General features: G+C 73.4%; 45 protein-coding genes, 2 tRNA genes and 2 pseudogenes (1 of these 49 running past the window's edge). 29 read left to right on the forward strand and 20 right to left on the reverse strand.

What is annotated here, in order from left to right; genetic code table 11:
* The 3 genes and pseudogenes from AC6EXY_RS22610 to AC6EXY_RS22620 all read right to left on the reverse strand — a co-directional run.
* A pseudogene (locus AC6EXY_RS22610) lies at positions 1–2,782 on the reverse strand (hypothetical protein); the annotation flags it as partial.
* The gene (locus AC6EXY_RS22615) at positions 2,775–3,644 is read right to left on the reverse strand and encodes a hypothetical protein (protein ID WP_101830259.1); all 870 of its coding nucleotides are present in this window, start codon (positions 3,642–3,644) and stop codon (positions 2,775–2,777) included. The pseudogene AC6EXY_RS22610 and the gene AC6EXY_RS22615, both read right to left, overlap by 8 nt.
* The gene (locus AC6EXY_RS22620) at positions 3,641–5,275 is read right to left on the reverse strand and encodes a hypothetical protein (RefSeq protein ID WP_499842402.1); all 1,635 of its coding nucleotides are present in this window, start codon (positions 5,273–5,275) and stop codon (positions 3,641–3,643) included. Before AC6EXY_RS22620 ends, AC6EXY_RS22615 begins: the two co-directional genes overlap by 4 nt.
* Before the next feature lie 578 nt (positions 5,276–5,853).
* Here AC6EXY_RS22620 and AC6EXY_RS22625 point away from each other — a divergent pair.
* Both AC6EXY_RS22625 and AC6EXY_RS22630 read left to right on the forward strand, forming a co-directional pair.
* A complete protein-coding gene (locus AC6EXY_RS22625) occupies positions 5,854–7,020 on the forward strand; it encodes an MBL fold metallo-hydrolase (RefSeq protein WP_243407176.1) in 1,167 nt (388 codons plus the stop codon).
* Positions 7,021–7,472: 452 nt separating this feature from the next.
* On the forward strand, positions 7,473–8,345 hold the full coding sequence (locus tag AC6EXY_RS22630; protein ID WP_101830261.1) for a class I SAM-dependent methyltransferase: 873 nt from the start codon (positions 7,473–7,475) through the stop codon (positions 8,343–8,345).
* 33 nt (positions 8,346–8,378) lie between these two features.
* Here AC6EXY_RS22630 and AC6EXY_RS22635 read toward each other — a convergent pair whose 3' ends face one another.
* Complete coding sequence (locus tag AC6EXY_RS22635; protein ID WP_101830262.1) at positions 8,379–9,212, reverse strand: hypothetical protein; 834 nt, start codon at positions 9,210–9,212, stop codon at positions 8,379–8,381.
* Positions 9,213–9,346: 134 nt separating this feature from the next.
* Here AC6EXY_RS22635 and AC6EXY_RS22640 point away from each other — a divergent pair, with 134 nt between their 5' ends.
* Positions 9,347–9,928 carry a TerD family protein gene (locus tag AC6EXY_RS22640; RefSeq protein WP_101830263.1) on the forward strand — a complete coding sequence of 194 codons (582 nt, stop codon included), beginning with the start codon at positions 9,347–9,349 and terminating at the stop codon, positions 9,926–9,928.
* 53 nt (positions 9,929–9,981) lie between these two features.
* On the opposite strand, the gene AC6EXY_RS22645 is transcribed toward AC6EXY_RS22640, so the two are convergent.
* Complete coding sequence (locus AC6EXY_RS22645; protein ID WP_101830264.1) at positions 9,982–10,296, reverse strand: type II toxin-antitoxin system RelE family toxin; 315 nt, start codon at positions 10,294–10,296, stop codon at positions 9,982–9,984.
* A gap of 187 nt (positions 10,297–10,483) precedes the next feature.
* On the opposite strand from AC6EXY_RS22645, the gene AC6EXY_RS22650 reads away from it, so the two are divergent.
* Positions 10,484–10,906, forward strand: coding sequence for a CoA-binding protein (locus tag AC6EXY_RS22650; RefSeq protein ID WP_101830265.1), 423 nt, complete (start codon positions 10,484–10,486; stop codon positions 10,904–10,906).
* Between the two features lie 266 nt (positions 10,907–11,172).
* On the opposite strand, the gene AC6EXY_RS22655 is transcribed toward AC6EXY_RS22650, so the two are convergent.
* Positions 11,173–13,293 (reverse strand): hypothetical protein, encoded by a 2,121-nt coding sequence (locus tag AC6EXY_RS22655; RefSeq protein ID WP_499818096.1) that lies wholly within the window; start codon positions 13,291–13,293, stop codon positions 11,173–11,175.
* A gap of 19 nt (positions 13,294–13,312) precedes the next feature.
* Complete coding sequence (locus tag AC6EXY_RS22660) at positions 13,313–14,692, reverse strand: glycosyltransferase family 2 protein (protein WP_243407178.1); 1,380 nt, start codon at positions 14,690–14,692, stop codon at positions 13,313–13,315.
* 340 nt (positions 14,693–15,032) lie between these two features.
* Between AC6EXY_RS22660 and AC6EXY_RS22665 the strand changes: the two genes are divergently transcribed.
* Positions 15,033–15,350 carry a DUF5999 family protein gene (locus AC6EXY_RS22665; RefSeq protein ID WP_243407179.1) on the forward strand — a complete coding sequence of 106 codons (318 nt, stop codon included), beginning with the start codon at positions 15,033–15,035 and terminating at the stop codon, positions 15,348–15,350.
* A gap of 135 nt (positions 15,351–15,485) precedes the next feature.
* Complete coding sequence (locus AC6EXY_RS22670) at positions 15,486–17,027, forward strand: bifunctional phosphatase PAP2/diacylglycerol kinase family protein (RefSeq protein WP_243407180.1); 1,542 nt, start codon at positions 15,486–15,488, stop codon at positions 17,025–17,027.
* A 44-nt stretch (positions 17,028–17,071) separates the two neighbouring features.
* On the opposite strand, the gene AC6EXY_RS22675 is transcribed toward AC6EXY_RS22670, so the two are convergent.
* Both AC6EXY_RS22675 and aceE read right to left on the reverse strand, forming a co-directional pair.
* Positions 17,072–17,908, reverse strand: a complete 837-nt coding sequence (locus tag AC6EXY_RS22675) for a hypothetical protein (protein WP_101830267.1) — start codon at positions 17,906–17,908, stop codon at positions 17,072–17,074.
* Positions 17,909–18,985: 1,077 nt separating this feature from the next.
* Positions 18,986–21,799 carry a pyruvate dehydrogenase (acetyl-transferring), homodimeric type gene (gene aceE / locus AC6EXY_RS22680; RefSeq protein WP_101830268.1) on the reverse strand — a complete coding sequence of 938 codons (2,814 nt, stop codon included), beginning with the start codon at positions 21,797–21,799 and terminating at the stop codon, positions 18,986–18,988.
* 373 nt (positions 21,800–22,172) lie between these two features.
* Here aceE and AC6EXY_RS22685 point away from each other — a divergent pair, with 373 nt between their 5' ends.
* Both AC6EXY_RS22685 and AC6EXY_RS22690 read left to right on the forward strand, forming a co-directional pair.
* Positions 22,173–22,577, forward strand: coding sequence for a secondary thiamine-phosphate synthase enzyme YjbQ (locus AC6EXY_RS22685; protein WP_101830269.1), 405 nt, complete (start codon positions 22,173–22,175; stop codon positions 22,575–22,577).
* A gap of 247 nt (positions 22,578–22,824) precedes the next feature.
* Positions 22,825–23,262: a DUF3052 domain-containing protein gene (locus tag AC6EXY_RS22690; RefSeq protein WP_101830270.1), complete on the forward strand. Its 438-nt coding sequence runs from the start codon at positions 22,825–22,827 to the stop codon at positions 23,260–23,262.
* Between the two features lie 161 nt (positions 23,263–23,423).
* Here the strand turns inward: AC6EXY_RS22690 and AC6EXY_RS22695 are convergent, their stop codons facing one another.
* Positions 23,424–24,230, reverse strand: a complete 807-nt coding sequence (locus AC6EXY_RS22695; protein ID WP_499818097.1) for a DUF4234 domain-containing protein — start codon at positions 24,228–24,230, stop codon at positions 23,424–23,426.
* Positions 24,231–24,670: 440 nt separating this feature from the next.
* On the opposite strand from AC6EXY_RS22695, the gene AC6EXY_RS22700 reads away from it, so the two are divergent.
* Both AC6EXY_RS22700 and AC6EXY_RS22705 read left to right on the forward strand, forming a co-directional pair.
* Complete coding sequence (locus AC6EXY_RS22700; RefSeq protein ID WP_101830271.1) at positions 24,671–25,129, forward strand: peroxiredoxin; 459 nt, start codon at positions 24,671–24,673, stop codon at positions 25,127–25,129.
* A gap of 165 nt (positions 25,130–25,294) precedes the next feature.
* Positions 25,295–25,366, forward strand: a tRNA-Val gene (locus AC6EXY_RS22705).
* A 539-nt stretch (positions 25,367–25,905) separates the two neighbouring features.
* On the opposite strand, the gene AC6EXY_RS22710 is transcribed toward AC6EXY_RS22705, so the two are convergent.
* Together AC6EXY_RS22710 and AC6EXY_RS22715 are read right to left on the reverse strand one after the other, a co-directional pair.
* Complete coding sequence (locus tag AC6EXY_RS22710) at positions 25,906–26,271, reverse strand: hypothetical protein (RefSeq protein ID WP_499818098.1); 366 nt, start codon at positions 26,269–26,271, stop codon at positions 25,906–25,908.
* Positions 26,272–26,543: 272 nt separating this feature from the next.
* Entirely contained in the window at positions 26,544–27,671 is a 1,128-nt protein-coding gene (locus AC6EXY_RS22715; RefSeq protein ID WP_243407183.1) for a citrate synthase/methylcitrate synthase, read from the reverse strand.
* A gap of 163 nt (positions 27,672–27,834) precedes the next feature.
* Here AC6EXY_RS22715 and AC6EXY_RS22720 point away from each other — a divergent pair, with 163 nt between their 5' ends.
* The 7 genes from AC6EXY_RS22720 to AC6EXY_RS22750 all read left to right on the forward strand — a co-directional run bounded on the left by AC6EXY_RS22720 (position 27,835) and on the right by AC6EXY_RS22750 (position 32,430).
* A complete protein-coding gene (locus AC6EXY_RS22720; RefSeq protein ID WP_499818099.1) occupies positions 27,835–29,064 on the forward strand; it encodes a citrate/2-methylcitrate synthase in 1,230 nt (409 codons plus the stop codon).
* A gap of 336 nt (positions 29,065–29,400) precedes the next feature.
* A complete protein-coding gene (locus tag AC6EXY_RS22725) occupies positions 29,401–29,964 on the forward strand; it encodes a histidine phosphatase family protein (protein WP_279354590.1) in 564 nt (187 codons plus the stop codon).
* A gap of 121 nt (positions 29,965–30,085) precedes the next feature.
* Entirely contained in the window at positions 30,086–30,277 is a 192-nt protein-coding gene (locus AC6EXY_RS22730; protein WP_243407184.1) for a hypothetical protein, read from the forward strand.
* A gap of 14 nt (positions 30,278–30,291) precedes the next feature.
* On the forward strand, positions 30,292–30,570 hold the full coding sequence (locus tag AC6EXY_RS22735; RefSeq protein ID WP_243407185.1) for a ribbon-helix-helix protein, CopG family: 279 nt from the start codon (positions 30,292–30,294) through the stop codon (positions 30,568–30,570).
* A 20-nt stretch (positions 30,571–30,590) separates the two neighbouring features.
* A tRNA-Val gene (locus AC6EXY_RS22740) sits at positions 30,591–30,661 on the forward strand.
* A 362-nt stretch (positions 30,662–31,023) separates the two neighbouring features.
* The gene (locus AC6EXY_RS22745) at positions 31,024–31,434 is read left to right on the forward strand and encodes a nuclear transport factor 2-like protein (RefSeq protein ID WP_133150563.1); all 411 of its coding nucleotides are present in this window, start codon (positions 31,024–31,026) and stop codon (positions 31,432–31,434) included.
* Positions 31,435–31,830: 396 nt separating this feature from the next.
* Entirely contained in the window at positions 31,831–32,430 is a 600-nt protein-coding gene (locus AC6EXY_RS22750) for an FG-GAP repeat domain-containing protein (protein ID WP_499818101.1), read from the forward strand.
* 33 nt (positions 32,431–32,463) lie between these two features.
* Here the strand turns inward: AC6EXY_RS22750 and AC6EXY_RS22755 are convergent, their stop codons facing one another.
* The 5 genes from AC6EXY_RS22755 to AC6EXY_RS22775 all read right to left on the reverse strand — a co-directional run bounded on the left by AC6EXY_RS22755 (position 32,464) and on the right by AC6EXY_RS22775 (position 42,818).
* Positions 32,464–33,822: a TIGR02679 family protein gene (locus tag AC6EXY_RS22755; RefSeq protein ID WP_499818102.1), complete on the reverse strand. Its 1,359-nt coding sequence runs from the start codon at positions 33,820–33,822 to the stop codon at positions 32,464–32,466.
* On the reverse strand, positions 33,819–35,912 hold the full coding sequence (locus tag AC6EXY_RS22760) for a TIGR02680 family protein (protein WP_499818103.1): 2,094 nt from the start codon (positions 35,910–35,912) through the stop codon (positions 33,819–33,821). The genes AC6EXY_RS22755 and AC6EXY_RS22760 overlap by 4 nt, the downstream gene beginning before the upstream one ends.
* 2,266 nt (positions 35,913–38,178) lie before the next feature.
* Positions 38,179–39,690: a TIGR02678 family protein gene (locus tag AC6EXY_RS22765; RefSeq protein WP_499818104.1), complete on the reverse strand. Its 1,512-nt coding sequence runs from the start codon at positions 39,688–39,690 to the stop codon at positions 38,179–38,181.
* The gene (locus tag AC6EXY_RS22770; protein WP_101830279.1) at positions 39,687–41,522 is read right to left on the reverse strand and encodes a TIGR02677 family protein; all 1,836 of its coding nucleotides are present in this window, start codon (positions 41,520–41,522) and stop codon (positions 39,687–39,689) included. The genes AC6EXY_RS22765 and AC6EXY_RS22770 overlap by 4 nt, the downstream gene beginning before the upstream one ends.
* A 45-nt stretch (positions 41,523–41,567) precedes the next feature.
* The gene (locus tag AC6EXY_RS22775; RefSeq protein ID WP_499818105.1) at positions 41,568–42,818 is read right to left on the reverse strand and encodes an ATP-binding protein; all 1,251 of its coding nucleotides are present in this window, start codon (positions 42,816–42,818) and stop codon (positions 41,568–41,570) included.
* Between the two features lie 298 nt (positions 42,819–43,116).
* Between AC6EXY_RS22775 and AC6EXY_RS22780 the strand changes: the two genes are divergently transcribed.
* Both AC6EXY_RS22780 and AC6EXY_RS22785 read left to right on the forward strand, forming a co-directional pair.
* Entirely contained in the window at positions 43,117–44,520 is a 1,404-nt protein-coding gene (locus AC6EXY_RS22780) for a lamin tail domain-containing protein (RefSeq protein ID WP_499818106.1), read from the forward strand.
* Between the two features lie 278 nt (positions 44,521–44,798).
* Positions 44,799–45,497: an MOSC domain-containing protein gene (locus AC6EXY_RS22785; protein ID WP_101830282.1), complete on the forward strand. Its 699-nt coding sequence runs from the start codon at positions 44,799–44,801 to the stop codon at positions 45,495–45,497.
* Positions 45,498–45,500: 3 nt separating this feature from the next.
* On the opposite strand, the gene AC6EXY_RS22790 is transcribed toward AC6EXY_RS22785, so the two are convergent.
* Positions 45,501–45,809, reverse strand: coding sequence for an excalibur calcium-binding domain-containing protein (locus tag AC6EXY_RS22790; RefSeq protein ID WP_243407188.1), 309 nt, complete (start codon positions 45,807–45,809; stop codon positions 45,501–45,503).
* Between the two features lie 265 nt (positions 45,810–46,074).
* Between AC6EXY_RS22790 and AC6EXY_RS22795 the strand changes: the two genes are divergently transcribed.
* From AC6EXY_RS22795 to AC6EXY_RS22810, 4 genes are all read left to right on the forward strand, one after another.
* The gene (locus AC6EXY_RS22795; RefSeq protein ID WP_499818107.1) at positions 46,075–47,970 is read left to right on the forward strand and encodes a toll/interleukin-1 receptor domain-containing protein; all 1,896 of its coding nucleotides are present in this window, start codon (positions 46,075–46,077) and stop codon (positions 47,968–47,970) included.
* Between the two features lie 341 nt (positions 47,971–48,311).
* The gene (locus AC6EXY_RS22800) at positions 48,312–48,812 is read left to right on the forward strand and encodes a hypothetical protein (protein ID WP_115537919.1); all 501 of its coding nucleotides are present in this window, start codon (positions 48,312–48,314) and stop codon (positions 48,810–48,812) included.
* Positions 48,813–49,089: 277 nt separating this feature from the next.
* On the forward strand, positions 49,090–49,302 hold the full coding sequence (locus AC6EXY_RS22805) for a CbtB domain-containing protein (protein ID WP_101830285.1): 213 nt from the start codon (positions 49,090–49,092) through the stop codon (positions 49,300–49,302).
* 14 nt (positions 49,303–49,316) lie between these two features.
* Positions 49,317–50,213 (forward strand): CbtA family protein, encoded by an 897-nt coding sequence (locus AC6EXY_RS22810; protein WP_101830286.1) that lies wholly within the window; start codon positions 49,317–49,319, stop codon positions 50,211–50,213.
* Between the two features lie 69 nt (positions 50,214–50,282).
* Here AC6EXY_RS22810 and AC6EXY_RS22815 read toward each other — a convergent pair whose 3' ends face one another.
* Together AC6EXY_RS22815 and AC6EXY_RS22820 are read right to left on the reverse strand one after the other, a co-directional pair.
* A complete protein-coding gene (locus AC6EXY_RS22815; RefSeq protein ID WP_101830298.1) occupies positions 50,283–50,984 on the reverse strand; it encodes a VIT1/CCC1 transporter family protein in 702 nt (233 codons plus the stop codon).
* Between the two features lie 179 nt (positions 50,985–51,163).
* The gene (locus tag AC6EXY_RS22820) at positions 51,164–51,649 is read right to left on the reverse strand and encodes a hypothetical protein (protein ID WP_101830287.1); all 486 of its coding nucleotides are present in this window, start codon (positions 51,647–51,649) and stop codon (positions 51,164–51,166) included.
* Between the two features lie 659 nt (positions 51,650–52,308).
* On the opposite strand from AC6EXY_RS22820, the gene AC6EXY_RS22825 reads away from it, so the two are divergent.
* From AC6EXY_RS22825 to AC6EXY_RS22850, 6 genes and pseudogenes are all read left to right on the forward strand, one after another.
* Positions 52,309–54,675: a TIR domain-containing protein gene (locus AC6EXY_RS22825; RefSeq protein ID WP_499818108.1), complete on the forward strand. Its 2,367-nt coding sequence runs from the start codon at positions 52,309–52,311 to the stop codon at positions 54,673–54,675.
* Between the two features lie 88 nt (positions 54,676–54,763).
* Positions 54,764–55,075 (forward strand): annotated as a pseudogene (locus AC6EXY_RS22830) (wHTH domain-containing protein); the annotation flags it as partial.
* A gap of 43 nt (positions 55,076–55,118) precedes the next feature.
* Entirely contained in the window at positions 55,119–55,799 is a 681-nt protein-coding gene (locus tag AC6EXY_RS22835; RefSeq protein WP_499818109.1) for a wHTH domain-containing protein, read from the forward strand.
* A 174-nt stretch (positions 55,800–55,973) separates the two neighbouring features.
* A complete protein-coding gene (locus AC6EXY_RS22840; RefSeq protein WP_101830289.1) occupies positions 55,974–56,612 on the forward strand; it encodes a TetR/AcrR family transcriptional regulator in 639 nt (212 codons plus the stop codon).
* A gap of 2 nt (positions 56,613–56,614) precedes the next feature.
* Positions 56,615–57,439 (forward strand): hemerythrin domain-containing protein, encoded by an 825-nt coding sequence (locus AC6EXY_RS22845; RefSeq protein WP_499818110.1) that lies wholly within the window; start codon positions 56,615–56,617, stop codon positions 57,437–57,439.
* Positions 57,436–57,671 carry the start of an SRPBCC family protein gene (locus AC6EXY_RS22850; protein WP_101830290.1) on the forward strand. 256 nt of this gene lie beyond the right edge of the window, so only the first 236 of its 492 coding nucleotides appear in the window; its start codon is at positions 57,436–57,438; its stop codon lies beyond the right edge, outside the window. Before AC6EXY_RS22845 ends, AC6EXY_RS22850 begins: the two co-directional genes overlap by 4 nt.

A 57,671-nucleotide genomic window follows, 5' to 3' on the forward strand; every position in this document is an offset into this window, starting at 1 on the left:
CCTTGTACCCCCCATCTCCCCAAAACAGCGAGTTATTGTGGGTGGGGTATTGCCGTGGGTGGCTCTGCGGCGCGGGCGGCCCGCCCGGCCCCCCGCGCCGCCAGCCGGCGAGCCCTGCGGCGAGGTCGCGGTCGGCGGCGATGCGGGCGGCCAGCTCGGCCGCGGCGCGGGCGCGTTCGTCCTGGCGGGTCCGGATGATGTCGCGTTCCGCGGCGGCGGCGTCGGCGTCGTACAGCGCGGGATTCGGGCGGACGAGCAGGACCCGTTCCCCGTCGATCACCGGGTCGGCGTCGGTGAGAAGCTCCTCGACGCCGCCGATGGCCACGACGCTGTCGGGTAGCAGCGCCGCGGCGGCCAGCGCCTCCCGGACCCGGGCAAGCCCTGTGCGGTCGGTGACGACGACGCCGTCGGCGAGATGGGGGCGGGCCCGCAGGACACGTTCGCGGTCGCGCGCCGGCACGGCGTGGGCGAGGTGGGACCATCCGGCGACGGCCGCGATTCCGGCCGCTCGCAGGGCCTCGACGGCCGCGGCCACCTCGTCGCGCGGCGGGCGCAGGCCGGCGCCGCCGAGCGCGGCGAGCAACCGCCGGTCGGCGTCGGCGGCCAGCGACAGGTCGAGCTGGCGCGCCTCGGCGGCGGCGATCGCCTCCGTCAGCCGCCGCGCCCCGGCCTCCGCGACGGCGTCCAACTCGGCCGCGCTGTCAACGTCCTCCGCGCTGTCAACGTCCTCCGCGCTCTCCGTGTCTGTCGCGCCGTCAGCGTTCGACGCGCCGTCAGCGTCCGTCCTGGTGTCAGCCTCCGCCCTGCGGTCAGCGTCCGCCGTGTTGTCCAGCTCCGCCGTGTTGTCCAGCTCCGCCGTGTTGTCCGGGTCGGTCCGGCTGTCCGGCTGTGCGGCCCTGGACGGCTGTGCGGCGCCGCCCTGAGCTGCGTCATCGATCTCGTCGCGAGAGCGGGGGGTGCCGAGCAGGGCGGTCAGACGGCCGTCGGCGAGTAGTGCCGACGCCTCCGCCCGGGCGGTCGCGAGCTGTGCACGGGGCCGGTCCAGCATGGCGCGGGCGGCGGCGACCCGCTGCTCGGCGGCACGAGGCGCCACGTCGACGAGATGGCGGTCCTGGGCGTGGGTGGCGCGAGCGAGTGCCTCGCGCACGGCCGCGGCGGCCTGGTCGGCGGCGGCCGCGGCCTGGCGTGCCTGAGCGGCGACATCCGAGCCGCCGGCGCCGGGGGCGAGCAGGCCGTCGCGGACGGCCGCGGCGAGGGCGTCGCGTGCCTCGTCACGCCGCTGGCGCAGGGACTGCTCCTGGGCGCGGGCGGCGGCCGCGTCGTCGCTGGCGCGCCGGTCGGCCGCCTCGGCGGTGGTCGCGGAGCGCTCGTGCCGTTCGGCGTCGGCCTCGGCCTGCCGGGCCGCCTCGGCGGAGGCCGCGGCGAGGCGGCGCAGGCCGGTCAGCAGGGCGCGGGCGGCGCCGTCCCGGTCGGCCATCGCGGGTGCCGCGACGTCCTCGGCGTCGGCGACGAGCCGGGCGAGCCGAACCGCCTCGGCGGACGCGGCGGCGAGGCGCAACACGTGCTCGGTCGCCCGCCAGGCGTCGATCTCGGCACCGGCCGCGGCGGCGGCCGCGACCAGACGGTCCCGGTCCTCCTCGGCCGCCTCCACGCGCAGCTCGGCGATCCGGCGGCGCAGGGCGAGCACGTTGCCGTGGCGGGCCGCCCGCATCCGGTCGGCGTCCCGTTCCGCGCCGCGGGCCGCGTCGGCCTGGGCGGCGAGCCCGGACAGGGCCGCGTCGTCGCGCCGAACCCGGGCCCGCAGACCGGCGAGCAGTTCGGTGGCGCGGGTCCGGGCCGCACCGTGCTCGGCGCCGGCGGCCGACCGCCGTCGCACCGCTGCCACCAGTGGTTCCAGTCGTTCCAGCGCACCGGCGACGAACGCCCGCTCGGCGTCGAGCGCGGCCCGTTCCGCGAGCCGGGTCGCGTAGCCGTCGACGACATCGGCGACACCCTCGGGGTCCTCCGGCGCGGTGACGGCGCGCAGCAGGAAGTCGACGAACTGCTCGTCGCTGCCGAACGAGAACGCCTCCGCGGCTTCACCCTCGCCGGCGTTCATCGCCCGCTGGTAGCGGAACAGCTCCGGGTCGAGGCCGAGGGCGTCGACGTGCTCGCTCCACGCGCCCTGATGGGTCTCCCAGGTCAGGCCGAGGGACGGGTCGGCGGCGTGGGCGTCGTGCAGGCGGGCGCGCAGCCCGGCGAGGGTGACCTGGCGACCCTGCGCGGTGAACGGCAGCGACGTGATCTCCAGCCCGCCGCCGGGGCGTAGCGAATACCAGGCCTCGGACAGCCGGCCGGCGTCCGCGCCGGCGCGCCCGCGCCACTCGCTGACCTTGCCGGTCACGAGCCGCTGCCCGGTGACCGCGTGCTGCCACTCGCAGACCACCTGGCCGCAGTCACCGGGCAGCACGAAGTTGTCCAGGACCCGGCCGTTGGACGTGCCGACGACCTGCCGCCGCCCCGGCAGCACCACCGAGAAGATCAGCCTGATCAGGACGCTCTTGCCGCCGCCGTTCTCGAGGAACAGCACGGTCGCGGGGGACGGGCGGCGGGGCCGGGCCGGCGCCTCGCCCGCCGCGCCGCCACCGCTGCCCGGTGACGCGGTGGTCGCGGGCGCGAACAGGGCGTCCTGGCGCGGCCCGGTGACCTCGGCGCCGACGCCGGACAGGTCCAGCGTCACGTCGGCGAAGCGCGCGCCCGGCGGGCCGATCGCGTGCAGCCGCACCCGACACAGCTCATACATCGGCGGCCACCCGCGCCGACGGGACCTGGGCGGCCGGCGCGTCCAGCAGCACCGGCTCGTCGACGACGACCCGCACCGTCCCGGCGCCGTCGGTGACGGTGACCACGCCCAGCGCCAGCAGCTCCTCGAAGGCGGCGTCCGCGGCCAGCTCCCGGACCTGGACCTGGTAGCGCGGCGTCGTGCGGAACGTGCCGCCGGCGTCGTCGCCGACGAGGACGAGGCAGCCCGCGTCGACGAGGACGTTCATCGCCCGGGCGACGATGCCGGTGGTGGAGCCGGAGAGACGGCGCGCGTCGCGGGTCGTGCCCGTCGACGCGCGCCGGGCGTACAGCCGCCAGGCGGCCTCCAGCTGCGGGGCGTCGAGTGGCGGGTCGACGGTGAGGTCCTCGCCGGCGGCGCGCTCGGCGAGCAGCCGGCACGTCTCGCGGACGAACGCGTCGACGCCGTGCACGCTGACCCGCCCCACGTAGGAGGCGTCGGTGAGGTCGGCGGGCCGCGGGTAGGCGAGCGCGGCGACGGCGAGCTGGGCGAGGGCGTGCAGCAGCCGGTCGGCGGCCCGGTGCTCCCCGCCGGCACGGCGCGCGTAGTCGCCCAGACGCATGGCGAACGCCGAGTCCTCGGCACCGGCCGGCACGATGCCGGCACGTTCGGAGACGTCCAGCACGACCAGGCCGAGGCCGTCGGCGACCGCCCGGGTCAGCGCGGCGAACTCGCTGTCGCGCAGGTAGCGCCGGACGAGGTCGCGGTAGTCGACGTCACGCGCCGGCACCAGCCGGGGCCGCAGCCCGAACGACAGCAGCCGCGCGGCCTCCCGAGCCGCCTCCCGCGCCGCCTCGTGGTCCACTCGCCGCTCCTGCGTCACCGCCGCCTCCTTCCCGCCGAACCGTTCACGCTCCCGCCGCCGGCTCCGTCCTCGTCGCCACCCGCGCCGGCCCCTGCGTCCGCTCCGATCCCTGCGCCTGCGCCAGCCGCTGCGTCCGCTCCAGCGTCTGCGTCCGCTCCAGCGTCTGCGTCCGCTCCAGCGTCTGCGTCCGCTCCAGCGTCTGCGTCCGCTTCGGCCTCGGCTTCGTCGGCCTCGGGGACGGTGACGAGGCGGGCGCGGCCGACGAGCAGGTCCGCGCCGCCGAACTCCGGGTCGTCGAGCACGGTGCCGTCGTCGACGGCGACCGTGAGCGTCTCGTCCCCGGCCTGTCGGGACGCGGCGACGCGCGGGCTCACCGCGTGCAGTGCGAGCAGCGCCACCAGGTCGGCGACGTCCCGCTCGTCGGCCCGGCGGGCCTCGGCGAGCAGCGCGGACAGCCGGCGGGGCGCGCCCGGGTCGAGATCGAGCAGCCGCAGGGCGCCCGACCAGGTCTCGTCGTCGAAACGAGGCGGCTCGGCGAGGTCCACCAGCTCCGCCTCGACGACCTCGGCTCCGAGCGTGTCCCGCTCGACCGGCGGGCGCAGCAGCAGGTCGACGAGGTCGAGGATCCGCGGCGTCCGCGGGGTGCGCACGCCGACCGCGCCCGGGAAGAACGCGGCGGCGGGGCGCTCGGCGTCACCGGCGGGCAGCGTCAGCGTCGGCACCAGCAGCTGGGCGTGCAGGTCGAGGCCGCCGCGGGACGGTGCGGTGGCGAACTGCTGGCGGTCCTGCTCGGCGCGGAACACCGCGCCCGCCTCCAGCAGCCGGGCCTGCAGCTGGGTGTGCCGGCGGATGCAGTCGCCGACGATCGTCACCAGGTCGGCGGCCTGGCGCTTGTGATCGGGATCGTCGGCGGAGTCGCGGTAGCGGCGGATGTGCGTGAGGATCGCGTTCTCGTAGCGGTAGCGCTGCTCGACGTGGGCCAACGCCTCGTCGACGAGGGCGGGCATGGCCTCCAGCCAGTCGACCGCGAGCACGTTGCGCCGGGTCGCGTCGAGCTGGCGGCGCAGCTGCTCGGCGTACTGGACGGTGCGGTAGCGGGCCGCCTCGGCGGCGGCGCGGGCGTCGGCCAGGCGGCCTCGGCGGATAAGCGTGTCCAGCGCCACCTCGGCGGCGATCTGCGCCGAGGTGATGTCGGTGTCGAGCGCGCCGACCAGGACGGTGACCGCCTCGTCGGTGGCGCGCAGGTAGATCTCGCCGTGCGGGTCGGCGAGCTCGACGAGCAGCTTGAAGTCGAAGCGGCGGCGCTCGTAACGGCCGTCGGCGTGCAGCGTGCCGTAACCGGCGTCGAACCCGCGGTTGACGTTGCCGACGTTGATGAGGCTGTGCAGCACCCAGGCGGCGACCCGCTCGTGCTCGGCGGCGGGCCGTCCCGGAGCCTGGGCGGCGGCGAGCGGCACGAGCCGGCGCAGCACCTGGTCGTGGTCGGCGCCGCGGTCGAAGTCCATCGCCACGGTGACGAGGTCGATGGCGTGCAGGCCGAGTTCGGCCATCGCGTAGACGGTGAGGTCCGCGCCGTCGAGGTGCGCCTTGCGCGCGTCGAGGTCGTGCAGGGGGCCGGTGAGCGCGAGCGCCTTGAGCCGGCGCACCATCCCGACGTCGCCGACGAGACCGACCGCGGACGGCGGCCGGTCGACGGGCGACACGGGTTCGATCATCCCGCCGACTGTAGTGGCCGACGGTGCGACGGCCCGCGCCCACCTGCCCGCGGGCGCCCGCCGCCACCCCCGGCCGAAGGCCCGAGAGCTGGCCGCGGCCGGTGGGCTGGCGGCATTTCAGTGCACTGTTTGCCGAGTCGCGCGGAGGGGGAGGCGGCCTCGTCGGCGGTGTCGGAGGGAGCGCGGCGAGCGTGGACGCGGCCGCCGCGAGCCGTGCCGACCTCGCCCGGAGGGGGAGGGCCCGACGAGGTCGCGGCGGGATGTCCGGCGACGAACGCGCCGGTTGCACGGTATTTGGACGCCGACATCCGCCGTGTGCCGCCGCCGCGCGCGGGGCTGTCCGGGTGTCCGTCGGCGGCGGGCGGCGACCTGTGTCTCCGGCCACCCGGCCGCTCGCCGGCGATGATCCGCGCCGACTGGTGGGTATTCTCAAACCGATTCCGGCGCCGGCGGGGCGTCGCCACACGGCCCGGCCGTCGGCGGCCCACCCTGACCCAGCGGGAGGAAGCAGCGTGACCACCTCCGAGCTCGGACGCATCCCCGGTCCGCCCCAGCAGCGCACCGGCGACAGCCCGCCGCCCGCCTCCCCACCGGCCACCGCACCACCATCCACCGCACTACCATCCGCCCCGCCGACGGCGGCCCTGCCGACGGCTGCCGCGCCGGCGGGCGTGCGGCCGGCGCAGCGTTGGCGGCGGCCGTTGCCGCCGGTGGAGCGGGTCCGGCCAGGGCTGTGGAGCCTGCCGATCCCGCTGCCGTTCGCCCGGCCGTCCTACACCCTGATGTACGTCATCGAGTCACTCGACGGGCCGTACCTCATCGACGCAGGTTGGGACTGGGACGAGGCGTTCGCCGCGCTCGAGGACGGCCTCGCCCTGATCGGCACGTCCGTGCCCGAGGTCCGCGGGGTGCTCGTCACCCACGCCCACCTCGACCACTACGGCATGGCCGCCCGCATCCGCGCCGCATCCGGCGCCTGGGTCTCGCTGCACCCGCTCGATGACGACCTGCTCGCCCGCGCGCGCCACGGCCTCGCCGACCGGCTGTCCGACGTCCTCGACGGCGCCGGCGTGCCCGGCGACATCGCCGAGCGCCTGCTCACCGCCGAGCACCTTGCCCCCCACTCGCTGCCGCGCCCCGACATCCTGCTCGAGGACGGCGACCAGCCCGACATCCCCGGCTGGGAGCTGCGCACCCTGTGGACGCCGGGCCACTCGCCCGGCCACGTGAACTTCTGGGAACCGGCGCACCGTCTGCTGCTGTCCGGCGACCACGTCCTGCCGACCACCGCCGTCGGCACCCCTGTGCCGGACGACCTCAACCCCGACCCGCTCGGCGACCACCTGCGCTCCCTCGCCCGGCTGCGCGGCCTCGACGCCACCGAGGTGCTGCCCGCCCACGAGCACCGCTTCACCGACCTCGAAGGTCGCCTCGACGCCCTCGAGACCCACCACCGCGGCCGTCTCGACGAGGTGGTCGAGGGCCTGCGTGCCGGCGCCACCACCGTCTGGGAGCTCGCCGCCTTCATCACCTGGCACCGCCCCCTGCGCAACCTGCGCGGCGTCGCCCTCCAGAACGCCGTCACCGACACCATCGCCTGCCTCACCACCCTCGCCACCACCGGCACCGCCCACGTCACCCGCGGCCACCCCGACCACTGGCACCTCACCACCCCCTGACCCGTCGAAGCGACGCCCGCCCCATCAGGCCGTCGCCGGCCCGGCATCAACCGGCTCGGGCTCGCTGCGATCACTCAGGTGGCAGTCGCACGGGCGGCCGCGGACGCCGTCTTCGGCAATGCGGAATCGACCTCTGGCGGTGAAGGACTGGGACACCGAAAAGATCGCCGCTAAAGCCGCGTGTCGAGTTGTGATCTCCCGGCCCGCCCTCGTATGGACGTGCTCACTGTCGCGAGCCCGCCCGCCGCCCACCGTGGCCCGTGGCCACTGCTGGCCGCAGGTGGCCACGGCCCCGGCAAGGCCCGATTTCTACGGAGAGTTACGCAGACCGAACAAGTGCGTTGACCGCGAGCCGGCATCGCCACCGTCGCGCCTCCTGTTTCATCTCAGGCCGGCTTGAGGTGAAACAGTACGGCTCCCGATCGGTGACGGCGACCACGAGGAGGCGGAGCATGGGCGACGTGGGGGAGACCGGTGGTCAGAAGGCGCTGTGGAACAGGGCTGCGGGGCGTGGCTGGGTGCGGGCGCAGGATCTGCTCGACCGGATGTACCGGCCCTTCGAGGAACTGATCGTCGAGATCGTCGGTCCCAGTGCCCAGGTGCTTGACGTCGGTTGCGGCCCGGGCACCACGACCCTCGCCGCCGCTCGTCGGGCGGGCCCCGCGGGACGCTGCGTCGGCATCGACATCGCCGAGCCGATGATCGCGGCGGCCAGCGCCCGCGTTGATGAGAAAGGCGGGACGGCGGTGGACGCGGAGAAGTCCGCCGGCAGCGCACCGGTGCGGTTTCTGCTGGCCGATGCCGCGAGCCACGAGTTTTCGACCGCCGAGTTCGACGCGGTCATCTCGCGGTTCGGCGTCATGTTCTTCGACGATCCCGTGGATGCGTTCACCCGTCTGCGGCGCGCGACGCGGGAGGGTGGCCGCCTGCGGTTCGTCGCCTGGCGCGACCCGGCGGAGAACCCGTTCCTCACCGCGGCCGAGCACGCCGCCGCGCCACTCCTGCCGGCGCTGTCGCCACGCGTCGCGAACGCACCCGGCCCGTTCGCCTTCGCGGCGCGTGACCAGACCCGCCGCCTTCTCGCGGACAGTGGCTGGACCGACATCGCTATCCGCCCGATCGATGTTCCGTGCACCCTCGACGAGGAGGAGCTGGAACAGTACGTCACCCTGATCGGCCCCGTCGGCCGGACACTCCCCGAGCTCGGCGAGGACACCCGCGCGAAGGTCGTCGACACGGCCCTTGCCGCTTTCGACCCCTACCGCCTGAACGACCGGATCCGCTACACCGCCGCCTGCTGGCAGGTAGACGCCTCCGCGCCCTGAGCGTCTATCACGCCCGCCAGAGGAAACGGCGATTCACGCTCGTCGCCGATAGCGCCGGGTGGGGCTGTTGGGTGGAGCGGTGGCTTCGACCTGACCTGTGGCTATCAGCTTGTTGAGAATCTTCGTCACGCTGCTCCGCGCACCCCCTGTCGCGGCCTGCAACTCCTCGCGGCTGGCGGAGTCAGAGGTGTTCAGCGTGTGGAGGATCCGGTCGGTCAGGCTGCCAGCAGCGGGGACCGTCGTCCGCAGGCCGGCCGCGGTCGCGGTGGTCTTCCCAGCACCCGTCTCGACGAGCGGAGGCAGGTCGACGGGAGGAAGACCGCCGGCCAGGCGATATGTTCCGTCGTCACGGGCCTTGCGCGGGCGCAGCAGGCCGAGCTCGTGGAGCTGGTGGAGCTGGCGCCGTGCCGCTGCGGCGTCGAGTCCGAGTCTGCGCAGCAAGGCCTCGTCCACGTCACGCCCGTGGCACGCGAGAGCGAGGGCGCCGACCGCGAGCAACCCCGCGAGCGACGGCACGAGCCGCTCGCCGTGCGGCACGAGAACACCAAGGCGGGTAAGCGCGTCGGATTCATTCAGCCCAGCGAATGCCCGCGGCGAGTTGCGTGCGGCCGCCTCGACGAGCCGAAGGACGGCTCTCCGGTCAAGATCCTCCACGCTGGCCTGCGTGACCGCCTCCTCATCCCAGCGCGGCTGGCCGGCGTTCTCTCGCAGACGGTCGATCTCATAGGCCGTCAGCCGCTGGTCGCCGTCACCAGCCCGGGCGAACGCGCCGTTGTACAGGCCCCTTGCCGTCACGTAGCACGGTCGCTGCGCGGGCGGCAGCGGTTCGACCTCGACGACCACCAGCGTCGTGCCCTCGAACGGCACGACCTCAACGCTCTGGGTCAGCGCGGGCGTCAGCGCCGCCGCACGGCGAGCTCGCGGGCGGTCCAGGTTGTCGGGATGGCGACGGGGCGGTGGCGGGATGTTCCGGGCGTCGCGATCGGTACTAGGGTGTGGCCATGTCGTCGGTTTCGCTGTCCAAGGGCGGGAACGTCTCGCTGAGCAAGGTCGCTCCGAACCTCACCGCCGTGACGGTGGGGCTCGGGTGGAAGGTGCGTCAGACCAGCGGTGCCGACTACGACCTGGACGCCAGCGCCATCGTCGTGAGCGAGGCCGGGCGGGTGCTCTCCGACGGCTTCTTCATCTTCTTCAACAACCTCGTGAGCCCGGATGGCTCGGTGAAGCACCTCGGCGACAACCTCGTCGGCGGCGGGGGTGGCGATGACGAGCAGATCACCGTCGACCTGGGCACCCTCACCCCGCAGGCGTCCAAGGTCGTCTTCACCGTGTCGATCTACGACGCCGACTCGCGCCGCCAGACCTTCGGCCAGGTCCGCGACGCCTTCATCCGCGTCACCGACTCGACGACCGGCGCCGAGGTCGCCCGCTACGACCTCACCGAGGACGCCTCCACCGAGACGGCGATGATCTTCGGCGAGCTGTACCGCTACGGCGGCGAGTGGAAGTTCCGTGCCGTCGGGCAGGGGTATGCGACCGGCCTGCGCGGCATCGCCCTCGACTTCGGCGTCAACGTCTCCTGAGCATCCCCGCCGCCACGGCGCGCGCCGTGGCGGCGGACCATCCTGGCTCCACGTCAGATGCGGCGCCAGCCGGCGGCGGTACCGCTGCTGCCCGCGCTCGGGATGATCCGGGTGCGGGAGCCGCGCGGCGCGATGACCATGACCCGCACGGTGCGGGTGTTGGCGTCCACCCGGTAGAGGACCCGCCAGGTGCGGGTGATCGCCTCGAACATGCCGACCTGCTCGCCGGGCATCGGCGTGCCGGCTTTGAGGGGGTCGTCGCGCAGCTTGCCGTCGAGGAAGCCGCGCACCTCGGAACGGGTGAGCTCGGCGAGCTTCGCCAGATCCCGCTCGGCGGAGGTGGACAGGGTGACCTCGTGCTTGCTCATCGGCGACCCCTGGGGCGACGGGAGCCGTGCGGCCGTGACCCGCGCCGCGCGGCGACGCCGGAATCCGCGTTGTTCACCCGATGATCCTATGCGTCCCGCGAGGCTCGCGACGGCCCTTCGCGCCCGGCGGGTTCGGCCGGCCTCCCCGCCTGGATGACGCGGCCCGGCCGCGCTGTTGGGAGAGAGCATGCGCTACGGAGACGACGCCACGATCCGCCGGCTGATGACCGACACCGCGGTGTGGGCGGTGGTGGGACTGTCCAACGACACGCGCCGGACGGCCTCCTCGATCGCCGACTACCTGCGCCGCAACGGCAAGCGGGTGGTGCCGGTCCACCCGTCCGCGCCGACGGTCGCGGGGGAACGGGGATACGCGACGCTGGCGGACATCCCGTTCCCCGTGGACGTCGTGGACGTGTTCGTCCGCTCGGAGCTTGCCGGCGCGGTCGTCGATGACGCGGTGAAGATCGGGGCGGGGGGCGTGTGGCTGCAGCTCGGCGTCCGTGACGACGCCGCCGCCGTGCGGGCCGAGGAGGCGGGCCTCGCCGTCGTCATGGACACCTGCCCCGCGATGGAGGCCCCCCGCCTCGGCCTGCCCTGGACCCGCTGACCGCGACGTCTCGACTCGTCATGACCGGAACGGTCGACCGCGAAGTTTCGGCTCGTCATGACGGGACGGTCGACGGCGAAGTTTCGGCTCGTCATGACGGGACGGTCGAGGGCTCCGCGCCCGATATATCCCCCGCGGGCGGTGCGCGGAGGATCTCTCCCCCGCGTACCCGCCCGGGCCGCGCCGTCCGAGCGACCGCTGACAGCGTTGGGGACCCTGATGTCCGGCCGGCGCGCCGGCGCACGCCCGGCGACCTGGCCAGCGGGTCAGCGGCGGTGACGCCGCCGGGCGGGGGCGGCGTCGGGATCGGGATCGGGGCGGCCGGGATCGGGGCGGTCGGGGATGGGGCGGTCGGGGGCATCGCCGGCCGCGCGGGCCGGCTCGAACGGACCGCGCACGGGCGCTGCACCAGGCGCGACGCCAGGATCCGTGAGGTTGCCGGGTCCCGCGCCGCTGCCGGGCCCGGGGCGGGCGCCGCTGCTGGTGCGGGCGTCCGCGTTCGGCGCGGCGTGGCTGCCGAGCCGGGTGCGGCCGTCGGGTCGTCCCTCGCCGTCGGGGTAGCTCTCGGGATAGGTGGCCTGGATCGACTCGTCGGGTTCGCGGCGCGAGCGGCGGACCAGCAGCAGACGGCGCGTCCCCAGTGCCGCGGCGGGCGGGAACAGGACGAGGACGGGCAGCATGTACCGGTAGTCGAAGCAGACGGTGGCCGCGGGCACCACGAGCATCGTCAGGCCGGCGGCGGCGAGCAGGGTGATGTCGGCGCGCAGCCGGCGGTGTTCGAGCGTCTCGTCGCGCCAGCGGCGCCGCGCCGCAGGTCCGCGCACGCCCAGCCTGGGAGCCCGCCGCCGCGCCGGCACCACGATCGCCACGGCCGCGAGCACCAGCAGCCCGGCGAGCACCGGCCCGGGCGTGAACCCGACGCGCTGGTAGGCCCGTAGGTGGCCGGCGGACGGCTCGTTCACGACCCGGGTTGCCCCGGCGTTGTGGAAGGAGAGCAACGGCTCGCTGTTGTGCAGGTAGCGCGGCACGTGCGCGGTGGGGAAGCGCCAGGTGGCGTCCGGCCAGTCGCGCTGGCCGACGGATCGGCCGGGCTTGAAGTAGTGCACGATTTCGCCGCCGACCATCCGGGCGTAGTCGCCGAACTGGTGGCGGATCACCTGGTGGGTGAAGTCGCGCAGCAGTGCTTCCTTCTCGTCGTCGGTGCCGGGCAGCTTCCAGTGCGGGCTGGTGCCGCTCCACACGTAGTAGCTGGGATCGGGCCGCTCGGCGACGGGATGCGCGGAGCACAGGACCAGTTGGGCAGGCTTGAGCCGCAGCCGGTCGCACTCGGCGATCGGTGCCACCCGGCCGTACATCCACACCGCGTCACCGCCGGTGAGGGCATATTTTCCGTGCGCGTCGTGGAACCAGGCGGCGTAGGCGACGAGCGGCACCGCCAGCGCCGCCGCGAAGCCGCCGAAACGCAGCCAGCCGACCCGGCGCACCACCAGGTAGAGCACCGCCAGCACGGCGATCGCCACCCCGATCGTGCGCACCAGACCCGCCGCGGCCAGCAGCAGTCCCGCCCCTACGCACGCCCACGCGGACGGCCGCGGCGACCAGGTCAGCGCCAGCAGCGCCCCGACGAGCAGCACCGCGAACAGCGTCTCGGCCATCACGTAGTGCTCGATGACCAGCTCGTAGGCGTCGAGCAGGATCGGCGCGGCCGCCAGCGCCGCGACCGCAGCGGCGACCCGGCGATGCACCAGCAGCGCGTAGAGGGCGACGCCGAGGGCGAGGCCGGCGACGTGCTGGACGACGGTCACCCACCACAGGTCGCCGGTGAACGACAGCACCCGCAGGAACGCGGGATACCCCGCGGGGCGCATCGGGTCGGGGGAGTGCAGCGTCGCCAGGCGTAGATAGGCGTAGGAGTCCCCGCTGAACTCGAACGCCGGCCGGTAGGCGTACGCGGTGATCGCGCGCAGGACGGCCCCGGCCACGAGGATGACCGCGAACGGCAGATGCCGAACCAACCGCGATCGCCACGAGCGGGACGGCGACGGCGGGTCCGCCCCGAGCGCGGCCCCCAGCAGGACCGGTGCGTCCGGCATCGTCGTGCCCGCGTCCCGGCTCGGCAAGCCGCCGAGACCCGAGCCGCCGAGAGCCGGGTCACCGAGAGCCGAGCCGCCGAGACCCGAACCGCCGAGAGCCGAACCGCCGAGAGCCGAACCGCCGAGACCCGGGTCGTCCATACCCAGATCAGTCAGGTCGGGGTCACCGAGGACCGGGCCGCGGAGATCCGGATGGCCGAGGTCCGGGTAGGTGGCCGGGTCCTGCTCGCGGGCTGGCTCCCGCTCATCGCCGCCGTCGGGGGGCGGGGCCTCGTGCCTGCCCAGGACGACCATCGTGCCTGCCCGCCGTTCGTCAGAACCCGACGGCCTCGGCCGGGTGGTCCGGTGACTCGGGGTGATCCGGTCTGTCGGAGCGATCCGACCGGTCCGGCCGCTCGGAGCGCGCCTGTTTCTCATAGTGCATCGTCACCAGCGGGGTGCCGTCGGCGGGGTCGTCCGGCGTCGATCTCGCGGGGCCGGGGCGGGCGGTGGAGCGCTGGTGCTCGCCGCTCGGGCCGGCGGTGAGCAGCCGCAGGAAGAACGAGCCGAAGGCGGTCTGGGCGCCGAGCACCATCAGCGTCATCGCGAGCAGAGCGGGGCGCATCTCGTTGAGCGGCCCCAGGTCGTTCGCGAGCCAGCGCGCGAGCACGACGACGTCGACGACGAACCCGACGGCGAACGCCCCCGCGCCGAGCGCCAGTCCGCGCTCGAGGGTGAACAACCTGTGGATCTGCGGCAGCGGCCAGCGGCGCCGCTCCTGCCAGCCGACCGCGTGGTTGTGCACGTCGGCGCACACGCCGAGCAGCACCAGCTGCCAGCCCAGCAGCGCCATCAGCGCGAACAGGACCGAGAAGTGCAGGTCCAGCCGGTGGAACCCGACGTTGAGCGAGCCGGGCAGCAGCACCGCCTGGCCGACGAGGCCCAGCGCCAGCAGCACCAGGCCCGGCAGGACGAACAGGTGGCGCGGCGCGAGCAGCAGCATGAACCGCAGGTGGCGCCAGCCGTCGCGCAGCGAGTGCAGCTTCGAGTCACCCACCCGCGGGTGGTAGGTGATCGGCACCTCCTCGATGCGCAGCCCGGCCCGCCCGGCGGCGATGACGATCTCGCTCGCCAGCTCCATGCCCTCGCAGCGCAGCCGCATCCGCAGGTACGCCTCGCGGCTGAAGGCCCGCATGCCCGAGTGGGCGTCGGAGGAGCGCACGTCGAACAGGTGGTTGAGGATGCCGGTCAGCACCGGATTGCCGACGTAGCGGTGCAGCCACGGCATCGCGCCGGGCAGGATCCGCCCGGCGAAACGCGAGCCGAGGACGTAGTCGGCCCGGCCCGCGCGCAGCGGTGCCAGCAGCGCGGACAGGTCCGAGAAGTCGTAGGTGTCGTCGGCGTCGCCCATGACGATCAGGCGGCCGTGGGCGGCGGCGAACCCGGCGAGGTAGGCGTTGCCGTAGCCGCGGCGCGTCTCGTGCACGACCCGGGCGCCGGCCTCTTCGGCGATCTTCGCGGAGTCGTCGGTCGAGCCGTTGTCGACGACGACCACCTCGCCGACCGCGCCGGCACTGGCCAGGCCCGCCAGTGCCTTGCGCACGCAGAGGCCGACCGAGTCGGCCTCGTTGAGGCAGGGCATCACGACCGAGACCTCGAGCACCCGGCTCGCGCCAGTGCCCGTGGCACTCGTGGCACTCGTGGCACCCTCCATCGTCCGTACCCCCTCCATGGCCGGGCGGCGCCGACGCGAGCCAGTCTGACGGCCGGTGCCACGCATCGCTCGGCCACAGCCCCGTAACCTACCGATCTGCTCCGCCGGACCCGCTACCAGGTATCTCGTTGCGGACACCCTGTGGTCTGTCCCCGACGGGCCGATCGTGCTCCTGTGTGCCCGGGTGCTGGTCAGCGTCGGTTGCGTCCCGGACCGCGGGTGTGGCGCGGCAGACACGCCAACCCCGTCACGCGCGCCTCGGTGTGACGCTTCTTACGAGGAGGCGTAACGTCTGGTGCCCGTGCAAGGTGTTCGTGTTTCAGACGAGGCGCAGGCGCCCATGGTGCCGAGCGACGACCCAGAACCCTCCTCCACCTACGCGGGCCCACGTCCGGTGCCGCCACCGCGGCGCGGCTGCCCGCACTCGCCGCCCTGCCCCACGGCGGACAGCGCGGACCGGGACGCGGCCCGGGTCGCCAGCCAGCACTGGGACCAGGGCTGGAGCCTGCTGTGCAATGGGGTGATCCTGTTCGAGGACACCGGCGAGATCCTGCCGACCGGCCGGACGATCGAACCTCGCCGGACGCTGCCGCGGGCGGCCTGCGTGCCCCGGCCGCCGGCACCGCGCCGTGCCAGCGGCGCACCCGTCACGGTCTGACGGCCCCCTGCCCGGGTCGCCGGTCCACACCGCCTGGGCTGTGACGTTCGCCCGGAATGATCCGGCGGCCCTCCGGATGGGTACGGTGCCGGCGTGGCGGCGAGAGCGGCGGGCAGGCACCCGAGGCGAGTGACCATGACGCGGGCGGACGGGACGGTCGGCCGGCAGGTCCGCGTGCTCATGCGCCGCGACATCGCGCTGGGCCGGACGTTCGTCCACGCCTTCACCCGGGCGGACCGCTCGCTGTTCACGGCGCTGGCGGGGGGACGCCCGCTGCTCGACCCGGTGCTGCCCCGGCTGTCCCACGCCGCCGACCACGGCCTGCTGTGGTGGGGCGTGGCGGGCGCGCTGGGGGCGACGCGGGGACGGCGCCGCCCGGCGGCCGCCCGCGGGCTGCTCGCGCTCGGCGCGGCCAGCCTGCTCGCCAACGGCCCGGCCAAGCTGGTGTTCCGCCGTGACCGGCCGCCGACGCACACCATCCCGCCGCTGCGGCGGCTTCGTCGCGACCTGACGACGTTCTCGTTCCCCTCCGGGCACGCGGCCTCCGCCGCCGCCTTCGCGACCGGTGTCGCCCTCGACGCGCCCGGCGCCGCCGTGCCGGTGGCCGCGCTCGCCGCCACCATCGCCTTCTCCCGGGTGTACGTCGGGGTGCACTATCCCGGTGATGTGCTGGCAGGCGTCCTGCTGGGGGTCGGCGCGGGCCTGCTCACGACGAAGGTGATGCCGCGCCGGCCGTGGTCGCCGGCCCGGGCGGCCCCGGCGTCGGCCTGGGCGCCGGCGCTGCCCTACGGCGACGGCCTGACCGTCGTGGTCAACACCCGATCCGGGGCCGGTCACCACGCGGAGCTGCTCGCGGTGCTGCGCGCCGACCTGCCGAAGGCCCGCGTCGTCGAGGTCGGGCCGGCGGACGATCTGGACACGGCCCTCGCCGAGGCGGCGTCGTCGTCGCGGGTGCTCGGCATCGCCGGCGGCGACGGCAGCATCAACACCGCCGCCCAGGTCGCGCTGGCCCACGGGCTGCCGCTCGCGGTCTTCCCCGCCGGCACCCTCAACCACTTCGCCGCCGACCTGGGGCTCGCCGGCGCCGGCGACTCGGTGCACGCGCTGCGGGAGGGGTCGGCGGTGGCCGTCGACCTCGGCCGGGCCGACGGGATCTCGGCGTCGTTCGACCGGTTCTCCCGGCTCTTCGTGAACACCGCCAGCCTCGGCGGCTACCCGGACATGGTGGCCGTGCGGGAGAAGTTCGAGCGGCGCATCGGCAAGTGGCCGGCGATGGTCATCGCCCTGTGCTGGGTGCTGCGCCACGAACCGCCGTTCGAGGTGCGCATCGACGACGAGCGCCGGCGGGTCTGGCTGATCTTCGTCGGGAACGGCGTCTACCATCCCGACGGCTTCGCGCCGACCTACCGCTGCCGGCTCGACGAGAGCCGCCTGGACCTGCGGGTGGTCGACGCGGACGCGCCGCTGGCCAGGCTGCGCCTCGTCGGCGCGGTGCTGACCGGCCGGCTCGGGCGCAGCCGCGTCTACGAGCAGCGCACCGTGGAACGGGTGCTGATCTCCTCCGAGCAGCCCGGGGCGCTCCCGTTCGCCTGCGACGGCGAGGTCACCGAGGGCGTCGAGCGGATCGTGGTCGCCCCGAGCGGCGCCCGGCTGGTCGTCTACCGCCCCCGGGCCTGACCCGCGGGCCTGACCGCCGGCCGCCGTGCCGGGCGGGTGCCGGCTCAGCCGCCGCGGTGCTGCAGCGGGATGAGGGTGTGCAGGGGGCGGGTGAGCTGGGTGAACTGGTCGCCGTCGAGAAGGTCCTCGACGAGCAGCGCGCAGGCCAGGTCCGCGCACAGCTCCATCACCCGGTGGTCCTCGCTGGAGTCGGTGGCGGCGCGCGTGCCGCGGCAGTCCGGGCACAGCCGCCAGAAACCCTCGGCGGCGCTGCGGCGCACCAGCGTCCAGACCCGGCGACGGCCGGTCACCACGGCGCTCGCGAACGCGGCGTCCATGGCCTGCTGGTGGGCGGAGTCGTCCCGGGTCAGCGCGCTGACCAGCAGCCCGTCGAAGACCTCCAGGCTGTCCGGGTCGTGGCAGCGGCCGGCGAGTACGGGCAGCGCGGCCAGCACCCGCTTGACGTCCGCCGCCGCGGGCCCCAGGTCGGGCTCGTGCGAGCGGGCCCGCGGGTAGACCGCCCGCCACGGGCGCATGAGCGCCGCGTACTCGGCGCGGCCGAGGATCGGCCGGGCGTAGGACGCGGCGACCGCGTCGCGCATCGCCCGCAGCGCCGTGGCCGCCACCGACGGCTCGACGGTGACGTAGTCCGCGCCGGCGAGGTCGTCCGCGTAGATCGCGCTCAGCGCGTCGAACGCGGCGAGCACTTCGACGATCAGCGGCGAGTCCGGCGCCAGCGCCTTGTCCCGGGCGGCGGCCAGGTAGCCGGAGTTGCGCCAGGCGGCGGCCAGCGCGCCGAGCTCGGCGTCGGTGGTGTGCACCAGCTGGGCGAGGATGCCGAGGATGCCGCGCAGGTTGGGATGTTCCTCCAGCCGCTCGATGCGGCGGGCCCGCAGGATCATGCCGACCGCCCGTCCCCGGCGGGCGCGACCGCGCGCCTGGATCGCCGCGGGGTCACCGCGCGCCCGCCCGTCCGCGGCGCGGCTGGTGCCGCCGCGGGTGTGGGGGTCGTCGTGACACCGTTCACCTCGTCCTCCTCGACCGTCGCGGCGTGCGCCGGGCAGCCGTCGTCCGTTTCCGTGCGCGCGGGCGGCGTGACGGGGAGCCCTGCGTGGTCCCGGGTGCCAGGTGGACCACACGCTGAAGCTCTCCGACACGGTAGCTGTGCGGGGCGGCGCGCGGGGTCCGCGGCGCCGTCACCGGGCGCACGACGGCGTACTCCGCGTCGCCGATCTCCCGATGTCACCTCCGTGAGACTAGTGTTTGCCGACCCGATGTGGAACTCGTTGTGCCATGCGGCGGGGCATGACGGTGCTGGCACCGGAGTGCCGGTGACCAGGCAGGACGGTTCGGCATCGCGGGTTCGGGCGGGTGTGTGCGTCGGTACGTGGCGGGCGCTGGGGCGCCGGGTGACGGTGGTGGCGGGGCGTGCCGCGACGCCGCCGGACCGGCGCGGTCCCATTGCGGGGGTCGCGGGGCCGGTGACGCGGTGCACCCTGCTGGTGGGACCTCCGGGCGGGTGGAAGCCGGGGGTGGTATTGGCCGCAATGGTGGCCGATGGTGGTCCCCTGCCCGGGTGGGACTGCTGCCGAGCGGCGTCCCGAGCCCGCCCGGGACGCGCCCACGTCCGGGTGGTGGCGCGGTCGTGGCAGCGTTCTGGCAGCCTCGCGACCCTTCGTGCCAGTTGCATGGGGACAAATCGGGCGCGACGCGTGGTGTTCCTGGCGCAGCGCCGCCTTCCCCCGCACACGCTTCCCACCCACGGGAAGTCCGCCCCATAGCCGGCCTTCCGACCAGCCGGAAGGAGCGGGAGATCGCACGCTTCCGGGAGCGGGCGCGTCCTCCTGGCGGGACCGCGCCGTGACAGGCGACCGGGCGTCAGGTGTCCGTGAACGGGTCGGGCCCGGACCGTGCGGCCGGGAATGGCCGTCGGTCCGGGCCCGCGGAGGGAGGAACGGTGCGCGGGCGGGACGGGCAGGCTAGCTGGCGTCCTCGATGCTCTGGCGGGCGTCGGTGTCGTCGCGCAGGCCGAAGCGGCGGATCGCGTCCTCGACCGTGCTGGCCTTCACCTCACCGGCGCGGACCAGGGCCTCCAGTGTGGCGATCACGATCGACTCGGCGTCGACCTTGAAGTGCCGGCGCAGTGCCAGCCGGGTGTCGGAGCGGCCGTAGCCGTCGGTGCCGAGCGAGGCGAACGGCTGCGGTACCCAGCGGGAGATCTGGTCGGGTACGGCGCGCATCCAGTCGGACACGGCGACGACGGGGCCGGGGGCGCCGTCGAGGATCCGGGTCACATACGGGACCGCACCGGCGGCCTCCGGGGCGAGCAGGGTCTCCCGGTCCCGTTCCAGCGCCTCGCGGCGCAGCTCGTTCCACGACGTCACCGACCAGACGTCGGCCGCGACGCCGAAGTCGGCCGCGAGGATCTCCTGGGCGGCCAGCGCCCAGTGGATCGCCGTGCCGCTGGCGAGCAGCTGCGCCCGGGGCGCCGCCGCTGCCGCGGCACCCCCGTCGCCGCCGACCCCGCCAGCCGCACCCGCGGCGGGCGCCCCGCCGGGGAGTCCCTCGGCGGGCCGGAACCGGTACATGCCGGCGATGATCTGCGCCGGGTCGAGGCCCTCGGGCTCCGCCGGCTGGGGGACGGGCTCGTTGTAGACGGTGAGGTAGTAGAAGACGTTCTCGTCGCGCTCGCCGTACATCCGGTCGAGCGCGTCGCGGACGATGTGCGACACCTCGAAGGCGAACGCCGGGTCGTAGGCGACGCAGGCCGGGTTCGTCGAGGCGAGCAGCAGCGAGTGGCCGTCCTGGTGCTGCAGGCCCTCGCCGTTGAGCGTGGTCCGCCCGGCGGTGGCGCCGAGCAGGAAGCCGCGGCCAAGCTGGTCGCCGAGCGCCCACATCTGGTCGCCGGTGCGCTGGAACCCGAACATCGAGTAGAAGACGTAGACCGGGATCATGTGCTGCGCGTGGGTGGCGTAGGCCGTCCCCGCGGCCATCACCGAGCCCATGCTGCCGGCCTCGCTGATGCCCTCGTGCAGCATCTGGCCCTGCTCGGACTCCTGGTAGGAGAGCAGCAGCTCACGGTCGACGGCCTCGTAGCGCTGCCCGTGCGGCGAGTAGATCTTCGCCGTCGGGAACATCGCGTCCATGCCGAAGGTGCGCGCCTCGTCCGGGATGACCGGGACGAACCGGGCGCCCATCTCCTTGGTCTTCATCAGGTCCTTGAGCAGCCGGACGAACGCCATCGTCGTGGCCACCGGCTGCTTGCCGGACCCGCGGCGCAGCTCGTCGAAGATCTTCGCCGGCGGCTGCGTGAGCGGCTTGGCGCGCACGACCCGGCGCGGCATCGAGCCGCCGAGCGCGGCCCGGCGCTCGCGCATGTACTGGATCTCCTCGGAGTCCGGCCCCGGGTGGTAGTAGGGGGGCAGGTCGCCGGACAGCGCCGAGTCCGGGATCTCCAGGTAGAGCCGGTCGCGGAACTCCTTGAGCTCGGCCTTGGTGAGCTTCTTCATCTGGTGAGTGGCGTTACGGGCCTCGAAGTCCTTGCCGAGAGTCCAGCCCTTGATGGTGTGCGCGAGGATCACCGTCGGCTGGCCGGCGTGCTCGGTGGCCGCCTTGTAGGCCGCGTACAGCTTGCGGTAGTCGTGGCCGCCGCGGGACAGCTTGCGCAGGTCGTCGTCGGCCAGGTCGGCGACCATGCGGCGCAGCCGGGCGTCGGCGCCGAAGAAGTGCTCGCGGATGTAGTCGCCCGACGAGGTGGAATACGTCTGGAACTGCCCGTCCGGGGTGGTGTTCATCCGGTGGACGAGGACGCCGTCGGTGTCCTTGGCCAGCAGCGGGTCCCAGTCACGGCCCCAGACGACCTTGACGACGTTCCAGCCGGCGCCGCGGAACAGCGACTCCAGCTCCTGCATGATCTTGCCGTTGCCGCGGACCGGGCCGTCGAGGCGCTGCAGGTTGCAGTTCACCACGAAGATCAGGTTGTCGAGCTCCTCGCGGGCGGCAACGCCGAGCGCGCCGATCGACTCCGGCTCGTCCATCTCGCCGTCGCCGAGGAAGGCCCAGACCCGGCTGTTCGAGGTGTCCTTGATCTGCCGGTTGAGCAGGTAGCGGTTGAACCGCGCCTGGTAGATCGCGTCGATCGGGCCGAGGCCCATCGACACGGTCGGGAACTCCCAGAAGTCCGGCATGAGCCGCGGGTGCGGATAGGACGACAATCCGCCCGGCTCGCCCTCCCGGCGGAAGGCGTCGAGCTCGCGCTCGGAGAGCCGGCCCTCCAGGAACGCGCGGGCGTAGATGCCGGGGGAGGCGTGACCCTGAATGAAGATCTGGTCACCGGAGGCACTTCCAGGGGAGGAGCTGAGGTGATCCTTGCCGCGGAAGAAATGGTTGAATCCGACCTCGTACAGGCTCGCGCTCGAGGCGTAGGTGGCGATGTGGCCGCCGACGTTGAACTCGGGCCGGTTGGCGCGGCTCACCATGATGGCCGCGTTCCACCGGATGTATGCCCGGATGCGCCGTTCGACGTGCTCGTCCCCGGGGAACCAGGGCTCGCGCTCCGGCGGGATGGTGTTGATGTAGTCCGTGCTGGTGAGTCCGGGGACGCCGACGGCCTTCTCCCGGGCTCGTTCGAGGAGCTTCAGCATGAGGAACCGGGCCCGGCCGCGCCCCGACTCCTCGATGACCGCGTCGAGTGATTCCAGCCACTCGCTGGTCTCCGCGGGGTCGATGTCGGGAAGCTGGCTCGGCAGCCCATCGGTGATGACCGAGAAACTCCGGGATGTGTCCTGCGCCACGCCTTCTCCTGCTCCTCAGGCTGTCGTCGCCGCCGACACCATGCGAAAAGGTCCTTTTCGCATGGTCCGTCAACCTATGTGTCACGTCTCGTGTACGCGGATGCGGTGCCCGCATGATCGATGCATCACCGCGTTCCTGGCCGCTCATCCTTCGCGGTGGACCGGCCGGCTCCCGGGGCCCGGGGATGGTCGCCGCCGCGCGGACGCGCGTCCTGGTTCCATCGTGCTCCGTCCGCGCGACGTCGTCACGTACGCCCCGGTTACTTTCGAGTAGTCAATCGGGCGATGCGGGTGGCGTTGTTGACATGTCGTCCGCGCCGCCGCCGCGTCCGGCCCTGTGACTGGTAGACAATCAGCGATGATGGACACCCGGATGAAGACCACCACGTTGTCCGTGCGTACCGGTCACGAGGAGCGGGTGGTCGACCTCACTCCCGATGCGGCGGGTTTCGTCGCGGACGGCGGTGACGGTCTGTTGTCAATCTTCGTACCCCACGCGACCGCCGGGCTGGCCATCCTCGAACTGGGCTCCGGCAGCGATGCCGACCTGCTCGCGTCGCTCGCCCACCTCCTCCCCGCCGACGACCGCTGGCGGCACGCCCACGGCTCGCGCGGTCACGGCCGCTCCCACGTGCTGCCCGCGCTGATCCCGCCCTCGCTGACCGTCCCGGTGCTCGGCGGCCGGCTCACGCTCGGCACCTGGCAGTCCATCGCGCTGGTCGATCTCAACGTGGACAACCCGGACCGAACCGTCCGGCTGACCTTCCTGCCGGGGTGAATGCCGCCGCCCTGGTCGGGATGAACGGGGCCCGTCGCGGGTACCTGGCCACAGTCGTCGCACGTTGACCACGGTGTCGTCGGTCCACAACCGACGGCGTGGCACTTGCGCAGCCACCGGGAGGTCCGGTGGACTAGGTCGAGACGCGTCACGTGATGGACACCATCGCGGGGTGCGTCGACGCCAAAACGGGACGTCCCCGCGACACACGCGGGACGCCGAACACACGAGCAGGAGGTAGCGCAGGGTGAGTCCGACCGCGGCGAACGCCGAGGGTCAACGCCGGGCGGAACGACTGGGAGTCTCCGCCGGGACCCAGGTGCAGTCGCTCAACGAGGACGACGACATCGCCCAGGACCTGCTGGACGCGATCACCAGCGCCAGCGGTACCGAGCTGGTCCCCGAGGACTCCGACGACGTCGTCGACGTCGTGCTGCTGTGGTGGCGCGAGGACGACGGGGACCTGGCCAACGCGCTCATCGACGCGCGGCGGCAGCTGTCCGACGATGGTGTGATCTGGCTGCTGACGCCGAAGGCGGGCCGAGACGGCCATGTCGCGCCGAGTGATGTGCTGGACGCGGTGCCCACCGCGGGTCTCGTCCAGACCAGCACGCTCAGCGTCGCGCAGGAGTGGTCCGGGCAGCGGCTGGCGGCGCCGAAGTCGCAGCGCGCGCGCCACCGCTGACGTCGGGTGCTCGCGCCGGTTCGGGGTGCCGGCGCGCCGTGCTCGCGTGCGCCGGGTGACATGTCTCGCCGCCCGATCGGGGGAGACGGCGGGCAGCGCCCTGGCGCCCTGCCGTGCTGTCCAGCTGCCGCTGAGCCGGCCTCAGGCCGGGCTCAGCGGCTTCAGCGGTACAGCGGGACCTGCTGGCCTTCCACGGCGCCCTGATAGCGGTCCCAGAGCCGGTTGAGCTCCAGCTGGAGGTACAGCGGCCCGAAGCCGACCAGGAACAGCACGAACGCCAGCCCGGCGTTGATCTCGGGGACCCCGGCGGCGTGCTGGGCGGCGCGGGTGCGGGTGCCCAGCCGCCAGGCGGCGACGAACGGCGGGACGATCAGCACCCAGCCGATCAGGAACGCCAGCAGGGACAGAGTCGGGTTGACCTGGATACGCCGGTCGTATTCGGCCAGCTCCCGGTTCGTCTTGTAAATCCAGACGAAGGGGTAGATCCCCAGGGTGATCAGCGGGAGCCCGAGCCAGACGGCGAGGGGGTTCCGGTGCTTGCCGAGGACCCCCGATCCGCCCAGGTCCTCCGGGGAACCCGATGGCCCGGACGGGCCAGGGGTGCCGTAGTCGGGGGTCGCGGGATAGCCTTGCTCGGGCGCCGGCCCCGACAGCGACTCGCGAAACGCGTAGATCGGGAAGCCGCCGGTGGAGGTGCCCGGTCCGTCGATCGGATGGGGCTCGGGCTGCGGAGGGTAGCCGCGCTGCTCCGGGTAGCCCTGCTGGGGCTGGTGCTCGTCCGGGCGCTGGGGCTGGCCCGAATACGGGGGCTGGCCGGAATACGGGGGCTGGCCGGAATACGGGGGCTGGTCGGCATACGGGGATTGGTCGGCGTACCCGTGCGACTGCGGGTAGCGTCGCGGGTCAGGGTGGCCCTGCGGGGTCGCGCTCTGGTTGGTCAACGTGGTCCTGCCCTCGTCGGTGTCCATGCCTGTGGCGCACGCGGAGCACGCACCGTGTTACGCGCATGTCCGGCCGACGGCTCCCGCGTCGATCGGCCAGACTAGGCCAGTCTGGCCCATGAAACTCGAACACCCGCCGTATCGGTGGCCCCGGACCGTGAAAGTCACCGTCCGTAGGGATTCGTGGCCGGGACGGTGCCGCCGCCGATCGCGGGACGGGTGGGCCGTTGTGGGCCACTCCGCGGGCGACCGGTCGGCCCATCCCCGGCCAGAGCTGGCATGCTGGCTCCAGGGACGGCGGGAGTGATCCGTACACGCCACGCCCGCCCGCTCCGTCTGCGTGATCAGTGACACGGTCACGGCACCGGCGACCTGGTCCTCCCGATCAGTGGCCTGGTGGCATGACCGGCCCGGATAGTGCTCGGCCCCATCGTGATCGGTTCCATCGTCGTGGAGAGGAAGAGCCCGTGACCGTCGAAGTCGGCTCCGTCGCCCCGGACTTCTCGCTCAAGGACCAGAACAACGAGACCATCACCCTGTCGGACTTCCGCGGCAAGCGGAACGTCGTCCTGCTCTTCTACCCGCTGACCTTCACCGGCGTCTGCCAGGGCGAGCTGTGCTCCGTGCGCGACGACATCGGCTCGTTCCAGAACGACAACGTGCAGGTCCTCGCCGTCTCGGTCGACTCGCCGTTCGCCCACAAGGTCTGGGCCGACCAGCAGGGCTACGAGTTCCCGCTGCTCGCCGACTTCTGGCCGCACGGCGCCGTTGCGACCTCCTACGGCGTGTTCAACGCCGAGCGCGGCATCTCCCTGCGCGGCACCTTCGTCATCGACAAGGAGGGCGTCGTGCGCTGGAAGGTCGTCAACAACATCCCCGACGCCCGCGACCAGGCCGAGTACGTCAAGGCCCTCGCCGCCCTCTAGGATCCCCGCCGGGACCTCCGCCGGCGGCGGCCCGCACCCGCGTGCCCGCCGCCGGACCCGGCCCCATCAGGCGCCAGCAGTGTTCTTGTGGGTCCTCGGCGGCCGGGAACGTCCCCAGGACGGTCGCCGGTGCGTACGCTTGGTCTACTGGTCCCTTGATCTCCCGGGCGCGTAGCTCAGCGGGAGAGCGCTCGCCTTACAAGCGAGTGGTCGCAGGTTCGATCCCTGCCGCGCCCACGCGCTGATTCCGCGTGCTTGCCGATCTTTGGATCGGCTGCGGCACAGCCGCGATGCTGGCCGGGGGGCGACCCCCCGAGACCCCCCGGCGGGGCGCCTGCGGCGCCTCTGGGGCCGGGAGATCTGGTCGTTTGTAGCAACGCCTGTAGCAACGCGCACGGTGGCCACCCGTCGGGGGAGTCACTGATCAGCTGCCGATCAGGTGATCGTCGAGTCGGGCCAGAGCGGCGCGCTTCTCCCGCCATCGACGAGTGGGCATAGATCGTCATCGTCACTTCGATCGCGGAGTGGCCGGCGATCTCGCGGTCCCGGCAGGGTAGATCAGAACATCGTCGCCGACTCTCTTTTAGGGATCAAGGCGGGGTGCGGGCTCACGCCGCGCGACGGCTGCGCGTGGCGCCGGGGCGCCATGCTCGCCGGCGTGTCGGCAGCCCACACCCCTCAGTGGATCAACGGGCGTCCAGGAGCCCGTCGGCCGACAGGGTCGAGGACACGAGACGTGGCCGTCAGAGCCAGATCCGTGCGTCCGCTGGGACGGGTCACTCGCAGAGCCGCTTCCATGTCGTGGCGCCGGGCCGCAGTGTGAAGGTCACGCGATGCCCGGCGTCATCCGTGAAGACGACCTCCGTCCTGCTCACAGGCGTCAGGATTCCGTTCTGGTATGGGTTGCCCCAACCGTCCGGCGGGTTGAGGTTGCCGTCGTGCAGCGGCGGGACCAGCTCGTAGTAGCGGTCCTGGTAGTGCGCCTCGCTGATGCCGCAGTGCGTGTAGAGCCCGTAAGGCTTCGCCGGGCCCAGTTGCTCGGGTTCCGCGGGTGAGGACCCACAGCCGCCGAGCAGCGCGGTCAGGCAGGCGACGGCGACCGCGCTGGCCGCGCGCGTCCGTGTGGAGGCGAAGGCATACATCTGTTCTCCGTCGGTGTCGAAAGGGAAAGGCTTCCCGTTTCGACGCATCGCGCGCTATCCCTGGTTCCCAGGAAGCTGCCGGGAAACAACGTCAGGTCTCGAACTCTGGGGCACCTGGTGCTTTTTGTGCCTTACAAGCGGGTGATCGCAGGTTCGATCCCTGCCGCGCCCACGGGCCGGGTTCCTTGAGCTTGCCGATCTTCGATCGGCTGCGCGGTCCGTGGCATCGCCGTACACACGTACTTCGAGGTCGACTGGTCGGTCGTTCGGCTTCAGGCGGACGGTACTGGCTGGGGCGGGGGCGGGCCGACGTAGCGGGCTGAGGGTCGGATGATCTTGCTGTCCTCGGCCTGTTCGAGGATGTTGGCGGTCCAGCCGACGACGCGAGCCGAGGCGAACGTCGGCGTGAACATCGTGCGTGGCAGGCCGCACAGTTCCATCACCACCCCGGCGAAGAACTCCACGTTGGTGTGCAGCTCCCGGCCCGGCTTGAGTTCGGCGAGGATCTCCACGACACGCCGCTCCACCTGGACGGCGAAGTCGACCAGGTCCCCGCCCAGGTCCTGGGCGATCCCCTTGAGCATGCGGGAGCGCGGGTCCTCGGTCCGGTAGACGGGGTGGCCAAAGCCCATGATCCGGTCGCCGGACAGCACATGCTGGCGGATCCACGGGTCGATCCGGTCTGGCGTGCCGATCTCGTCCAGGGTGTCGAGCGCCCGGCTGGGGGCGCCGCCGTGCAGCGGGCCGGACAGCGCACCGAGCGCGCCCACCACACAGGCCATCAGGTCCGCGCCGGTCGAGGCGATCACGCGGGCGGTGAACGTCGAGGCGTTGAACCCATGGTCGACCGTGGAGATCAGGTACTTCTCGATCGCGGAGGTAGGCGCCCGCGCCGGTTCCTCGCCGGTCAGCATGTACAGGTAGTTGGCGGCGTGCGGCAGGTCGTCGCGCGGCTCGATCGGAGCCTGTCCCCGGCCGAGGCGGTGCAGCGCCGTCAGGATGGTCGGGACGAGGGCACTGGCGAACAGGGCGTCCTCGATCCGCTGTTCGCGGCCAGTGTCGTACAGCGGGCGGACGCCGCGGGCCGCGCCCGCCAGCGACAGGGCGGTGCGGACTTCGTCCAGGGGGTTGCCGGACGCGCCGGCCTCGGCGAGTGCGGGCAGCAGGGAGCGCACCGAGTCGGGGATGGCGCGCAGAGCCGACGTCCGCTGCTGGAAGGCCACGCGTTGGTCCGGGTCGGGGAGCTCGCCGAGGATCATCAGGTGCCAGACGTCCTCGAAGGTCCGCTTCCGCGCGAGCTCGATCGCCGAGTACTGCCGGTAGTGGTAGAAGCCCTCCCGGCCTCGGACATCGCTCAGTTCGGTCTCGGCGGCCAGCACGCCCGCGAGACCCCTGGGCACCTCGATCCCTCGTTCCGGTGCCCGCCTCGCCTGCCCTTGCGCACTGATCACGGCAATGTCATCCATGGACTCACGATGATTAGACTGTCCATATGTCGTCAACGTTGATTCTCATCAACGTGATCCAGTCCATAGGTCAAGGTATTGAGCGCGAGGAGCGAGCATGGCCGCTGAGGGACGCGACCCGTCACCATCGGCGGGGCGGCTGACCACCCGGCAGGTCGCCGATCGTCTCGGCGTGAAGACGGAGACGATCTACGCCTACGCGAGCCGTGGCCTGTTGACCAGCGAGCGTGCCGCCGGCGGGAAGGGCAGCACGTTCGATCCGGTGGAGGTCGAGCGCCTGCGGCGCGCGGACCGTGGTGACGCGGGCCGGCGTGAGGGCCGCGGCTTTCCGCAGATCAGCACGGCCATCACTCTCATCCGGGACGGCGGCCTGTACTACCGGGGCCGCGATGCCACCGCCCTCGCGGTCGGGTCGACCTTCGAGGAGGTCATCGCCCTGATGTGGCAGCGCGGCGACGGCTTCTCCGTCCCTTTCGCCGATAGCGAGGCACCGGTCCGCTGGCCGGGCGTGGAACTCCCGGGGATGAGGCTGCCGGACCGGCTGCGCATCGCGGTGCCGATCGCGGCGGCCGCCGACCCGTTGCGTTTCGACCTCGGCCCCGCCAGCGTCGCGGCGATGGGCGCCCGCCTGCTCGGCGACTTCCTGGCTGCGTTGCCCCTCCTCGGCGACGACGCCGACGATCCCGGTCTGGCCGCGCGGCTGTGGCCACGGCTCACCGCCATACCACCGACGCCGGATCTCCTACGGTGCCTGGAGGCCACCCTGATCCTGCTCGCCGACCATGATCTGGCCGTCTCGTCGGTCGCGGCGCGGGTGGCCGCCTCGGCCAGGGCCCACCCGTACGCGGTCGTCTCCGCCGGGCTCGGCGCGCTGGACGGCCCCCTGCACGGCGGCGCCAGCTCGCTGGCCTACCGGCTGCTGATCGAGACGCTGTCGGCCGGGTCGGCCGCGATGGTCATCGCCGACCATCTTCGATCCGGGCAGCGCGTTCCCGGCCTGGGCCACGCCCTCTACCCGCGAGGTGACCCTCGTGCGCGGGCTCTTCTTCGCCTGCTGGGCGCGACGGAGCACGGGGGTCCTTCGGTGGCCGCGATCGACGAGATCGTCACCGTGGCATCTCGTGACGCCTCCTTGCTCCCGAACATCGACGGCGCGCTGGCGGCACTCGCGGTCTCGATGGGAATGGGCCGCTACGCGGGAGAGGCCATCTTCATCATCGCGCGGACCGTGGGCTGGATTGCCCACGCCCTGGAGGAATACCAGGAGAAGCCGCTGCGGATGCGGGCGCTCGGCGTCTATACCGGCCCGGACCCCGAACACAGATGAGCGGGATTGCGCCGACGCCCGGTGAGACCCGAAGTGAGTGATCGAGGACGGGTGCCATGACGCCGGAGACGGACTCTGCCTGGCAGAAGTCCTGCGCAGCGGGGTGCGGAGGCCGGGGCGACCTGCCTTGCTGACGTGCGCGGACGCGCCCACCGGCGCGGGGCATCCTCCGTCGTGAGACGAGCTGGCGAACGAGAACGGCCCTGACACCCTGGGGCGCACCTCGGTAAGGCGGATCTCCTGTGGAGGGTGGATGAACCTGGGCTTCGATCGCGCCTTGGTACCCGACGAGAAGGTGTCTCATGGTGGGACGTGATCTTTGTGGGGCTCGTCGAGGTGTTGGTCGTTCGGCATGCTGAGGCTGTGCGGCCTCGGGTTGGTGGTCCGGGGGAGTGCGATCGGGCGCTCACCGCGGTCGGTCGTGGGCAGGCCGCTGCTCTCGCCGTGGAAATATGTGGGCGGCGGGCTCCGCGGCGTATCGCGTCCAGCCCTTATCCGCGTGCGTTGCAGACCGTCGCGCCGACTGCCGAGCGGGCGGGCGTTCCCATTCGCACGCACGAGGACCTGCGTGAATGGAAGTCAGGATTGCCGCCCACGCCGGACTGGCGGTCGTACTACGAGCGGGCATGGCGGGAACCCGCTATCCCGTTTGGGACCGGTGAAGCGCTGGAAGCCGTGGGCGGCCGAGCCGTGGCTGCCCTCGCTGAGGTGCTCGTGTGCGCCGACGGCGACGGCCCTGTTGTGATCGCGACCCACGGGACCTGGATCGCTCGCGCACTCCTCACCTACGGCCTGGATGTGGATGTCCAGTTCTGGCTGACCATGCCCACACCAGCGATCTACGCTCTGACCTTCCGTGGCAGCACTCTCACGTCGTCCGTTGGCCCGGGTCTGAAGTAGCGATGGCCCGATTGCGCGGCGTGTTCGGCGACGATCGGGCTGTGGGTCGTAGTTTCGTATTACGATAATGGGCGTGGAGATCCACTGGTCGGCCCGGAAGCACCGTGTGGCCGATGCGGACATGATCCATGCCGCTGCCGGGTATCTGGTCGCCTACGCGCTCGACGACGAGAACCCGCAGCGGGAGCTTCGGCTGGGCCCGGATCGGGCGGGCAACCTTCTGGAGATCGTCGTCCTGCTCCTTGACGACGGCGCCGAGTTGATCATTCATGCGATGCGCATGCGTCCGAAGTACCGGGATCTCCTGCCGTGACAAGGAGGGGTGAGATGGCGGACGGGATGAAACGGGATCGCACGTCGGGTGGGGTGCCGGTGACGGACGAGGTCGTGGCGCGACTCGCGGGGGAAGCCGAGTCCGGCTACGACGTGGACGCTTTGCGCCGCAGGGGCGGGAGGCGGCCGATCGGGTCCGCGCCGGGTGAGGTCGTGCCGGTGCGCCTGGATCCGGAGTTGCGGGCGGCCCTGGCTACTCGGGCCGCCGCGGACCACACGAACGCGAGCGAGGTGATCCGTCAGGCCCTCCGCGCCTGGCTCGACGTCGCCTAGCTGGGCTCGCCCTGCTCCCTGGCGCGTAGCTCATCGGGAGAGCGCTCGCCTTACAAGCGAGTGGTCGCAGGTTCGATCCCTGCCGCGCCCACGCGCTGATTCCGCATGCTTGTTGCTCTTCTCGCAACTGTGCCGGGGTCGCGATGCTTGCCGGGGGGCCGAGCCCCCGAATTCCCCGCGGGCCGAGCCCCCGAACGCCCTGCGGGCGCCCACCCAGGACATCGCTGGCAGGCGAACCTGTGATCCGCGCGGGCGAGTCGGCTCGGCTTAGGCGGATGGAACCGGCTGGGGCGGGGGAAGCAGGCATCCGCGGGCTCCCGCAGCCGTGTATCCGGTCGACTACGGTTACTTGGAAGGCGCCGTGGCCGCGGACGGCGACGGAAGCCTGACCGCTCGTGAATCGAAGGAGGAGCGGTGCCGCCGGAAACGGTTTCTGCCTGGCAGGAAGCCTGCGTGGCGGGGGACGCGAGGGCCGGGGCAGCCTGCCTGGCCGACGTGCTGTGGGTGGACATGCCGGCCGTCGGTCGCTATCGGTTCCAGGGTGAGGAGTCCATGCGGACGCTGCTCGCCGCCGCCCTCGACCACGTCGACGACATCCGGTTCGAGTCCGTGACCTGTGCGGACGGCCGGTGGATCCTGACCTGTCCGACCACGATCATGGGCCAGTCCTTCGCGGCGGAGCAGCGACTGACCCTGGACGGCGATGGTCGTATCAGCACGATCACCCTGATGGGCCAGCCTCCGTTCGCCTTCGTGCTGGAGATGGAACGGATCGGGCCTCGCCTGGTCGCGCCCGAGCCGCGGACCAGGCCGGGGCGCGGTCGCGTGTACCGGCGAGCACGCAGACCGCCGAATTCGGAATAGCCGGCGCTGTCGAGGTCGTGGGCGGGGCTGGTCGGAGCTCAGGAATGGCGTCCGTGAAGGGCGCCTGTTTCCGGTCTGTCCGGTGGCGGACATTGTCGGCAGTCCGACGTGAGAAGTCGAGGTGGCGGCGGCGTTTCCGTGGTCACATGACGCGGACAACGACCGCGATCGGAGGACGCCGTGACCCGCCCACCCCTTGTGCCCGGAGTTCTGTTCCTGCTCGGTTCCCTTCTGCTGGGAGCATGCGGGGCTGACAGATCGACGGCGGCGCGACCCTCGCGGGTGGCGGCCGCCGACAGGTCCGTCTCCTCGGCCGCGCCGCGATCCACCGCGCCGCTGTCGGCGGCACCGCATTCGGTCACGTCGGCAGCCGCGGCGACGCCAGCCGGACCTCCGGTGACCCGCACGCCTGCCTCGTCCGGTTCCCGTCCCGCGCGCGATGGCGACGTCGATGGTGACGGCAGGGCGGATACCCTCACGATTCTTCGGGCGGGGACGCTGCGCGTCCGTTACAGCCATGGTGGCGAGGACGATGTCCGCTTCGAGACCGGAAATCCCGCGTTCGTGGACGTTCACGTCCTCGGGAGCGCGGACGCGGATCGTGACGGCCACGCGGAGGTGTTCGTCCAGACCGATCAGGGCGCGTCCATCGGTGTCGCGACGATGTTCCGCTACGTGGGCGGGCATCTGAGACTCGCCACCCTTGGCGGCAAGCAGGTCGCGCTGGCCTATGGCGGCTCGACGGGCTTTCTGGCGAGCTGGGCATGCCGTCCCGCGCAGGTTCCCGCCGCGGCGCTCGTCACCTCCACCGGACCCAGCTCCGCGCCGAACATCTACACCCTGGACCTGCGCTACTACCGGTTCGACCAGGGGCGCGCCAGCCTGACGGAGCTCAGCCACCGCACCGCCGGCCCCGCCGCCCTCGACCAGCTCCCCACCGTCCGTGACGCGGTCAGCGGCGCCGCCGGATGCGGCAGCGCGCGGCTGACGTCCTGACGGCCGTCACTGCCGTCACTGCTGTCACTGCTGTCACTGCTGTCCATGGAGTTCGAGGTCTGTTGTGCCAGGCCGCGGCGGGGCGGCCGTCTCGGGGTGGATGAGGTCGTCGAGGAGGGACTCGAGGACGGACTCCTCGTGGATGGCGACGCCGCAGGCGGTCATGGCGGCGGCGAGTTCCGGGTCCCAGGACGCCTCGACCGGGGCGCCACGCAGGGGGAGCGCGGGCGTGTCGCGCCGGGTCGACTCGGCGACGGCGCGTTCGTAGTCCTGGGCGGCCATCCGCCAGGGCTCGGCGCCGAAGCGGGCGATGATCCGGTCCGCGAGCGCGAGGCCAGGCCAGTCGAAGTCGCCGTGGTAGCGCAGCCGCGCACCCGCCGCGACCAGACGCGCGAGCAGGTCGAGCACCACCGTCGACGGGCTGCCCGCCGTGCAGACCAGGGCGACCTCGGTCAGCCCGGCCGTCGCCGCGGCCTCGACCACCCGCGGGTTCTCGCAGACCTGCACGACCGCGGCCGACGTGCCCCAGGAGATGCGGGCGATCTCGCGCAGGGTGAGGTGCGTCTCCTGACCGTGGTCGGCCCGCTCGCGCAGGGCGCGTTCCCGCCAGCCGAGGCCCGGCGGGCGCAGCCCGTAGGTCAGGACGGTGGACGACACCTCGTCGACGACAACCCCGGCCGTACGCCACAGGGCGCGGCGGGCGGGCGCGTCGCGGGTGGCCTGGGCCGGATCCTCGCCGGCGGCCATCGCGAGGCCGCGCAGGACGAGCCGGGCGAGGACGGCACCATCATCGAGGCCGTGCGCGCTTCCGGTGACCCGTTCGGCGAGCTCACCGCGTCCGACGATGCCGGGCGGCTGCGCCGCGCCCTGGCCGGCCAGGAACGTGAGGGTGGCGATGGCCTGGGCGAGCAGGGTGGCGGCCTGCTCGGGGCCCAGCCGGGTCAGGCTGCCGGCCTGGCGGATCGAGGCGAGCCAGTGGGCCGGCCACTCCTGCGCATGGGCGGAGGAGAGGGGGAGCAGGGCGGTTGCCGCGTCGGCCCAGACGATCGCCCAGGCGTCGCGGCGGGCGCGGCGGGAGCCGGCGCGGTCCTCGACGGGCAGGTTCAGCGCCGCGAGCACGTCGACGAGGCCGCGGTCCGCGGCGGAGGCGCGCAGCTGGGCGTCGAGCAGGTCGAGGCGGATCGTCGCGCGGCCGTCGTGCAACGTGACGACGGTGCCGAGCAGCTGGCCGAGCGCCTCGCGTTCCTCGACCGTGACGTTCGCGAGGCACACCAAGCCGCGCGGGGCGAGGTAGTTGCCCTCCAGCCGCCGCCGCACCGCGACCCACAGCCGCCGCAGCGCCGGCTGCCCGAGCCAGGCGGCGGTGGCCGCCGGCAGCGGCCCGTCGGTCATGGGGAGACCAGCCGCATGCGGCGGCCGTTCCACTCGTAGTGCAGGGTGGCGACGCCGCGCACCAGCGGGTCGCGTAGGCATTCGTAGACGTGCAGGCTCGGCACGGCCGGGGCGTTGCCCCACAGGCGCTCGCTGGTCAGGACGAAGTCGAGGTCCAGATCGACGAGGAGTTCGAGCAGCTTCGCGTGGGTCGGCTCGTCGACCTTGGCGAACGCGTCGTCGAGCAGGATCATCCGCGGGACCCGGGGCTCGTTCTGCGCGAGCGAGGTGAAGTGCGCGGCCGCCGCCGCGAACAGCACCAGGTAGGAGACGACCCGCTGTTCGCCTTGGCTCAGGCCGGTGCGGGGGCCAAGACGGCGTTCCCGGCCGAACGCGTCGGTGACCCGGACGTCGAAGGTGTGCCAGTCCCGGTAGTCCAGCGCCTTGCGCAGGTGCGCCGCGTAGCCGGCGGACGGGTCGTCGGACCGTTCGGCTTCGATCAGCCGCTGCAACGCCTCGCGGAGCCGGTCGGCGGCGGCCGGCGTGCGCAGCCCGGACGGGATGGCGAGCAGCTCGACGGCCGCCCGGGTGTCGGCGTCGGCGTCGCCCCTGACCTCCCAGACGAGCCGGACGCCGATGCCGTGGGAGCTGCGGACCTCGGCGAGCACGTCGTTCATGTCGGCGACGAGCTGGCGGGCCGCGGTGAGCTGGCGGGTCAGGCTGTCGCCGAGCTCGCCGAGCAGGAACCGGCGGAACACGTCCTGCTCGCGGTCGGACAGCCGGGTCCGCGCCTCGGCGAGCTCGGTGGCGATGCGGCTCGCGAAGATCGCGACGGCGTGGGACCCGGTGTCGTCGAGGACCTCGACCATCTTGATGCCGTCGCGTTCGCCGACGGCGGCGTCCAGGCCGCCGGGCAGCGCCGCGCCCAGCTCCTGAGCCCGGCGCAGGATCAGCGAGTCGGACACGTCGAGGCGCGCCGCCGCGAGCCCGCCGGCGACCTCGCGGGCCAGCTCCTCCAGCCGGCGCAGGCGGGCCCGGACGTCGTCGGGCGCGAGGTCGTCCTCGGTGAGGGCATGGGGGATTTCGAGGCCGGCGGCGTCGGTGAGGCCGCCGAGCAGCAGCGCGGTGCGCAGCGCCTGACCGGAGGCGATGACGACCTGCTCCTGGCCGGCCCGGTCGGCGAGCGCCTGGTCGCGGCGTTCCTGGGCGCGCACGAGGGCGTCGCGGGCCTCGGCGGCGGCGCGCTCGGCGGTCGGGATCGCCGTGCGGGCCTCGGTGTGGCGGCGGGTGGCGTCGGCCTCGGCGTCCATGAGCTGCTGTTCGGTCGCGCCGATCGCCGCCTCCTGCTGGGCGAGCTCGCGGGCCGCCTCGGCATGGCGTTCGCGGGCGACGAGCGCCGTCTCGGCCGCGGCCTGGGCGTCGGCCAGGCGGTCCTCGAACGTCGTGACCAGCGCCGGATGGTTCTCGGTGAGCGACGGGATCTCCGCCAGGCCCTGACGGAGCTGGTCGATCTCACCACCGAACTCGCGGAACCCGGTGATCGCCTCGTCGAGCCGGTCGGGGTCGGTGGGAAGGTCCGCGGCCCGCGCGGTGGCATCCACCCGGCGCCGCAGCGCCGCCGCCTCGGCGACGGCGTCGCGGGCCCGCGCCCGGGCCTCGCCGAGCTCCCGGCGCGCGGACTCGACGGCGACGTCCGCGTGGTCGAGAGCCGTCCAGGCCCGGTCCAGGGAGGTGCCGCGGGGCAGGGCCCGCCGCAGCGCGCGCAGGTCGTCACGGCGGCGGGTCAGCGCCTCGACGGCGGATGTCGCGGCGTCGAGCTCCGCGGTCAGCCGGTCGATCCGTTCCGCGAGCTCCGCGAGAATGCGGCGCCTCGTCTCGGCGCGCACTCCCGCGCCGACGTATTCGGAGCTGACCTTGCGATGCGCGCCGGAGCTCACACCGAGCCCCCATCGCCCGTCCGCCGACACCCAGCTGTGCGGCCGCCCGCCGGCCGCCGGCGCGGGCATGCCGGACGGGACGACGGCGATGCTCGCGAGCAGCGCCGCGACCGTCTCGGCGGACACCGACGGCGCCTCGCGCGACCCCGGCGGGACGGCCGCCGGCCGCAGCACGTCCGCCAGGCTCGCCCCCGCCCCACCGGGCCGGTGCCCGGTGCGGACGGCGTGCCGGTGGCGGTGGCAGTGCCGGTGGCGGTGAGCAGGGTGTCGCGGGTGAGAGGGTCGAGCAGGACGCCGTCGGCGGCGAGCCAGCCGTCGAGCAGGCCGGAGGCCTCCAAGGCGGCTTCGAGGCCGGCCCGCGCCGCGGGGAGGACGTTCTCGTCGAAGTCGACCAGCAGGTACAGGGGCGCGCCCGTCGCCGGGGCGCGGTCATGGTCGAGGTAGTGGGAGCGGGGCGGGGCGGGGTCGCGTTCGGCGAGGCGGCGGCGCTGCTCGCGGCGGGTCTCGGTGAGCTCCCGGTCCCGCTCGCCGACGAGGGCGACCGCCTCGTCCCGTTCGGCGTCGACCTCGCGGACCAGCGGGGCGAGCAGCTCGTCGGCGAGACCTTCCACCTCGGCGGGCAGCTCGCGGGACAGCGCCCGGTCCCGGGCCGACGAGTCCGCCGCCCACCGGTCGGCGCCGGCAGGGCCGTGAGCGTCGGCGCCGGGCCCGCCGTCGGGCGCGTCGCCCCCGCCACCTGCCCCGGGCACCGCCACCGCGGCGAGCAGCGGGTTCGGGTTGACGTCCGGGCGGCCGGCGATCCGCGGGTCGGCGCACCAGGCCGCGGTCGCGTCGGCGTAGTCCACCGAGGCGACCAGCAGCTCCTCCTCGCGCCCGCGCCGCGCGTCGGCGGCGGTGCCCGCGCGGGTCTCGGCCTCGCCGGCCGTCGCCTCCGCCGCCTCGGCCCGGGTGCGCGCGGCCGCGGCGAGGCGCAGGTCGTCGCGCAGGGCCGCCGCGGCGCGCAGCCGTCCGGCGACCGTGGTCCGTACGTCCCGAAGACGGCGGCCGAGATGCTCCGCCTCGGCGCGCACAACGGCGACGTCGACCGTGGACACATCCGGGGTCAGCCGGGTGAGGGGAGCGCGCGGCGTCGGCCCGAGCAGCGCCGCGTCGACCCCGGTGCCCTGGGAGCGGCGGACCAGGCCGGTGTGTGCCCGGGCGAGCCGGCGGGCGCCGGCGGTGATCCGGTCGGTGTCGTCGTGGACCCGGGCGCCGGCGCTGCGGGCGAGCGCGGCGGCGGTGACGGCGTTCTTCTCGTCGGCGGCGGCCGCGGCGTCGAGTGCGGTGACGATGCCGCGGCGGTCCCGCAGCTCGCGCAGGGACTGGTAGGCGGTGCTGTCCCGCAGGGCCCGCAGGTCGGCGTCGGCAAGACGCTCGGCCTCACGCAGTGTGCCGAGGGCATCGGCGGTCTGCTCGCTCGCGAGCTGCGACGCGGTCACCGTCCGTTCGGCGTCGCCGGCGGCGCGGCGGCGCTGGCGCAGCAGCTCGAGGTCGTCGGCGATCGCACCGGCGCGGCGGCGCAGCACCCCGTGCAGGTAGCCGCGGTAGGCGGCGAGGAACGCGCGCAGCGCCTCGTCGGTGCGGGTGAGCCGGGCGAGTTCGGCGCGCACGGCGTCCAGGTCGTCGAGGTTGTGCGCGACGTCGTCGATGGTCTCCTCGTCGATCGGCGGCAGCGCCTCGGCGAGCAGATCGGCGAGCCCGCCGGCCTCGACCCGGTCACCGACGGTCGGGCGCCGCAGCCGGTGCAGCAGGTGTACCAGGTTGCGGTAGCGGCCCGTGTCGGCGAGACCGAACACGTCGCGCGCGACGCGGGCCCGGAACTTCTTCGCGGTGTCGTAGGTCGCCGCCTCACCCACCGCCGCGCGCAGCCGGTCGATCGGCAGCGGCTGCGCGCCGTCGACGAGCCGCAGCTCGTGGCCGACCCGCAGCGGCGTGACGAAGAACAGCGGCTTCGCCTCGCCCGTCGTCCGCGACGCCCGGACCGCGGCCCCGAGGGTCAGGAACGCCGCCTCGTCACCCCCGTCGCCCCCCGTCTCGCTGGACTCACGGTCGTCGTCGGGCAGAGTGCGGCGCAGCTCCAGCCAGAGGTAGCCGAGGCGGTTGGTCGCCACCGCGCCGTCGAGCATCAGCCAGCTCAGGCTGGTGCGGCCGGTTCCCGTCGCGTCCAGGGCGCGGGTGTCGCCGTCGAGCAGGAACGGCAGCAGCATCTCCAGCGCCTTCGACTTGCCGGCGCCGTTCTTGCCGCGCAGCAGCAGCCGCCCGTCGCCGAAGAGGAACTCGGCGTCGTCGTACTGCCAGACGTTGCGTATGCCGGCCCGGTGCAGCCGATAGCGCCACGGGTCGCGACCCGTGCCCGACAGGCCGGCGCGGGCGGTCGTGGAGCGGGGCAGCGGGACGCTCATCAGCCTTCTCCTCCATCGCCGCCGGTCCGCCTCCGGCGTGGTCGTGCCTGGCTGGGCTGGGGCTGGAACCGGGCCGCCGCCGCGAGCAGGACATAGCTGCTCGTGGCCGCTCCCCGGGCGCCGGTGGTGTCTGTGACCCGCCGCCCGGTCGCGTCCGTCGCGGCGGCACGCGCCCCGTCCGCGATGTCGTCATCCTCGCCGTGGGCCCCGCCGTCCTCGTCCCGGTCACCGTCCTCGTCCCGGTCACCGTCCTCGGACTCGTCGCCGACGCCGTCGATCGTCAGGGTCGGATCCGTCTGGGACTCCGCCGGCGACGCGGCGGCGCGCTCGCCGCGCGGGACCGCGCCGGCCGGGGCGAGCAGGCCCATCGAGACAAGCAGGTCACCTGCGGCGCGGCGCAGCGCCGGCGGGTCCTCGACGTAGGCGCGGGCCCACCCCGCGGACACCGCGTAGTTCTCGATCACCTGGGCGACGGTCACGTCGAGCATCGTGTCGGGCACCGGCACGCCGATGACCAGGCGGGCTCCGGTGGCGGGATGGCCGGCGTCCGCCGGGCGCAGCCGTTCGACGAGCTGGCCGGCGATCAGCAGCGCAGCCTGGGCGACCGTGCCGGTGCCGGGAAAGGGAATGTCCGAGGTCGCCTCGGCCGGGTCGACGGCGAGGATGCCCTCGGCGCGCAGCTCCAGGTCCAGCCCGAACTGTTCGTAGAGCATCCGCTGCTCCCGGCGTTGCGCGCGGCGCAGCCAGCCGCGCTCGTCGGGGGTCAGATCGTCGAGGTAGACGACGGGAGTCTCGACGATCAGCCGGCGCACCGCGTGGCGCAGCCCGCCGGGGCCGGGCCGCGCGGCGGCGTCCACCAGTTCGTCAGCCGTCTCGCTGGTGCGCAGCGGGCCGGCGACGAGGACCTGGGCGATCTCGCGGTCGACGGCGAGCAGCGCCTCCTGCCGGACGTCGTCGGCGTAGGCCAGCACAGTTCCCTCGACCTCGCCGAGCACCTCCCAGGCCATCAGCTGGGTCAGCGCGGCGACCAGCGCGCGCCGCTCGTGCTGGCGGTCGGGGTCGGCGAGCTCGATGCCGGCGTCGACGGCGGCCGTACGGATGCCCGAGACCAGCTGGGAGAGCAGCATCTGGTCGCCGGAGGTGACCAGCACCGACAGGGCGAGCGTCAGATAGGCGTAGTGACGCGGGGCGAACCGGCCGCCGGTGCCGCGGACCAGCCCGCGGCCCGCGCCGCGAGGCAGACCCGCCTTCACCAGCCGGGCGAAACCGGGCTCGACGATGAGACGGTAGCCCAGGTGCTGCGCGAACATCGCGGTGAGCGCGTCGGAGTGCCGGCGGACCAGGCGGAACCCGTCGGCGTGCGGTCCCCGCGCGGTCACCAGCGGGTGGGCGAGCAGCAGCCGGGCCGCGTCGCGGCGCTCCGCGGTGATCGCCTCGTCGTGCCCGGCCTCGCCCGCCCGTCTACGGCGGGTCTGCCCCCGGCCGGCGCGCCGCCCCGTTCCGGCCGTCACCGCGCCACCGCCGAGTGTCGTGCCTGAGCCTGCGCAGGCGGACGACCGGTGGGAGCCGGTGCGTCGGTGGCCGCCGGATCGGCGGCGGAGCCGACGTGAAGCACCAGGTCGTCGATGCGCAGGTCCCCGTCCGAGCTGCTCAGGGTGAGCCGCGCGCCAGCCACATGCGTGACGGTCAGCGCGAGGTCGACATCCTTGGCGGACGCATGGGCGCCGTCGAACGTGACGGCCCGCAGCGCGGTACCTGCAATGGGACCGGCCTCGGTACCAGTGCCGGTACCAGTGCCGGTACCAGTGCCAGTACCAGTGCCAGTACCGGTGCCGGTGCCGTCGCCGTCGTCGTCGGTGTCGTCGGTGTCGTCGGATGGGCCGGGGCCGGTCAGGCTGGACGGGTCTTCGCCTGGCCGGTGGGCGCGGGCGGCGCCCAGTGCGCTGGCGAGCAGTTCCAGCAGGAGGGCCAGCGCGGCCGGGGAGAGCCGGATGCCGTCGAGGCGGCCGCCGGCGGCGCGCAGTTCAGCGGCCGCGGCCTCGCGCGCCCGGGCGGCCTGCGCGGCCTCCCGCAGGAGCCGCTCCTTCTGCGCCGAATGGTCCTCGGCGCCGGACGTCCGCCCCCGCGTCGCGCGGTTACCGCGTTCGCGCAGGCTGACGGGCACGCCGACATCCGGCCCGTGCCACCAGCTCGCCGACGCGGCCACCGGAACGTCGGGGCTGAGCGCATAGGAGACGTGCCGCGCTCCGTACAGCCCGAACGCGGCCGCGAACAGGTCCTCGGCCTCGTCATGGTCGGCATTGTCGAACCAGCGGGCCAGACGCAGCAGGTCACGGCGCCGCGACACCTCGCCGCCGGCGGCGCGGATCATCCGCTTGGCGTTGGCCAGCAGCGACTGCAGGGCCCGCAGCGTCGCCGAGCGCAGCTGGTCGACCTCGCTGGGTGCGTCGCTGTCGGACTCGAACCAGCCGCGCAGCGCCGTCCAGTCGGCGGGATCACGGCCCGGCCCGCGACGGATCCGGGTGCCCGGGGCGATGTCGGCGAGGCCGGACAGGCCCGGATCGGCGGCGTCGAGCGCCGTGATCAGCGCCGGCAGGTGCGGCTCGCAGCGGCGCAGGTCGGCGGCGACCCGTGGGGCGAGCAGCGACACCTCCTCGGTGATCGATTCGACGTAGTCGAGCAGCAGGTCCTTGAACCCGGTGTAGTCGGCGCTGTCGAGGTCGTAGCGGGAGAGGACGGAGCCCAGGTAGGCGTAGAAGTCGCGGACCGAGTCAGCGAACTCGGCGAACTGGACGAACAGGGTGCCGATCCGGTCACCCGCGTCGGCGAGGTCGACCCCGCCCGGTGCCTCGAGCAGATCGGCGAGCTCAGCCAGGCCGCGGGCGACGAGCGCGAGCATCTGCCGGCTGACCTCGCGGGCCGCGTCCGCCGCGCCGAGCACCTCGTCGACACTGCGCTGGATCCGCTCGCCGAGCCGCGACATCTGGAACCGCTGCCGGGCCTGCCGGTACTCCCGGATGCTCGACGCGCGGACCGTGTGCGAGCTGCGCAGCAGGTTCCCCCAGGACAGCAGCTTCGTCAGCCGGTCGGCGACGGCGTCGGCGTCGACCTCGATGCCCTGCTCGGTCAGGCGCGCCGCGACCTCGGGCGCGGAGAAGTCGACCAGCAGCGACGACACGAACAGCCGCATGATCGCCACATAGACCGTCCGGTCCGGAACGGTCAGGTAGGTGTATCCCTCCAGCCGCTCGGACTCCTCGACCCCCACCCCGTCCGCGCCGTCCGCACCCGGGCCATCCGCGCCCGAGGCGCCAGATGCGACCTGATCCCCGTCATCGTGCATGGACGTAGCGTAGGTGCACGGTCCGACATGTCCGGGCACGCGCCCTCAGCCTGGCCGGGTGGACCACAGGCTGGCGAGGGGGACGGCGAGGACGTCCTCGGTCAGGCGGAAGACGCGCGGACCGGTGTGGACGAGTAGCCCGAGGGCCAGCCTCGATCCGAGCTGATCCCGCAGCCACGTGAGGTGACGGGCATCGGCGCGAGACGGCGCGGCCGTCGCCTTGACCTCGACGGCGATGACCTGCCCGTCCCGGGCCTCGATGAGCAGGTCGATCTCATGGCGGCCGCCCGCGTCGCGCAGGTGGTAGAGGTCGGCACCGACGACGCTCAGCGCGCACTCGGCGCGCAGCTGAGCGGCCACGAGGGTGTCGATGACACGGCCGAGCAGGTCGCCGTCCCGCATCGCACGACGCTGGTCGATGCGCAGCAGCGGGCCGAGCAGGCCGGGATCGATGAGGTAGCGCTTGGGCAGGCGGGTCTCACGGGCGGTCCGGTTGGCCGCCCAGGCGGGAACCCGTTGGGTGATCATGAGGGTGTCGAGGAGGTCGTCGTAGCCCAGGGCGGCGTCGCGGCCGATGCCGGCGGCGTCGTAGAGCAGCTTGTGGGTCGGGGAGCCGGCCGTGTTCGCGGCGATTACCTGGAGGTATCTGCGCAGGCGCAGCGGGTCCCGGGCAATGCCGAGGGACGGAGCCTCGCGGGTCGCCAGGTGGTCGACGTAGCTGACGAGCCAGCGGTCGCGGGCTCGGTCCGCCGGCGCCTGCAGGGCCTCGGGCCAGCCGCTGGTGAGGGCCTCTGTCAGGTAGCTGGTCAGGTCCCAGTCGCCGTACGGGTCGGTGAACGCGTCAGCGCCGTCGTCGAGAATCCTGTCGATCAGCGAGGGCGCGGTCGGGTCGCCGTGGCGCTCGCGGCCGACGAGGGGAAACATCGTCAGGCGCACGATCCTGCCGGTCGCGGGCCAGCCGGAGGCGGTGACGTCGGCCTGGGAGGAGCCGGTCAGCACGAATCGTCCGGGGCGCGGGTCGTCGTCGACGGCACGTTTCACCGCGCCGAGGATCTCGGGGACCACCTGCCACTCGTCGATCAGGATGGGTTCGTCGAGCCCACGCAGCACGGCGTCCGGGTCGGCGCGTGCGACGGCGGCCTGAGCGGGGACGTCGAGGCGCAGGATGGAACGGCACAGCCGGCGGGTCGTCGTCGTCTTCCCGCAGGCGCGTGGACCGACGACCAGGACCGCTGGGTGCGCGGCGATCACATCGGCGAGCTCGGTGTCCAGCAGGCGAGGAACGTAGGCGCGCACAGAAGGTTCCGATCAAGATTTTCACACACAGTTGACCATGGAAATTACACATTGATCAACTGCAAGATAGCACGCCTCGCCGCGCCCAGGATCGCACCAGATGCGGAGCCGGGGCGCGGCGACGTTCGACCGGTCGTTGTCGCCGTGTGTGCCTTCTCCTCTGCACGCAGTCGCCATCTGGGCTGCCATCGGCGTTGGCCATGCGTTCAGCCGGCGGTCGTCAGGATGCAGCACTCTGCGCGAGGAGTGCGACGGTGCGCACTCTTTCGTTCGGATTCTCCGTGAAGGAGCAGCTGCATTGCCCAGGAATCTGCGTGGCCGGATGCGACGCGTCGCCGTCGCCCTGACCGTGCCCCTCGCCGCCCTCACCCTCGTCGCCACCGGCCTTGTCGGCCCGGCATCGGCGGCGGCGGCGGACGTGCGGATCAACGAGGTCGAGTCCAGCGGCGGCACACCCGGTGACTGGGTCGAGCTGACGAACATCGGCACGGCGGCCGTCGACGTCTCCGGCTGGGTCGTCAGGGACAACGACAACGCGCACACGTTCACCATCGCCGCGGGGACCTCGCTGCCGGCCGGCGGCCACCTGGTCGTCGACGTCGAATCGGCGTTCGGCCTGGGCAGCTCCGACTCGGTGCGGCTCTACCAGCCGGGCGGCACGACGATGGTGGACTCCTACACCTGGACGTCGCACGCGTCGACGACCTACGGCCGCTGCCCGGACGGCACCGGCGCGTTCGCGACGACCGCGGCCTCGACCCGCGGCGCGCCGAACTCCTGCGTCATCCCGGTGACGGCGTGGCCGGGCGGCTCGTCCGTCAGCGTCGCCGACGGCGCGGGCGTGCTCGGCACCAACGTCAGCGGCCTGTCGTACCAGACCTCCAGCGTGCTGTGGGCGGTGAAGAACGGTCCGGGCACGCTCTACAAACTGGTGCCGAACGGCACGACCTGGAGCCCCGACACCACCGGTGGCTGGTCCGCGGGCAAGGCGCTGCACTACGCCAACGGCAGTGGTGATCCGGACGCGGAGGGCGTGGCCGTCACCCCGGACGGCATGGTGGTCTCCACCGAGCGCGACAACAGCCATGACACCGTCAGCCTGCTGAAGGTCCTGCGCTACGACGCCTCCTCGACGGCCTCCTCGCTCACCGCCACCGCCGAGTGGAACCTCACCGCGGACCTGCCCGCCGTGGCCGCGAACAGCGGCCTCGAGGCCATCTCGTGGATTCCCGACTCCTACCTCACCGCGCACGGATTCCGCGACGACCACACGGGCGCCGTCTACGACCCGGCGACCTACGCCGGCCACGGCAGCGGTCTCTACTTCGTCGGCCTGGAGGCCAACGGGACGGTGTACGCCTACGCCCTCAACCAGGCCGGCACCGCCTACACCCGGGTCGCCACCATCGCCAGCGGCTTCGCCGCGGTGATGGACCTCGAGTACGAGCCGGCGACCGGCCATCTGTGGGCGGCCTGCGACGACACCTGCTCCGGCCGCACCGCGACCCTCGACATCAACGCCCAGGGCCGGTTCGCCGTCACCGCGGTGCACGCCCGCCCCACCGGGATGTCCAACTACAACAACGAGGGCTTCGCTCTCGCTCCCCAGGACGCCTGCGTGAGTGGCGTCAAGCCCGCCGTCTGGTCCGATGACAGCAACGACGGCAGCCACGCGCTGCGCACCGGCACCCTGACCTGCTGACCCTGACCAGGAGCCCGGTCCTCTGCCGGGTTCATCCGTGACGGGACCGCCGCGGCACCTGCCCGGCGGTCCCGTCACAAGCACCCACGGCCCGGTCCCGACCACGGCGCCACCCACATGTCCGCGTCCGCTTTCCGCGTCCGCCCGGGCCTGATGCCCGGAGACGCGTTCTGGCCCGCGGTCCGCGGCCTCCCGCGATACGCGACACTTGTTTCGGCGCCGCGGCTGCTGTCGGGGCCGGCGCCAGGATCGCCGGACGAGGAGGAAGACGCCGTCGCATGAGGCTTGTCGCCGTCAGTCTCGCCGTCGTGCGGACGGGGGAGTGGACCGGGCGGATGGGACGCACGGGCATCGACAAGCGACCGGCGCGGGGCCCGGTGCGCGTCGGGGTGCTCGGTCTGGACGGTGACACCATCGTCGACCGTAGCCATCATGGCGGCGCCGACCGCGCCGGATACGCGTACGCCGCCGAGGACTTCGCCTGGTGGTCGCGGGACATCGGCCGTGAGCTGCGCCCTGGCAGCTTCGGCGAGAACTTCACCACCGCCGGGCTGGACGTGACGGGCGCGCGTATCGGCGAGCGCTGGGCGATCGGGTCGACCGAGTTCGAGGTCACCGCGCCGCGGGTGCCGTGCCGGGTCTTCGCCGGCTTCTGGGACGTGCCCGATCTCGTCGGGCGCTTCGTCCGGCGCGGACGGCCAGGCGCCTACCTGCGGGTTCTCGTCGAGGGCGAGGTCACGGCGGGAGACCCGATCACGATCACCCACCGGCCCGCGCACGACATGACCGTGGGACGGGCGTTGCGTGCGCTGACCACCGAGCCGGACCTGCTCGCCGAGCTCGCCCCCCTGGTGAACGTGCTGCCCGCGGACGTCGCGGCGACCGTGCGCCGCCGGACCGCCGCCCGGGAGCGTCGCGGGCCCACCGCGGCCCCCGCCCGCGGCGCCGCGCAGGGAGTGGGCGCCGCGGGCGGGTGAGCGTCACTCGCAGGCGATGCCGTCGCCGTCCCGGTCCAGGTGGCTGTCGTAGCCGGGTTCACCACGGTGCAGCGGCGCCACCCCGGCGGCCCGTGCCGCGGCGCAGTTCCGGTAGTAGGTACTCGAGGAAGCCGGCGACTGGCCGGCCTGGGGCTGGTCGGCTGCCGGCTGGTGCGCGGGTGGGTCGGCCGCTGGTGGCTGCGCGGCCTGGCCTGGCAGGGTTGCCGGGGCGGTTGTCGCGATGGACTGTGTGACAGCGGCCCGTGTGGCGGTGGCACCGGCCGCTGTCGGCGTAGGTGTGAGAGTTGCCACCTGGCTTCCGCTGTCTCCCGCCGGCGGCGCCGCCGCTCCCGCTTCGGCGGCATCGCCGCCCGAGCCGCATCCGGCGGTCAGGCCGGCCGCCAGAGAAAGGCAGCAAGCGGCCATCGCCAGACGGCGGCGCGATCGGAATCGTCCTTGCATAGTTCGTGTTCCCCCCGAAGTTCTGTGTGTCGGAGGCTACACGCGCGCGGCAATGTCGAAGCCAGGGGGTGGCCCTGCCTTCTCCCGCCTGCTGACGCTCTGGCACGCTTACCGCATGGCACTCCAGTCCGTGAATGCCTCCGGTGTGCCGGAGGCCGGGACACACGCCTGGACCAAGTGTGACGTGGCCATCTTCAACGAGGGGACCGATCAGGGCTGGGCCGAATGGCTTGCCTGGGTGCTCGAGGAAGTCGGGCTAAAAATATGGCTTCGAAACTGGGATTCCGTCGCAGGAACACAGCAGACCGAGCAGGTCCAGCACGTTCTTTCCGGCGCCCGCCATGTCGCCGCGGTGGTGTCGCCGGCCACCCTGGCCGCGATGTCGGCCCGGCCGGAATGGCGCGCGGCGATGGACACCGATCCCGACGGCCGGCGCCGCCGGCTTCTGGTGATCCGTGTCGAGGAGTGCGAACCACCCGCGCTGCTCGGCCAGGTGCGCCCGATCGACCTGTTCGGCCTGGCCGAAGAGGCTGCCCGCGGTCATCTCCTGGCGGCGTTCGAGGCGGTCGACAGCGGCCGCGCGAAACCACGCGACGCGCCGCCCTTTCCAGGCGGCCCAGGCCCGGCTGATGGTCCAGGTCAGAACGGCGGTTCGAGGTCGGGCGCGGCCCGCGATGTGAAGCCGCCGCCAGGCACCGCTGAGGAAGTCTCCGACACGGGTGCTAGGGGTGCTACGGGTGCTACGGGTCCCACGGGTGCCGCCCCTCGGGAGGCCCGGGGCGGTGGCCGGCGGCGCCGACGCCGCGCGCCACGCCACCCGCGGTGGTCCGCGCGGGCCGTCGTGGCGTTGGCCGCCGGCCTCGTCGTCGCTCTCGGCGCCGGTGCCGGCGCCCTCCACGGCGCGACGGCGCGTCAGGGCGGAGGCGATCACGACGCCGACCGGTCCGCCGCCGCACCAGATCACCCGAGGCGGCCGGCGCCGGCGCCGGCGCCGGCGCCGGCAACTGCGGCGACGACCGCCGCGACGACGGCCCCACCGCCGCCGGATGTGACGTCCCGCGGCGGCTCGCCCTGGACCGCGGGCACGTCGCCGGGCGCCAGCGGGCTGCGCCTGGTCGGCCAGGTGGTCTCTCGCTCCGGCAGACCTGCGATCGCGCTGGCCCTGCTGGCGGGGGGCACGTCACTGGTGACCGCGGACGCGGGCGGCTCCGCCCAGCAGTGGGCGCTGCTTGCGGGGGCCGGTCCGGCGAGCCCGACAGGCCGGAGTCTGTCGTGCGAAAAGGGGCGGGGAGCATCCGCCGAGGTGTCCGCCAGCGGCCTGAGCCGGGCGCAGGACCCGCCCCGATGGTCGATCGACGGCACGGACAGGGTGCCCCGGATCTCCTTTCCCGCGAGCTGTGACAGGGTCGTCGACATCGAGAGCGACAACATCGCGCGTTCCTGGGCGGTCACTGGTGACGGTGGCGCCCGTCCGGTGCCGCTGCCGCTGACCGCCGAGGTGCGCGCGGCCGTCGGCGGTGTGCAGTGGTACACGTTCGCCTCCGCCGGTGCCCTCTTCGCCGCCAGCGTGTCCGACGGGTCGGTGCTGCTGGTGGACACCGCCCATCGTGCGTTCATCGGCTCATCCCTGCGCGGCCCGACGGGGCCGGTGTTCGCCCTGGCCTGGTCGTCCGACGGCCGGACCCTTGCCGTGGGGGGCGCTGACGGCGCGGTACAGCTCTGGAACGTCGCCGATCCAGCCAGTCCCCGGTTGCTGGGGACGCCGCTGAACGGCGGGACCGGGGCGGTGTACGACCTCGCCTGGTTCCCGGATGGCGCGATGCTGGCGGCAGCTGGCGCGGACGGAACGGTGCGGGTCTGGAACACGGTGAATCGCGAGCGGGTGGGAAACCCGACCGTGTTCGGGTCCGATGGGCATGGCGCGGCCTGTGCGCTGTCGGTCGACGCGGACTCACGAACGCTCGCCGGCGGCTACCTGGACGGCGCCGTGCGGCTGTGGTCCAGGGCCTGAGCCGGGTGCCGCGCCCGGAGTCGCCGGCGCACGTCGTTTCTGGACTGGCCGCGTGGTCATAATGGCATCGGCCGACAGTGGCGTAATTGCCGCCGACTGGCGGGGATCGGGCGTGGGATGCCTGGTCGGATCGCATCGTTTCTGACGCGGAGAAAATCAATAACGCGCTGACCTGGCGGGACGTTCCGTCTCCGCGCGATCCTTTCGCCAAGAGTAGGGCCGTGGCTGCGCGGCCGACTTCCAATGGTGGAAAAGTACGCTAACCGCCCATCGACCCCGTACTTTTCCTGGTTATAGTTGCCCCCGTCATCCCTGACAACGATGAGATCGGTGGCGACGGCATGGACAGTCGAGTAGACGATCAGCTGGTCGAGATCCGGACGTGCGGGCGGCCGACCCGGTCCGGAAAGCCCTGCAAGGTGCGGTTGTACGGGCCGGAGATCGCCTGCCGCACCCACCTCACCGACCATGAGCGGGACGTTGCCGAGGCGTATCAGCGGGGGATGGGCCTTGGTCACCGCCGAGGTTGGGAAAGCGGCCAGGAAATGTGCCGCCATGAGGTCGAGCAGCTTCGGGACCGGGTCCGCGACCTTGAGCGATGCCTCGACGACGCGCATCGTTATCACGATCTCGATGGCGACCAGGTCGTCGAGGTCGACGGCTATGCCTACCGATGGTGCGGCCGGTCGCCGCTGCGTGTCGGTGACCGGGTGGAGCTCCCGGAGAACTGGCTGAGCAGGGCGAAGAACGGCCCGGGGACCTTTCAGGGCACGGTGACCCGGCTTGGCGCGACGTTCCAGGGCGAACTGTCCGCCATCGTGCGCCGCGTCGGCGCGGGCTGATTCCGGTCCTGATCGATCCACCGTGGCCCCGCGCCGCGGCATCACGATGTCGTTACCAGCCGCGATGCGGGTTTTTGCCGGTTTCGTCCGCGTTGACAGCGACCGGATCGGAACCGCATACTCCGATCGCCTGTGTGAGGAAGCCGGCGGAAATCCGGCACGGTCGCGCCGCTGTGACCGGACTCCGTCCGCCCTGAGCGGCGGTGGAGCCCGGAAGTCAGACCCGAGCACGGGCTGCCCGCATGTCCGGGACGCACGATCCCTCAGGAGGCCCTTTGTGACCACTCCCATCGCACAGTCACGGCAACGCTCGGTCACCTTCCCGCTCACCGCCCGCCGGGCGGCGCTGGGACTCACGGCGCTGCTGTCGCTGCTGCTGCTGTACTTCCTCGGCATCGACCAGGGAGCGACGTCGCTGTTCGGTTCGGACACGCACATCCACGAGTTCGTGCACGACGCGCGCCACTTCCTCGGCTTCCCCTGCCACTGAGCGGGGGCCGCGCGATGGAGTTCCGCTACATCTACCGCGGCCTCGGTGTGGGTCTGCTCGGCGGGCTGCTGGCGTTCGTCTTCGCCCGCATCTTCGCCGAGCCCTTCATCCAGGACGCGATCGACTACGAGGCCGGCCGGGACGCGGCGCAGGAGTCGCTGAACGCGGCCGCGAGTCACGGCGGGCACAGCCACGGCGCCGAGGCCGCTGAGGTCTTCAGCCGGTCCGTGCAGCGCAACGTCGGCATCGGCGTGGGCATGGCGATCTTCGGGCTGGCGATGGGCGGCCTGTTCGTCGTCGCCTACCTGATCGTCTCGCGCCGCTACCCGGGCCTGCGGCCGCGGGTGCTCGCCGCGCTGCTGGCCGCCGCCGGCTTCGTCAGCCTGTACCTGATCCCGTTCGCCAAGTACCCGGCCAACCCGCCGGCGGTCGGGCATGAGGAGACGATCGGCGAGCGCAGCGTGCTGTACCTGGCGATGATCGCCATCTCGGTGATCTCGATGGTGCTCGCCGTGCTGGCGGCCCGCTGGCTTGCCGGCCGCGTCGGCGGGTGGAACGCCAGCCTGCTCGGCGCGCTGGTCTTTCTGGTCCTGGTCGGCATCGCGATGGGGCTGCTGCCGGCACTGGGGCATCTGGGTATCAACAAGGCCGAGTACGGCAACGTCGCCACCGAGACCCCGCAGCCGCTGCGGGCACCGGACGGCACGATCGTCTACCCGGGTTTCCCGGCGGACCTGCTGTTCAGGTTCCGCTTCTACTCGGTGATCAGCCAGCTGGTCCTGTGGGCGACGCTCGCGCTTGGGTTCGGCGCGCTCGCCGAGCGTCTCGCCGCCTCCCCGGCGCGTGAGCGTCCCCGCCCGGCCGCGGCGGAGCCGGGCACCATGCGGTCGGAGGCCGCCACCACCGCCTGAGAGCGACTGCCGCCTGAGAGACAACTGCCCGGTCCGGGTGAGCGCGGGCAGCGCCCGCCCGGACCGGGCTCAGCCGACGGCGGTGTGGGTGAGGACGCCGACCAGTGCCGTCACCGCCATCGCCGCGCAGCCGCCGAGCACCACCCGCAGCGTCGGGCGCAGCAGTGCGGTGCCGGCGGTACGGGCGCCGAGCGCCCCGGCCACCGCGAGGCCCAGCATGGTCGCCGCGACGATCAGCGTCAGCCGCGCCCTTCCAGCCGGGGCGGCCATCCCGATGAACGGCACCAGCGCGCCGACGGCGAAACTGCTCGCCGACGCGGCCGACGCCTGCAGCGGTCGGGCCCGGCTGAGCTCGGTGTGCCCCAGCTCGTCCCGCATGTGCGCGGCGAGGGCGTCCCGGTCGCTCAGCGCCGTCGCGACCTGCTCCGCCAACTCGCGCGGCAGGCCTCGGCGCTCGTAGATGCCGACCAGTTCGTCGAACTCCGCCGCCGGGCTCGCCGCGAGCTCCGCCCGCTCGAGCGCCCGGTCGGCATGTTCCACGTCGGCCTGCGCGCTGACGGACACATACTCGCCGGCGGCCATCGACAACGCGCCCGCGGTCAGCCCCGCCAGCCCCGCGGTGAGAACCGCGGTCCCGGACGCCCCGCTCGCCGCGACCCCGACGACGAGGCTCGACGTCGACACCAGCCCGTCGTTCGCACCGAGCACGGCCGCCCGCAGCCACCCGGCCCGCTGAACGCCGTGCCGTTCCCGGTGCCGCGCCATCCGCATGCCTGCCGCCGCCATCCCGGCATTACAGCACGATGATCGGCACCGCACCCCGGCGAACGGCAGGGCCACGAGGTGAGGAATCTCGCCGTCATCAGGCCGTTTGGTACGGATGCGGCGTCCTCGTCCGGCTCGGTACGCCCTCCGCCCGGACGGGTACCGCATCCGGCCGAGGTCGATCGTCAGCCGGGGGCGCGGCGATCCAGCCAGGTGACGTACTGGCGAAGTCCCATGACCTCCCACAGCGTGTGCCGGTTCCAGCGGTCGCCGCAGCGCAGCCGCACGTGGTGCGGCACCATCCGCAGACCCTGGCCGCCGGCCGCTTCGGGCCGCAGCGCCGAGCCGAGGGTCACCACCGGCGAGTCCCAGCCACGGGCCGAGCGTTCCAGCCGCAGTTGCCGGCCGATCAGGAAGGCCAGCCGGGTGCGCTCGGCCGGATCCCGGCCAGGGTGCACCGTGACGGACCCGATGTGCGGCCAGGCGGCCGCCTCCACCGCCCTGCGCAGCAGCTCGTCCGCGTCGACCGCCAGGAACTCGACCTCGACGCACCCGCCACCGGAGCCGTCCCGCGCGCCCGAGGCTCCGGCCAGCACGAGGCCGTCGGTTTCGGGAAGCTCCAGCGTGGGCAGCTCCAGCGGGTCGACCTCCCATACCGGGACGATGCTCATGTGGGCTCGCCCTGGCAGCGGCAGCGGTCGCACCGATGGGTCACCGCCGGCGTTCCATCAGCCGGGCGCCGTCCCATTCGTCACCTTTCGTAAAGCGCATACGCAGCATCGCAAAAGCCGGATCCCCGTCCCATCGGGGAAAACCCGGGGCCGGCATTGCCCCGGCCGGGACGATCTCGTTCCGCGGCCACGACCGTGCCACTGGCGCGGGCCGCGTCGGCAGCGGAACCTCTGGAGGTCGGGAGGTTCCGGCGCCTGGACCGGGAGCGGGATGCCATCGCCAGAAGACAACCACGGTCGCCGTCCGGCCGATTCTCGGCCCCCGCCGTACCGCGGCGGCGGCCTGCCGGGCAAGGTCGGTCAGCCGCGCGGTGAACGCCATCCTGTGCCGGATCACCGCCTCCTCCACCGCCGGCAGGGTTCCCGCCGCCTCGACCGCCGTGTTGTCGCTCCGCGGTGTTGTCCCTCCGCGGTGCGCAGGATGCGCTCGCGTGCCCCCGCCCGCCGCGCCGGGGCTTGTCCCCACCCCACGTCGTGACGAGGTCGCATCCGGGAACCGCCGCGCTCGCGTCGGTGACGTTGAGCGACCTGTCACAATTCGGACGATGAGTATCGGGGGGTGGAATCAGCCGTCTGGCGAGGGCCGATGGGACTTCTTCGTGTCCTACACGGCCCGAGATCGTTCCTGGGCGGAATGGATCGCGTGGCAGCTCGAGTCGGCGGATTTCCGGGTGCTCGTGCAGGCCTGGGACATGGTCGCTGGTTCGAACTGGACGGCGACAATGCAGGACGGCATCCGCTACAGCACCCGTACGCTCGCCGTCTGCTCGAACGCCTATCTGGAGTCGGTCTTCGGTGAGCAGGAATGGCAGGCTGCCTTCGCCGCCGATCCCACCGGTGCCGATCGCCGGCTGTTGCCGGTGCGGATCGAAGCCTGCCCGCGTCCCGGCGTCCTCAACCAGCGGGTATCGGTCGATCTGTTCTCGCTGTCGCCGCAGGACGCGCGGGACGCCCTTCTCCAGGCTGTCCGCGAGGCCATCGCCGGGCGAGCGAAGCCACCGGCCGAGCCGCGCTTTCCCGGCGGCGGCCCGATGCCGCCGAGAGCACCTGCCACCAGCGCGGCACCGACCTTCCCCGGCCACTCCGACAGCGTGGCGGCGGGCCCGACGATCACGGCGCCGTCCGGCCGGGCCGCTCCCGGCGCCGAAGTGGGGGAGTGCCGCGCGCTGCTGATCGGCGTCGCCGGCTATGAGGACGACGCCCTGCCCGCGCGGCCCGAGCTCACGCCGCAGCTGGACGCGGTCGCGGAGGCGCTGGAGGGGGTCGGCTACCGGGCTGAGGTCCACGACCGGTCGCGCCTCGGCGGCAGCGCCGTCAAGACGGCGATTCACTCCTTCCTGCGCGACGCCGGCCCGGCCGACACCCTGTTGCTGCTCCTCGCCGGTCACGGTGTCCACCACGACGGCCGAGACTTCCTCGTCCCGGCCGACGCCGACACCGGCTACCAGCCGTTCTGGGATGTCTGCGTGCGCCTCGACTGGTCGGAGACGATCTCCCGCAGCCCCGCGCGGCGCGTCCTCGTGCTCGTCGACGCCGCGGACGACCTCGACGAGGCGCTACGGGTGACACTCACCGAGGACGGCTGGTCCGAGGGCCGCCTGTCCCCGGGGGACGGCACCGACCATGCCTACCTCGTCCGGCGTACCCGGTATCCGCACGCCGCGTCCCCGCTGCTGCGGGTGTTGACCGAGGTCCTCGGTGAACGCCCGGCACCCGCCGACCTGCCCGCGCTGCGAGCGGCGCTGCGGCGGCACCTGACCGCGATGGCGCCCACCAGCCTCGGCGGTCCGGGTGGGCGCGACGGCTCGGGCTGGCCCGGCGACGCGGGGGATCAGGCTGGCCCGTCCTGCGGCACACCGGCAGTCGCGGGCCGGGGCGAGCCGTGCGAGCTGCGTGTCGTCGAGCACTGCGATCCGGCCCGCTTCCGGCCGTTCCCGGCCGCGCCGGTCGCCGGCGCGTCCGCCGTGGCGGACCATCCCTGGCGCCGGGCGGCCGAGCGGCACGCCGCCTGGACGCTCATGACGGACACACCCGGCGCCGAGGAGCTGCGTACCGCGACGATCGAGCTGGCCGGCGTCCTCGGTGGGGCGCGGGATCGGGCGGCCGCCCGCCTGCCCGCCGACCCCTGGCTCGACCAGCAGCTCGCGCTGCGGCTGGTGAAGCGGGTCGAGTTCCTCGCCCGCCTGCTTGGCACCGAGCCGCCGCCGCTCAGCCCCGCCGAGGCCGCGCTGCTGGTCGCCATGCCGTTCCTGGGCGAGGCGGTCGGCGCGATCCTCGTCGCCGACGCCACCGTCGCGCATCCCGGCGCCGGCGCGACGGCGGACCTGAGAAGTGGTGCGGCGGCGGCCCTGACCGCGGACTTCGCGTCCTTCTCCGGTCGCCATCCCCGGCTGCTGCGCCGGATCGACCGGGCGAGGCGCACCGCAGACGCGGCGGCCGCCGAGGCGATCGGCTGGTGGCTCGCGCACCGCTGGTCCGTCTGGCGCTCCGGCTCCCAGCTCGGCCCGGTCCTCGGCGAGCTGCTCGGCGGCCTCGACCCGGACCTGCCCATCGGGGAGGTCCTCACCGGCCCGCGGATCATCGCGCTGCTCACCGCCCTGCGCGCGGAACCGGCCTACCTGAACCGCCCCGGCCGCGCCGCCACGCTGCGCGACCAGGTGACGGTGGCGGCGGCGACCGCCGACGAGATGACCCTGCGGGAGCGTTTCGTCGGCTACCTGCTCGCCGTCGCCCACCGGATGGCGCTCGAACCGGCCGCGCTGCCCGTGGTCGTCGTCGAGCATCTCGGTGTCGCCGACGCCGTCGACCTCGCCGCGCTGGCCGAGACCATCCGCGGCGCCCAGTGGCAGAAGCGAGGCCGGTCCGGGCGGGCCCTGTCCGCCCGCTGCCAGCACCAGGCGGCGGCTGCTGGCTGCGGCCCGGCTCGCCGGGCGCAGTCCCGCGGCCCTGGCGCACTGGCTGCGTGAGCTGGGCGTCGGCGCGGCCCGGCGGGCGGGTTCGGCCGACGCCCCGGGCGGCACCCCGGCGGACTGGGAGCGAGACCTCGACGTCGAGATCACCGCCGACGACCTGGATCTGCTGTCGTCGAGGATCGACGGGGAGGCGCCGTGGCTGCCGGGCGGTCCGGTGCCCTTCGGTCACGTCCTCGCCGCCGCGGCTGTCACCGGGCGATCTCCCGCAGCCGTGGCCGACCGACTGCGGCGGCTCGGCTTCGACGTGCGCGCGACGGGTGCGGACGGGGAGGAGGCGGCCTGCCCGCCCTCCGTCGAGCGGGTCGACCTTGTCGATCTCGTGCTGCTGGGCCGGCACATCGACGGGCGACCGCCGTGGCTCGGCGGTGGCGGGCGTCTGCCGGCGGCCCACCTGCGGCATGCCGCCTGTGTACTCGGATGCGACGTCAACGAGGTGCGTGACCGGCTACGCGCGGCTCGGATTCGTGGTGCCGGCGCATCTGCGGGAGATGAGCCCGGACGAGCGGGCGGTCGTGACCGTCGCCTTCTACCGGACGGACACCACCGGGTTGGGCGACGCGCCGATCTCGGTGGCGACGGTCCTCGGGGTCGCCGAGTTCGGCAACCGGCGACCCGACGAGGTCGCGGACGTCTTCGCCGAGTTGGATCTGCCGGTCGACGGTGACCTCCTCGACCAGGTGCAGCGCCGGCTCGATTCCCCGTCGTCAGGCCCGAGCACTGCGTCGGGCCTCAACGCGCGGGATGCGCTGCTGCTCAGTGCCTGGCTCGACGGCTGCGGGCCGTGGCTTGGCAATGGGCCTGTCGGACTCGCGCACGTCATCGGGGCCGCCGGATATCTGCAGTGGAGTCCGGGGCGGGTCGTCGAGCGGCTGGCCATGCTCGGGTGTGAGGTGCCGGCGTTGACCGAGGCCGCCCGCACGGCCTTCATCGACGGGGTCGACTGCGCGATCGTCGACATCCTGCGGGACGGGCCGGACGGGCCGCTGGTCGACCGGCCGTTCTCCCGAGCGGAGATCCTCGTCGCGTCCTGGACCTACCGGTGGACGCCCCGGTGGATCGTCGACCGGCTCGCCGAGCTCGGGTTCGCCGTGCCCGACCGGGACACCTTCGACCGCTGATCCGGACCTGACGGGCCCGTCCCATCGTCCTCGGCACACCGCCTCCCCCGCGCGATCCGATCCGCCTGCGCGGTCCCGCCCTGCGCCGCCCTGTCGGACGGGCGACCCGGGTGTCGCGTAGAAGATTGGGCAAACGGGCTTGTATTGAAAACGCCTTCGTTCTAACTTCTGCGCATGCCCGACACCACATCCCCCTCCGCCGTGCGGCCCTACCGGTCGGCGCGGCGGGCGGAGCAGGCCCGCCAGACACGGACGGCCGTCGTGGCGGCGGCTCGGGAGGTCTTCGCCGAGCGTGGCTGGGCGGGCGCCGGCGTCCGGGACATCGCCGCGAGGGCGAGCGTCTCGGTCGAGACCGTCTACGCGGCGGTCGGGCGCAAGCCGGCGCTGTTCGCGGCGGCCTACGACGGTGCCCTCGTCGGCGACGACGAGCCGGTGGCGCTCGTCGAGCGACCGGAGTTCCGCGCCGTCGGCGAGGGCCGCACGCTCGCCGAACGCGCCGCCGCTGCGGCCGAGCTGATCGCGGCGATCAACGGGCGGACGGTGCGGCTGCTCCTCGCCCTGCGCGAAGGGGCCGCGAGCGAGCCGGAGCTGGCCGAGCGGCTGGTCTCCGACGACGCGAACCGGCGCCTCGACACCGGACGCGGCCTCGCGCTCGTGCTGGGCCGACCGCCCCGCCGCCAGCAGACCGACCTGCTGTGGGCGCTGGCCGGCGCGGAGGTCTACGACGCGCTGGTCAACCGGTCCGGCTGGACCGCCGCCGCCTATCGGGCGTGGCTCACAAAAACGATCATCGATCTGAACGATCAGGAGTGACGATGACAACCGCCATGGACGGCCCCGCGGACACAAGGATCATGGGCGTCGTCCACGACGCGCTGCGCCGGGATCTGCGCCGCGTCCGCGCCGCCCTGACCACCCACCCCTACCCGGACGGCCCCCGGCGTGCTGCGCTCGCCGCCCACGTCGACTGGATGATCGCGTTTCTCGAGCGCCACCACGGCGGCGAGGACGCCGGCCTCTACCCGCTCGTGCGCGCCACGGCCAGCCCCGACGCCGCCGAGCTGATCGACGCGATGGGCGCCGACCACGAGGCAATCCACCCCGCCATGAACGCCACCGCGCACGCGGCCCGCCGCTGGGCGCGGTCGGACGCCCTGGGATCGAGGGACGAGCTGTCGTCCGACGCGGCGCGACGGGGCCTGGTCGAGGCGCTCGACGAGCTGATCGCGGTGCTGTTCCCGCATCTCGACCGCGAGGAGGCCGAGGCGATGCCCCTCGTGGCGGCCACACTCACCCACCGTCAGTGGCACGAGTGGGACCAGACCTACAACATCAAGATCAAGTCGCTGCCGGAGCTGGCGGAGGAAGGGCACTGGCTGCTGGACGGCCTGGAGCCGGAGCGGCGCGAGATCGTGCTCGGTCAGGTGCCGCTGATTCCGCGACTGATCGTCCTGTATGGCTTCGGCGCCCGCTACCGCCGGCACGCCTCCGCCCGGTGGGGCAGCGCCGCCACCTCCGCCACCTCCGCCACCGAGGCTTCCGCCTCCGCCGAGTCCGCCGTGGCCGCTTCGCGTGCCCCCGCCCCCCGGCCGGTGGACCGCGAGCAGCCCGGCGATGCGCGCGCCCGGGCGTCACGGTGAACCGCCTCCCGCGCCACTGCGAGGTCGAGGTCGACGTCGTCGCCTCGCCCTCGGCGGTCTGGGCGGTGCTCGCCGACGTCACACGGATCGGCGAGTGGAGTCACGAGTGCTATGGCGCACGGTGGCTGGACGGAGCCACGGCAGCGACACCCGGCGCGCGGTTCCGCGGGACCAACCGGGCGGGAGGCTCCCGCTGGGCTCGGGTGTGCGAGATCCTCGCCGTCGAGGATGC

This window comes from Frankia sp. RB5 (assembly GCF_059816245.1).

Coding starts and splice junctions, on each gene's coding strand:
- AC6EXY_RS22620 (WP_499842402.1), bottom strand. CDS start 5,275: ATGGTGCGCCGGCTCAAGGCGCTCGCGCTCACCGGCCCCCTGCACGAC.
- AC6EXY_RS22630 (WP_101830261.1), top strand. CDS start 7,473: ATGGGCGACGTGGGGGAGACCGGTGGTCAGAAGGCGCTGTGGAACAGG.
- AC6EXY_RS22640 (WP_101830263.1), top strand. CDS start 9,347: ATGTCGTCGGTTTCGCTGTCCAAGGGCGGGAACGTCTCGCTGAGCAAG.
- AC6EXY_RS22645 (WP_101830264.1), bottom strand. CDS start 10,296: ATGAGCAAGCACGAGGTCACCCTGTCCACCTCCGCCGAGCGGGATCTG.
- AC6EXY_RS22650 (WP_101830265.1), top strand. CDS start 10,484: ATGCGCTACGGAGACGACGCCACGATCCGCCGGCTGATGACCGACACC.
- AC6EXY_RS22655 (WP_499818096.1), bottom strand. CDS start 13,293: ATGGTCGTCCTGGGCAGGCACGAGGCCCCGCCCCCCGACGGCGGCGAT.
- AC6EXY_RS22660 (WP_243407178.1), bottom strand. CDS start 14,692: ATGGAGGGTGCCACGAGTGCCACGAGTGCCACGGGCACTGGCGCGAGC.
- AC6EXY_RS22665 (WP_243407179.1), top strand. CDS start 15,033: ATGGTGCCGAGCGACGACCCAGAACCCTCCTCCACCTACGCGGGCCCA.
- AC6EXY_RS22670 (WP_243407180.1), top strand. CDS start 15,486: ATGACGCGGGCGGACGGGACGGTCGGCCGGCAGGTCCGCGTGCTCATG.
- AC6EXY_RS22675 (WP_101830267.1), bottom strand. CDS start 17,908: ATGATCCTGCGGGCCCGCCGCATCGAGCGGCTGGAGGAACATCCCAAC.
- AC6EXY_RS22685 (WP_101830269.1), top strand. CDS start 22,173: ATGAAGACCACCACGTTGTCCGTGCGTACCGGTCACGAGGAGCGGGTG.
- AC6EXY_RS22695 (WP_499818097.1), bottom strand. CDS start 24,230: ATGGACACCGACGAGGGCAGGACCACGTTGACCAACCAGAGCGCGACC.
- AC6EXY_RS22710 (WP_499818098.1), bottom strand. CDS start 26,271: ATGTATGCCTTCGCCTCCACACGGACGCGCGCGGCCAGCGCGGTCGCC.
- AC6EXY_RS22720 (WP_499818099.1), top strand. CDS start 27,835: ATGGCCGCTGAGGGACGCGACCCGTCACCATCGGCGGGGCGGCTGACC.
- AC6EXY_RS22730 (WP_243407184.1), top strand. CDS start 30,086: ATGATCCATGCCGCTGCCGGGTATCTGGTCGCCTACGCGCTCGACGAC.
- AC6EXY_RS22735 (WP_243407185.1), top strand. CDS start 30,292: ATGGCGGACGGGATGAAACGGGATCGCACGTCGGGTGGGGTGCCGGTG.
- AC6EXY_RS22755 (WP_499818102.1), bottom strand. CDS start 33,822: ATGACCGACGGGCCGCTGCCGGCGGCCACCGCCGCCTGGCTCGGGCAG.
- AC6EXY_RS22770 (WP_101830279.1), bottom strand. CDS start 41,522: ATGCACGATGACGGGGATCAGGTCGCATCTGGCGCCTCGGGCGCGGAT.
- AC6EXY_RS22785 (WP_101830282.1), top strand. CDS start 44,799: ATGAGGCTTGTCGCCGTCAGTCTCGCCGTCGTGCGGACGGGGGAGTGG.
- AC6EXY_RS22795 (WP_499818107.1), top strand. CDS start 46,075: ATGGCACTCCAGTCCGTGAATGCCTCCGGTGTGCCGGAGGCCGGGACA.
- AC6EXY_RS22800 (WP_115537919.1), top strand. CDS start 48,312: ATGGACAGTCGAGTAGACGATCAGCTGGTCGAGATCCGGACGTGCGGG.
- AC6EXY_RS22810 (WP_101830286.1), top strand. CDS start 49,317: ATGGAGTTCCGCTACATCTACCGCGGCCTCGGTGTGGGTCTGCTCGGC.
- AC6EXY_RS22815 (WP_101830298.1), bottom strand. CDS start 50,984: ATGCGGATGGCGCGGCACCGGGAACGGCACGGCGTTCAGCGGGCCGGG.
- AC6EXY_RS22820 (WP_101830287.1), bottom strand. CDS start 51,649: ATGAGCATCGTCCCGGTATGGGAGGTCGACCCGCTGGAGCTGCCCACG.
- AC6EXY_RS22840 (WP_101830289.1), top strand. CDS start 55,974: ATGCCCGACACCACATCCCCCTCCGCCGTGCGGCCCTACCGGTCGGCG.
- AC6EXY_RS22845 (WP_499818110.1), top strand. CDS start 56,615: ATGACAACCGCCATGGACGGCCCCGCGGACACAAGGATCATGGGCGTC.